The following is a 54,638-nucleotide window of genomic DNA, read 5'->3' on the forward strand; positions in this document are numbered from 1 at the left end:
ATCGGCTTCCCGCCCGACGTCATCGGCAGCAGCCCGCCCAACGCCGTCCCGCCCGACGCCTCCCGCTTGAACCAGATGTTCGGGAACGCCAGGAAACGGTGCCACGCCACACCCATGTTGGTGTTCAGGCCGACGACCACCATCCACAGCAGCGACGTGCTGATCTTCACCGCCGCCACCGTGTGCACCAGGGTCTCCAGCGTGGTGGCGGACAGGCCGTCGAAGGCGAGGACCAGTGGATACGAGGCGAAGTACGTGACCTGGTAGTGGTCGACGTGGTGCAGGACGCCCTCCAGTCCGCGCAGGATCAGGATGGCGAGGCCGATGACGAGGATCGCCGTCTCGACGAAGTACGCCTGACCCGTCCGGGAGCCCGCGAAGCGGGACTTGCGGCCCGCGCGCCGCGGGTTGGCGAGCTGCCGGACGACGATGAGGACCAGGATGCCGACGACCGTCATCAGGCCCATCAGCTCGACGTAGACCTCGTAGACCGGCCAGGTGCCGAGGACGGGGAGCGTCCAGTCCGCCCGGAAGAGCTGGCCGTACGCCTGGACGAGGGCCAGGACCAGGGTGAGGAAGCCGACCGCGACGAACCAGTGCGCGAAGCCGATGATCCCCCAACGGTTCATGCGGGTGTGGCCGAGGAACTCGCGCGTCAGGGTCACGGAGCGCCTGTAGGGGTGGTCGGTGCGGGTGCCCGCCGGGACCGGCTGGCCGAGCAGCACGATGCGGCAGATGCGGACGGTCGCGCGGGTGAAGAGGAACAGGCCCGCGGCCGAGATCGTGAGCGACACGACGATGGCGGCGAGGTGCATGTGCGGCTCCAGAGGGAAAGGGGGGGTGTGCCGCGGGCGGTGACCGGGCGGGGTCCGCGGACCACCGGGTCACCGCCCGCGGGACTCCCGCGCGGTACGGAGAACGGGACGTTTGCCGTCACGGTGCGGTTAACGGCACCTGTCTTGGGCGGGCTCGGTCAGCGGGTGAGGGCCGCCTCGCCGTCGGCCTTGTCGTCGGTGCCGTCGTGGGGGGCGCGGGCGAGGGCGGAACCCTCGACGTCGATGTCGGGCAGAACGCGGTCCAGGCGGCGGGGCAGCCACCAGGCGCGCCTGCCGAGCAGGGCGAGGACCGCGGGGACGAGCGTCATGCGGACGAGGAAGGCGTCGACGAGGACGCCCACGGCGAGGGCCAGCGCCATCGGCTTGACCACCGGGGAGTGGCTGGTGGCGAACGCGGCGAAGACGGAGAACATGATGAGGGCGGCGGCGGTGACCACCTTCGACGCGTGCCGGAAGCCCTCCGTGACCGCCTCGCGCGGCCGGTTGCCGTTGTGGACGTACTGCTCGCGCATCGCGGAGACGAGGAAGACCTCGTAGTCCATCGCGAGTCCGAAGAGCACCGCGAGCACGATGATCGGCAGGAAGCTCACGACCGGGCCGGTGGTGTGGACGCCGAGGAGATCGGCGGCCCAGCCCCACTGGAAGACGGCGACGACGGTGCCGAGCGCGGCGCCCACCGACAGCAGGAACCCGGCGGCGGCCTTCAGCGGGACGGCGACGGAGCGGAACACCAGCAGGAGCAGCACGAGGGCGAGGCCGACGACCACGCAGGCGAACGGGACGAGGGAGGCGCCGAGCCGGTCGGAGACGTCGATGGCGACGGCCGTGGCGCCGGTGACGGCGATGACGGTGCCGGTGTCGGCGCCGAGGCGGTCGGCGTCGTCACGCAGGGTGGTGACGAGGTCGGTGGTGGCCTCGTCCATCGGCCCGGTGGTGGGGACGACGGTGAGGACGGCGACCTCGCCCTCCGGGCTGACCTGGGGCGGCGAGACGGCCTGGACGCCGTCGGTCGCGGCGACGGCCCGCCCGACCTCCTCGGCCTCCTCGCGGAGCCGCTCCGCGGTGGGGGTGGCGTCGTGGGAGCCGGGTTCGACGGTGAGGAGGAGGGGGCCGTTGAAGCCGGGGCCGAAGTGGGTGTCGACGAGGTCGTAGGCCTCGCGTTCGCCGGTGTCCGGGGCGGCGGTGCTGTTGTCGGGAAGGGCGAGGGCGAGGTCCCCGGCGGGTACGGCGAGCGCGCCGAGGCCGACGACGACGAGGAGGACCACGCTCACCGGGCGCTTGACGACGCCGCCGACCCAGCGGCGGCCGAAGGGGGGACGCTCGCGCCGCTTCCTCGGCGGGCGGGGGCGCATCCGCTGCCCGGCGAGCCCCATGAGGGCGGGGATGAGGGTGATCGCGGCGAGGACGGCGACGGTGACGGTGAGGGAGGCGGCGAGGCCCATCACCGTGACGAAGGGGATGCGCACGACGGCGAGGCCCGTCATCGCGACGACGACGGTGAGTCCGGCGAAGACGACGGCACCGCCCGCGGTCCCGGTGGCCCGTCCGACGGATTCGAGGACGCCCTCGCCCTCGGCGAGCTGGGCGCGGTGGCGGGAGATGATGAAGAGGGCGTAGTCGATGCCGACGGCCAGGCCGAGCATCAGGGCGAGGGTGACGGCCGTCGAGGAGACGGCGACCAGGCCGGTGAGGGAGAGCAGGGCGGCGAGGCCGACCCCGAGGCCGATGAAGGCGGGCAGCAGGGTGAGTCCGGCGGCCAGGACCGAGCCGAAGGTGACCAGGAGCACGACCAGGGCGACGACCACGCCGACCAGTTCGACCGGACTGACCTGGGCGCCGCGCGACTTGAAGACGTCGCCGCCGACGGCGGTGTCGAGGCCCGCCTGCCCGGCGGCGTCGACCGTGTCGCGGAGGGCGTCCGCCTCGGCCCGGGTGACGTCGCCGACGGGGACGGCGTACTGCACCTGCGCGAACGCGGTGGTGCCGTCCTCGGAGACGGTCCCGGCCGTGTAGGGGTCGATGACGGCGGCGACGTCGGGCGCGGTCCGCGCGTCGGCGACGACCTCGCCGACCGCCTCCCGCTCGGCCGGGCCGGTGAGCCGGGTGCCGTCGGGCGCGGTGAACACGATCTGGGCGGAGGTGCCGCTGGAGGCGGGGAAGGTGTCGGCGAGGACGTCGAGGGCCTGCTGCGACTCGGAGCCGGGGATGGTGAACTCCTCGTCCGTCCCGTCCCCGACGGCGACGACGGCCGCGACGGCGACGGCCAGCAGGACCAGCCAGCCGAACAGCACCGTGAGACTTCGCCGCGCGGACCAGCGGCCGAGCCGGTAGAGGAGTTTCGCCATGAGAACGATCCCGTCCAGAGATCCGGAGAACGCGTGCTCCGGGGTGACTGAGCCGGTGGTGGGGGCCGGGTCCCGCGGTCGGGTGTCCCCGCGGTCGGGGCCGCGGCACCCGGACGGACCGGGCGGAGGTCGGCGCCGCACCACTTCCCAGCTTTGAGGAAGTGAATTTTCATTTCAGTTTGGCGTGGCGGGTCACGAACTGTCAAAGGGCGGCGGGTGCGCATCCCGCCCGGACCCGGGCGAACAGGACGGACGCGACGGTGACCCGCACCACAGCACAGGGTGGATGCGAGAGGAGGGGCCGGGCGAGGGCCGCGTACCGCCCGTACTGGCGCCGACCTGCGGTTACCGGCCGGTCGGGACCGTGCCGACGGCTCCGCGGCGCGGCTGTCTACTATGTCGTCTCCCCGGTCCCCACACCGATCCGCGGCCCCGGCGCGTCCCTTCGTTCCCCGCGCCGGCCCGAGCCCCAAGGACGAATCAGAACCATGCGCGTGCTCCTGCTCGAGGACGAAGAAGACCTCCGGTACGTGATCTCGGCCGGACTGCGGGACGCCGGATACGCCGTCGACGCGGTGCCCGACTGGCCGGACGCCGAGGTCATGCTCGACCTGGTGCCGTACGACTGCGTGGTCCTGGACCGGATGGTGCCGTCCGGGGACACCCTCCACGCGCTGCGGGCGCGGCGGCAGCGCGGCTGGACGACGCCGGTGCTGTGCCTGACGGCGCTCAACGAGGTGCCGGACCGGGTGGACGGCTTCCGTTCCGGCGCCGACGACTACCTGGCGAAGCCGTTCGCCATGGAGGAGCTGGTGCTGCGGGTCGCCAGCCTGACGCGGCGGGCGCCGGAGCGGCTGCCGGTCGTGCTGCGCCACGCCGACGTCGAGGTGGACGAGGCGCGGCGCGAGGTGCGCCGCGCCGGAATCCTGCTGTCGCTGACGCCGAAGGAGTACGCGGTGCTGCGCCAGTTGCTGCTGCACCGCGAGGACGTGGTGACGCGCAGCGCGCTGATCGAGCACTGCTGGGACGAGATGGCGGACCCCGTCTCCAACGTGGTGGACGCGGTCGTCGCGGGGCTGCGGCGCAAGCTCGGTCCGCCCGCGCTGGTCCAGACGGTGCGCGGGCACGGGTTCCGGCTCACCGTCGGCGCGGACCCGTCGTGACGGGCGGTCCCCCGGACGGGGAGCGGTCCGGCGGCAGGGCGCGCCGGGCGCCGCGGCGGCGCCTCGTGCGGCGTCCGGCGCGGCTGCGGCGCGGCCGGGCCGACGGCGCGCCGCGGGGCGTACGGCCGTCCCCGGCGCGGCGGCGCCTCGGGCGTCTCCAGCGGCGGCTGACCCTCGCGTACACGCTGATCACGCTCGCCGGGGTGGGGGCCCTGTCGTGGCTGGTGATCCGCACGGACGGGCGGTCGTGGCAGTCGGCGGAGTACGAGGAGATGCGCCGCGAGGCCGCGGTGACGACGTCGCTGATCTACTACACGGACGCCGGTATCCAGCTCGACGGGCTGTACGACGACGAGGCGACGAGCGGGCGGTCGCAGGTGCTGGTGCTCCAGGCGCGCGGCGACCGGCTGCGGCGGGTGTTCACCTCGCGCGGCGCCACGAAGGCGTCCGGGGCCGCCGACGCGGAGGCCGTGGGGCGGGTGGCGCGGGCGGCGATGACCAGGGACGACACTGTGCGCGCGGAGGGCCGGACCCGCTCCGGGCAGCCCGTGTACCTGCTGGCGATGCCCTTCTACCACGACTGGACGCAGAAGACGTCGGGCGCGGTCGTCGTGATCGGCGACCCCACGAAGGGGCGGGCCGAGCACCATCGGCTGGTGGTGGCGGTGCTGTCCGGTTCGGGGCTGCTGGTGCTGCTGGCGGCGGCCACCGGGTACGTGCTGTCGGGGCGGAGTCTGCGTCCGGCGTGGGAGGCGCTCGACGCGCAGGAGCGGCTGCTGGCGGACGCGGCGCACGAGCTGCGCACCCCGGTGGCGGTGATGCGGGGGTCGGTGGACATCGCGGACGCCGATCCGGGTGATCTGCACACGCATCTGCCGCGGCTGCGGCGGGCCACGGACCGGATGACGGACGTGGTGGACAACATCCTCACGCGGGGCCGGCTCCAGGCGTCGAGCACGTTCCGGCCGGTGCCGCTGCGGCTGGACCAGCTGGTCGAGCAGGTCTGCGAGGAGCTGCCGCCGTCCCGGCACACGGTGACCCTGTACCTCGACGCCTCGGTGGTGACGGCCGACCCGGAGCTGGTGCGGATCGCGGTGCGCAATCTGCTGGCCAACGCGCTGCGGCACGGACGGACCCCGGGTGATCCGATGGACCGGTCCGAGGTGGACGTGACGGTGCGGGGCCCGGCGGTGACGGTCGCGGACCGGGGTGTCGGGGTGGACCCGGACGGTCTGCCGGGTCTGCTGGAACGGTTCCGTTCGCCGGGCGGCGGGACGGGGATCGGGCTGTCGCTGGTGCGGGAGGTGGCCGCGGCGCACGGCGGGGACGTCGCGGTGCGGCGGCGGCCGGGCGGCGGGTCGGCGTTCGTGCTGACGCTCGGGCCGGTCCAGCGGTCGGCCGGGCGGCGGCGCGCGGCGCGCCGTCCCGCGGACCCGGCCGCGGGCTCCGATCCGGCCTCATGAAAACCTCACGGTCCGCGGCTCAGGATGTGCGCATCAGTACGTACCTTGCACAGGAGCCCGTGTGTCGAAGCACTCCGCTGTACCCTTCCTGCGCCGCAGGAGCACCCTCGTCGCGGGGGCCGTCGGTGTCGCGGCCGCCCTCGGAACGGGGCTGACGCTGTCCAACGTCTTCGCGGACACCCCGGCCGCGAAGGCGGCGCCGAAGGTGGTGCTCCCCAAGGCGAACGCCACGTTCGACTACCAGATCGGCGGGGCGTACACCCCGGCCAAGGGCGTGACCGCCGTGTCGCGCGACCGGTCGGCCAAGCCCGCGAAGGGCCTGTACAACGTCTGCTACATCAACGCGTACCAGGCGCAGCCCGACGCGTTGAGCTGGTGGAACAAGAACCACCCGGACCTGGTCCTGCGGGACAAGGCGAAGCGTCCGGTCATCGACGAGGACTGGGGCGAGGCGCTCCTGGACACGTCGACGGCGGACAAGCGCACCCGTCTCGCCAAGGTGGTCGGCGCGTGGGTCGACGGCTGCGCGAAGAGCGGTTTCCAGGCGATCGAGCCCGACAACCTGGACTCCTACGAGCGTTCGGGCGGGCGGCTGACGAAGGCGCAGAACTCGGCCTTCGCGAAGCTGCTGGCCGACCGGGCGCACGCCAAGGGCCTGGCGATCGGGCAGAAGAACACGGTCGACCTCCTCAAGGACAGCAAGAAGGTCGGGTTCGACTTCGCGGTCGCCGAGGAGTGCGGTCAGTACAACGAGTGCGGTGACTACGCCAAGACGTACGCCAACCGCGTGTTCGTGATCGAGTACGAGGACAGCGGCTTCAGCCGGGCCTGCTCGGGCTTCGGCACCAAGCTCGGGATCGTCCAGCGCGACCTGGACGTGTCGGTCCGCGGTTCCGGGGACTACACCTTCCGTACCTGCTGATTCCCCCCCCCGGTCCAGTCGGCCGCGGCTCCCGCACCGCCCTCCCCTCGGGCGGTCCGCGGGGCCGCGGCCGGCTGCTGTCCCCGGGTCTTCCCGGCCGGTGTCAGGTGCCGACCGGGGAGTCCGGGGAGAGGGCGAGACGGGTGCCGGTGAGGCGGACGGTGATCCCGTCGTCGTCGGTGGCGACGTCGCTGAGGGACACGCCGTCGGGCAGGGCCGGGGTGGCGACGGGCTGCTTCGTGAGGCGTTCGACGAGGCGGTCCGCGACGCGGTCGGGGAGGCCGGGGGTCTCCATTCGGCCGAGGGTGACGCCGCTGCCGTCGGTGACGCTCACCTCGGCGCTCACCTGGACGGCGCCCAGGATCGGGACGGTGGCCTCGGCGACGACGCGGCCGGCGCGGGAGGCGTCGGCGCGGAAGGCGAGTCCGGTGGCCGCGGCGAGGTCGTCGTAGGTGATCCGTACGGTGCCGGTGACGCTGTCGACGTGGACCTGGTCGCCGGACTTCTCCACGCCGTCGAGCCGGGCGTCGAGTTCGGAGAGGGGGATGCGGCGGTCGGGGGTCGGCGGTACGTCGTCCATCTCGACGTCGACGCGTCGCAGGCCCCCGGAGAGCTGGGTGACCGCGGGGAAGCCGTGGACGCGGACCTTCGGGTCGTGCTCCAGGCGCATGGCCGTGGCGGCGCCGTCGGCGACCCGTTTCTCCAGCCACACGGCGAGCAGCCGGTCACCGCCGACGAGGGCGGTGCCGACGGCGAGCAGGGCGGCGAGTCCGATCACCGCGAGACGTTTCGGGGGGCGCGGGAGGCGCGGACGCATGGTGCTCTCTCTCGGGGAGGGGTGGGGATGGGCGACGGGGTGCTAGCGGAGGTCGCGCTGGGCGGCGATCACGTGCTGGGTGACGGGGTTGGTGTTCAGGAGGCGCTGGAAGCGTTCCGCGAGCGCGGGGAACTGTCCGGCCAGGGCGGTGGCGAGCCGCATCTCGACTGAGGCGACGTCGGTCTCGCAGGTGTCGCGTTCGACGGCGCGGACGGTGGCGGCGGCCACCTGCCCGGCGGTGACGGTGCGCATCCCGCGCGGCAGGGACGCCCCGGTCCGCACGATCATGCCGCTGTCGCCGATGAGGCCGGGCTGGATCAGGGACACGCCGACGCCGGTGCCGTGCAGGTCCTGGCGGAGGGAGAGGGCGAAGCCGCGCAGGCCGAACTTGGTCGTGCCGTAGAGCGGGGCCGCGCTCATGGCGGCCTTGCCGGAGAGCGAGCCGATGAAGGCGAGGTGGCCGCGGCCCGCGTCGAGCATGGCGGGGAGGAGCAGGCGGGACAGGACGAGCGGGGCCCGCAGGTTGACCCGGAGGGCGCGGTCGAGCTGTTCCACCGAGTGGTCGAGGAGGTCTCCGCTGCCGGGCAGGGCCGCGTTGGCGACGAGGAGGTCGACGTCTCCCGACTCGGCGGCGAGGCGTTCGACGTCGGCGGGGTCGGCCAGGTCCGCGACGACGGCGCGGGCGCCGGAGCGTGCGGCGAGTTCACGCAGCGGTCCCGCCCGGCGGGCGGTGAGCACGAGGCGGGCGCCGCGGCGGCCGAAGGCGTCCGCGAGCGCGTGCCCGAGGCCGCCGGTGGCACCGCTGATCAGGACGGTCGCGCCGGAAATCCGCACCGGGTGGTCTCCTTCGAGCCGTTGACGTCAGCATTAATATCAAAACGAAGCTTCATTTTATCTTGAGCGGTCGCCGCAGACCCGTCAACCACGCGAGGTCACCTTGTGAAAAATGAAGGTTTCTTTTACTTTATGGCCATGCCAAGAATGTCCCCCGTCCGCGCCGAGGTCACCCGTGCCCGCGTCCTGGACGCCGTGCGCAGTTGCGTCGACCGCCACGGGCCGCACGGGACCACGATGGAGATGATCATCGCCGAGAGCGGTCTGTCCACCGGCACGGTCTACCGGTACATCGGCGGCAAGGACGAGGGGATCGCGGCGGCCGTGACGGCGTCGCTGCGGCAGATCGCCGAGCCCTGCGCCGCCGTCCTGCGCGCCGAGCCGCTGCCGTCGCCGCCCGAGACGGTGCGCCGCCTCCTGGATCTGGTCGACGGGTTCTCGCGGCGTCCGGACCACTCCCTGGTGCGGGTGGCCGTGCACGGACTGAGCGCGGTGGCGTCCTCCCCCGCCCTGCGGGCGGGGACGTCCCCCGCCTACCGCGCGCTGCGGGACCTGTTGCGCGAGGCGGCGGTGACCTGGCGGCGCACCGGGGCCCTGCCGCCGCGGGCGGACGCCGACGCGGTCGCCTCCACGCTGCTGTCGCTGATCCTCGGCTGCGTCACGCGGCAGGCGCTCGACCCGCGCGCGGGCGAGCGGGCCCGCGCCGCCACGGTCCGCACGGTTGAGGCCCTCTACGCGCCTGGCGGCACCGCCGCCCCGCCCCTGGTGCCCCGGCCCGTCCGCCGGACCGCCCCGCCGGACTGACGGGCGGTCCCGTCCGGCGCGGGCCGGGCCGCCGGGCGGGAGGTGAAGCGCAGCGGCGCGTCGGCGACCGGGTCGTGGCGCAGAAGCCGCTCGTCGTCCCGGTAGGCGACGTTCATCCGCCAGGGGCGGCCGGTGCCCTGCCGGGGGAAGAGCCCGGCGGCGCGGCGGGCGTACCCGGCGGCGAAGTCGAACAGGGGCCGGTCCGGTTCACCGGCGGCCGGGGGGTCGACCTCGAAGGCGGTGTGTCCGCGGGCCGCCATGTGGGCGAGCAGCCGCCGGTAGTGCTCCCCCACGAGACCGACCCGCAGGGTCCAGGAGATGGTGGTGTACCCGAGGGCGAAGGCGAAGTTGGGGACACCGCTGAGCAGCATGCCCTTGTACGCGGTCGCCTTCGTGACGTCGATCTCCCGGCCGTCTACGGCGAGTTCGATGCCGCCGAAGGCGAGGAGGTCGAGTCCGGTGGCGGTGACGACGACGTCGGCGTCGATGCGGCCGCCGGAGCGCAGGGTGACGCCGTACGGGGTGAAGGTCTCCACCTGGTCGGTCACCACGGACGCGCGGCCGGAGGAGAGCGCCCGGAACAGGTCGCCGTCCGGCACCACGCACAGCCGCTGGTCCCACGGGTCGTAGGACGGGCGGAAGTGCGGGTCGAGGGCGAAGCCGCGCGGCAGCAGCCGGCGTTGCAGCAGCCGGATCGCCGTTCTCACGAACGCCGGGTGGCGGCGGCTGGTGCGGTACAGGAACGTCTGGAGCGCGACGTTCTTCCTGCGGGTCAGCGCGTACCCCGCCCGCTCCCCCAGCGTCCGCCGCAGCACGTTGGCGACCGGGTCGCGGGAGGGCAGGGGCAGGACGTACGTCGGGGACCGCTGGAGCAGGGTGACGTGGGCGGCCCGCCGGGCGAGCGCGGGGACCAGCGTGACGGCGGTGGCGCCGCTGCCGATGACGACGACCCGTTTGTCCGTGTGGTCGAGCTCCCGCGGCCAGTGCTGGGGGTGGACCAGCGCGCCGCGGTAGCGGTCGGTGCCGGCGAAGGCCGGGGTGTGGCCCTCGTCGTAGCGGTAGTAGCCGGTGGCGGAGAACAGGAAACGGCTGGTGAAGCGGACCGGTTCGCCGGTGGCGGTGCGCACCGCGTGGACCGTCCAGCGGACGTCATCGGAGGACCACTCGGCGCGCACGACCCGGTGGCCGTAGCGGATGTGCGGGTCGACGCCGTTCTCGTGGGCGGCCTCGCGGATGTAGCCGAGGATGTCCGCGCCGTCGGCTATGGCGCGGTCCTTCGTCCAGGGCTTGAACGCGTAGCCGAGCGTGTGGAGGTCGGAGTCCGAGCGGACGCCCGGATAGCGGAACAGGTCCCAGGTCCCGCCGCTCGCCTCCCGTCCCTCCAGGACGAGGTACGAGTGGCCGGGCAGGGTGCGGCCGAGCTGGCAGGCCACCCCGATCCCGGACAGGCCCGCGCCGACGACGAGGGTGTCGACATGGGGCACGGCGGGGGCGGGTGTGCGGTCGGCGGGGGCCGCCATGGCAGGGTTCCCTTCCTCGGTGGACGGATGAACGGGGCTTTCTAGTAGGCGAGTTCGGCCAGTTCGCGGGCGGCGCGGCGGCGCAGGGCGGCGCTGCGGCCGAGGACGGGGAGCACTCCGTTGCGCAGACCGCGGGTCGGTGAGGAGCGGAGCACCGCGAGCCGGGTGAGCCGGTCGGTGAAGCCCGCGACGCGCAGTCCGACCGGCCGGCGCAGGCCGTTGTAGGAGCTGAGGGCGTTGTGGGCGAGGCAGGAGCCGAGGAGGACGGCGTCCTGGATGCCGGTGTTCATGCCCTGCCCTCCGGCGGGGCTGTGGACGTGCGCGGCGTCGCCCGCGAGGAGGACGCGGCCCTCGCGGTAGCGGTCGGCGACGAGGCTGTGCACCCGGAAGCTGGACGTCCAGCGGGAGCTGACGACCCGGGCGGGGGTGGGCAGCCGTTCGTCGAGGAGGGCCTGGACGTCGTCGAGGCCGGGCTGCTCCGGCGCCGTCTCGCGGGAACCGGCGACCCGGAAGTAGCCCTCGGGCAGCGGGGCGACCACGGTCATCCCCGTGGGGCCGAAGAACAGGTTGAGTTCGTGGCGGCTGACGGCCTCGGTGTCCAGCACGACGTCGGCGAGGATGAACCGCTGGGAGTAGCTGTCCCCGGTGAAGCCGATCCCGGCCTGGCCGCGCACGGTGCTCTGCATGCCGTCGGCGCCGACGACGTAGCGGGCGCGGAGTTCCTGCCCGGACCGGGTGGTGAGGGTGGCTCCCGTGGCGTCCTGGCGGACGGCGGTGACCTGGTGGGGGCGCCGCACGGTGTGGCCCAGCTCCTTGAGGCGGGCGAGGAGGATCTCCTCCGTCCGGTGCTGGGGGATCATCAGCATGAACGGGTACTCGGTGGGCAGGCCCGCCAGCGGTACCTCCAGCAGCCTGCGGTCCCCGTCGCGGATGACGAAGTTGTCGACGCGCAGACCGTGTTCGACCAGCCGGTCGGTGACACCGAGGGGCTGGAGGACCTCCAGGGTGCGGGCGTGCACGGCGGCGGCCCGGGAGCAGTTGTGCCCCTCCGGATCGCGGTCGAGGATCACGAAGTCCACCCCGGCGGCGGCGAGTTGCAGCGCGAGGACGAGCCCGGTGGGACCGGCGCCGACGACGGCGACGTGCGTGCTCGCGGGGAGGGGGGCGGTCGCGTCGGCCGCCGTCGCCCCCTTGTCACCGGGGGCGACCGCCGAGGTGGTGGGGGCGGGGGCCTTGGTGCGGGCGGGGTCTGCCGTGGGTGGGGTGCCGTTCCTGCCCGTCGTGGATGCCGCTGCGGACGGGGGGTTCTGCATGACGCCTCCTGGAGCCGGTTCGGTGCGGGTGCGGTCGGGCCGTGTGACAGGTACGGGGACAAGGGCGTACGGGGCTGGGCGTACGGGGGCTGGGCGTCAGGGCGTCAGGGTGGACGTCCGGGCCTTTCCGGGGCGCGGGTCGCCGGGGAACTCGTGCGGGTTGTGCGCGCAGAAGATGTCGATCTCGGGGTGAGTGCGGGCCAGTTCGCGCAGCCGGGTCTGGTTCCAGACGCGCTGCTGGCGGTTGGTGGTCACGAACGCCTCGAAGGCGGCCACCTTCTTCGGGACGTACGGTCGTGCCGCCTTGATCTGGCGGGGGTCGAAGTAGGCGTCCCCGGCGTGCAGGAGCCAGCCGTCCGCGCTCTGCACGGCGACACCGGAGTGGCCGTGGGTGTGGCCGAAGAGCGGCACGAAGAGGATCTCCTCGGGGAGCCCCTTGAGGTGGCGGACCGCCTCGAAGCCGAACCAGCGTTCACCGGTGTCCGCGTACGTCTCGAAGCGCGGCCCGTGGTCCCAGAGCGAGGGCCGGTAGCGGCGGCGGGCGACGAAGCCGTCGCGGGCGGTGGCCGCGTCGAGTTCGCGGCGGTGGAGATGGACCTGCGCGGCCGGGAAGTCGGCCAGGCCGCCGATGTGGTCCAGGTCCATGTGGGTGAGCACGATGTGGCGGACGTCCCCGGGGTCGAGCCCCAGGGCCTTGATCTGGTGCACGGCGGCGAGCGCCGGGTCCACCAGGGGGCGGCCCCAGCCGTAGGCGAACTCCCAGCCGAGGCGGGAGCCGATGTTCTCGTAGTCGAGCGCGCCGAGGCCCGTGTCGACGAGGACCAGCCCGCTGGAAGGTGTCTCGACGAGCAGGGTGTGACAGACGAAGTGGGCTCCGTCGATCTTCATGCCCCGGACGACGGCGCAGTTCAGGTGATGCACGACGAGCGGTGACGACATCCGACCTCCTGTAAAAATGAACCTTCATTTCATCTTGGTCGCGCCGTTTCCGCACTGTCAAGGGCCGGGGTGAACTTCGGCCACCCGCCCCAGGCCCCGACGACCCCCGGCGAGCCGGTCTTGTGAATACCGAAGATTCCTTCTATTTTGAAGACATGCCGAGAGTTTCCGCAGCTCACACCGCTGCACGCCGCGCACACGTACTCGACGCCGTACGCGCCAGCGTGGACCGCCACGGCCTCCAGGGGACGACGATAGAGACGATCATCCAGGCCAGTGGACTCTCGACCGGAACGGTCTACAAGTACATCCGGAGCAAGGAGGAGGGCATCGCGGCGGCCGTCGGTGAGACGCTCGAAGAGGTCACGCGCCGCTTCCTGCCCGTCCTGCGGTCCGACCCGCTGCCCCCTCCCCCGGAGCTGCTCCGCCGCCTGCTGCTCACGGTCGAGGCCTACGCCGAGGGCCACCGGCGGCACTACTCGCTGCTGCGCGTGGCCGTTCACGGAGGCAGCGCCCTGAACGGCGCGGACCCGGCGGGCACGACGTCCCCCACCTACCGGGAGTTCCGCGACCTGCTGGCCTCGGCGGCCCACGCCTGGCGCGCCGACGGCACCCTGCCGCCGGGCGCCGACCCGGGCGCCGTCTCGCACACGCTGCTCTCTTTGCTGCTCGGCTTCATCACGCAGCACGCCCTGCTCGCGGACACGACGGCCGAGGCCCACGCGCGGGCCTGCGCGGCACTCTTCCCCTCCCGGAACGACCACCCGCGGGCGCTGCCGCGTCCCTGAGATCACGGCGGCGGCCCCGGGGTTATGCTCGGGCGAGCGTGGCCGCGCCTTCGCCGGGCGTGACCATTCCCTTGCCAAACAAGAATGAACCCTCTATTTTGGCGGCATGCCCCGAGTCTCTGACGCTTATCTCGCCGCCAGGCGCACCCAGGTACTGGACGCGGTCCGCGCGTGCGTGGACCGCGACGGCCTCCAGGGCGCCACCATGGAGGGGATCATCCAGATCAGCGGGCTGTCCACCGGCACGGTGTACAAGTACATCCGCAGCAAGGACGAGGGCATCGAGGCCGCCATGAGCACCGCTCTGGAGGGTCTCACCGCGGAACTGCTCCCTTTTCTGGTCGCCGACCCGATGCCGTCGCCGCCCGAGGTGGTGCGTCAGCTCACCAGCACCCTGGAGTCGTTCTCGCAGCGTGAGGGTTTCTCGTTGCTGCGGGTCGCGATGCACGGCTGGAGTGCGGCCCTCAGCAACCCGGCGCTGCTGGAGAAGACCGCGCCGACCTACCGGGCCTTCCGTGATCTGCTCACCGCCGCGGCCGTCACCTGGCAGGAGAACGGTGAACTGCCCGCCGACGCCGACCCCGCCGAGGTGGGCGCCGCGGTGCTCTCGCTCCTGATGGGCTTCGCCGCGCAGGTGGCCCTCCTCGGCGACACCACGGCGGAGTCCCAGAGCCGGGGGTTCGCGGCGCTGTACGGCGCGGGGAGCACGACGAGCACGGGACGAGCAGAGTCCTGACAGGTACGGGTACCGCCCGTACGGACGACGGAGAAAGACCGTGAGAGGCGGCTGTGTCCCCGGTACCGGACCGGGGACACAGCCGCCTCTCACGCTTCGGTCTCGCACGTTTCGGTCTGGCACGCTTCGGCCGGCGACCGGACCGTCAGGTGCGGGCGCCGCGCTCGCGTCGTCCGGCGAGCAGGATGAGCGTGGTGCCGGTGAGGGTCCAGAGGGTGAGGGTGAGGACGGGGGTGCCGGGGGTGTTGCCGTCGAAGTAGGCGGTGGAGCGGAGGAAGTTGGCTCCGGCGCCCGGGGGGAGCCACTGGCCGAGGAGACCGAGGGGCGGGGGCTGGAGGTAGGGGCTGGTGTTGACGGCGGCCCAGGCGTTGCCGAGGAGGACGACGGTGAGGGAGCCGAGGGAGAGGCCGACGCTGCCGAGGTGGGCGGCGAGTCCGGTGATGACGGAGGCGGTGGCCCAGACGGTGAGGGTGATGACGCCCGCCTCGGCCCACCAGTTGCCGGTGAGGATGCCCAGCCAGGTGTGGGTGAGGGTGGTGGCGGCGAGGCCGGACAGGGCGGCCGCGGCGGTGACGGTGGCCAGTGCGCGGGGTCCGCGCAGGCGGAGGGCGGTGACGATGCCGCCGGTGACGACCCCGGCCACGGACAGCGGCAGCACGGACGCGGCGAGGGCGCTGCCGCGGGGGTCGGTCGAGGGTGAGGGCACGAGGTCCGTGACCGTCAGTTCCGTGCCCGCCGGGACGTGTTCGGGGGCCGACTCGGTGAGGAACTGGGCGACGGCGGGAGCGGCTGCTGACGCGGTGAGCAGTTCGACGTCGCCGTCGGCGGAGACGAGGAACGCGGCGTAGACGTCACGCTGTTCGACGGCGGTGCGGGCGTCGTCCCCGCTGGGGTAGGCGCGGGTGTCGAAGGCGTCGCCCGCGTCGTCGAGGGCGGCGGTGACAGGAGCCGCGGCGGCGGGGTCGCCGGTCGTACTGGCCACGGCGACGGGGAGGTGGTGGGGCGCGGTGCGGGCCGCGGGCCAGGCGAACGCCCACAGGGCGAGCGCGAGGGCGAACGGCACCGCCACGAGTACCACCACCACCTTGGCCCGCCCCGCCCCCCGGCCGCCCGCCGGGGACGGGCCCCCGTCCCCCTCGCCGTTCGTGTTGGTGTTGGCGTTCCGGCCGGGGTCGGGGGTGGTCGTGGTGGTCATGGCGGAGTCATCCCTGGAGGGTGGCGGGGCGGGTGCGGGGGGTGAGGGGATCGCCGGGGAACTCGTGCGGGTTGTGGGCGCAGAACACGTCGATCTCCGGGTGGTGCTTCACCAGGTCGCGCAGGCGGCCCTGGTTGTAGAAACGCTGCTTCCTGTTCGTGGTGACGATGGTCTGGAACAGGGCGACCTTCGGCGCGCACTGCCGCTTGTCCTGCTTGATCTCCCGCGGATCGAAGTACGCGTCCCCGGCGTGCAGCAGCCAGCCCCGCTCCCCCTGCACGGCGACACCGGAGTGGCCGTGGGTGTGACCGAACAGCGGCACGAAGAGGATCTCCGGCGGCAGGTCCTGAAGGTTGCGGACCGCCTCGAAGCCGAACCAGCGCTCGCCCAGGTCGTCGTAGGGCACGAAGTGCGGCTCGTGCGCCCACATCAGCGGCCGGTAGCGCTTCTTCGCCCGGAACGACGCCCGCTCCATCGCTGCCTTCAGCTCCAGGCCGTGCAGGTGCACGCGGGCGTGCGGGAAGTCCGACAGACCGCCCACGTGGTCCAGGTCCATGTGCGTGAGCACGATGTGCCGGACGTCCCGCGGATCGAAGCCCATCGCCCGCACCTGGTTCACCGCCGCCAGCGCCGGGTCCACCTTCGGTCGCGCGTATCCCCAGGCGAACTCCTTGCCCAGGCGCGACGTGATGTCCGCGTAGTCGGCCGTCCCCAGGCCCGCGTCCACGAGCACCAGACCCGAGGACGGCGTCTCCACCAGCAGCGTGTGACACACCAGGTGCCGCCCGTGGATCGACAGACCCCGGATCGACGCGCAGTTCAGATGATGCACTCGCAGACCAGCCATGGCACCCAACCTCCCAAACCAAGATGGATTGAAGTTTCGTTTTAGTTTGACCCCGTCATGGCACCCTGTCAATACCGAGGTTTGGTTCTATTTTATGGGGTGCGGGTGGTTCAGCCGCAGCTCAGCGGGGCGGGCGACGTGGTTCTCCGCCAGCAGCGCGCCGGGATCGGGGAGGGAAGACGGGGAGGAGGGCAGCCAGGCACACGTGAACGACCGCATCCGCTGACCCCACGGTCGGGTCAGCGGATGCGGTCGCGTCAGTTCTGGTTTTCTGGTCCGGTCTGCGCAGGAGGGGGCGCCCGCCGTCAGTCGGCGGCGAGCATGCCCTCGCGGAGGCGGGTCAGGGTGCGGGACAGCAGGCGGGAGACGTGCATCTGGGACACGCCGAGGTGCTCGCCGATCTGCGCCTGGGTCAGCTCCTCGACGAACCGCATGTGGATGATCCGCCGGTCGCGCTCGCCGAGTTCGGCGATGAGCGGGGCCAGGGCGTGGAAGTCCTCCACCAGGTCCAGTGCCGCGTCCTCGGCTCCGATGAAGTCCTGGAGGGCGCTCTCGCCGTCCTCGCTGCCGCCGATCGCGGCGTCCAGGGAGGAGGAGTTGTAGCCGTTGGACGCGAGGCGGGCCTCTATGACCTCGTCCTCGGGCAGGGACATCAGCTCCGACAGCTCCTTCAGCGTGGGGCTGCGGCCGAGGCGGCTGCTGAGTTCCTCGCTGGCGCGGGCCAGTTGGACGCGGGCCTCCTGGAGGCGGCGCGGCACGTGCACGGCCCAGGAGGTGTCACGGAAGAAGCGCTTGATCTCGCCCACGATGTAGGGGATGGCGAAGGAGGTGAACTCGACCTCGCGCGACAGCTCGAAGCGGTCGATCGCCTTGATCAGGCCGATCATGCCGACCTGGACGATGTCCTCCATCTCCTCCGGACCGCGGCTGCGGAAGCGGCCCGCCGCGAACCGGACGAGGGACATGTTCATCTCGATCAGCGTGTTGCGGGCGTAGCTGTACTCGGGCGTGCCCTCTTCCATGGACGCCAGCCGGTCGAAGAACAGCCGCGACAGCGCGCGGGCGTCCTTGGGCGCCACCTTGCAGGGGTCGGCGACCTCCGGGAGGGGTGCCGTCCGTGTCTCCGCCGCCGCCGTCTCAGTGACCACCATGCCGCCTACCTCCCTGATAAGAGCCGACCCCGCCCCTGTGAAGCGGTCGACAAAGCCGCGTCTACCCCGGCTTCCCTCCTCCACACCCCCTTTTTCCGAACGAAGTTCCGCACGGAGTTCCGGGCGCGGTTCCGGGGGTGCTCCGGGGGCTCGCTCTCCTGGGGCTCGGCGTCGTCAGGCGGTGATGGGGATGATGCCGAGCGGTTCGCTGGTGGGCTGTTCGGAGCCGCCCGCGGGTTCGACCGTGATGCCGACGGCGACGGCTTCGGTGGGCGAGCCCTTCAGCAGCCGGGACGCGGGCCGCGCGTCGCCGGGGAGCAGGCCCGCGGGCCGGAGGTCGCCGCTGTCGGCCGCGTACCAGAGTTCGTAGACCTTGTCGGAGGGGAGGGCGGGCAGGCCGTCGGCGGTGAAGACGGCGCGTCCCTCGGAGCGGGAGACGACGACGGCGGCGGCCGTGCCGTCGTCCAGCCGCTGCGCGTGGACGACGGCGTCGGGCGCGGTGAGGACGTCGGTGAGCGCGGCGCCGGAGGTGCGGGCCCGCTGCTCGGACCGTTCGGCCCGTTCGCGCGCGTCGTCGGCCTGCGTGTGCTGCCAGACGGCGACCCCGCCGAGTCCGGCCGCCGCGGCGAGGCTCGCGGCGAGCGCGAGGTCCACGGCGCGCCCGCGCCGGGTGCGCGGCCCGCGCGCGGCGGGGACCGCGCGGTCGCGGGCGACGGGGTCCTGCCGGGTGCGGGCGACGGCGTCGAGGGTCCGGGCGCGGGCCGCTCCGGTCACCGGGACGGTGCGGGCGGCCCCGCCGAGGGTGGCGGTGATCTCCAGGAGCGCGTCGACCTCGCGGCGGCACGCGTCGCAGCCCGCGAGATGGTTCTCGAACGCGGCGGCCTCGGCGGGCGGCAGCGCGTCCAGGACGTACGCCCCGGCCGGCAGGTGCGGGTCCTCCTCGGTGGTCATTCCCCCTCCTCCAGACAGGCGCGCAGCTGCCGCAGGCCGGCGCGCATACGGGACTTCACGGTTCCCTCGGGGGTGGACAGGGCTCCGGCCACCTCGACGTAGGTGAGGCCGTGGTAGTAGGCGAGGACGAGGGGCACGCGCTGCTGCCGTACGAGGGCGGCGAGGCAGTGGTGGAGGCGGCGCCGTTCGTCGTGGTCCTCGACCCGTTCGGCGACCTCGTCGAAGGGGCGTCCGGGGCCGAGGAGGCCCGCGCGGCGCTCGCGGTCGGCACCGGCCTGGGCGGCGCGGACCCGGTCGACGGCCCGGCGGTGGGCCAGGGTCAGCACCCACGCCTTGGCGGTGCCGCGCCGGGGGTCGTAGCGGGCGGCGGTGCGCCACACCTCGACCATGACGTCCTGGGTGACCTCCTCCGCCTGCGCGGCGTCGCGCAGGACGCGGCAGACCAGACCCATCACGGTGCCGGAGAGGGCGTCGTAGACGCCGGTGAAGGCGTCCTGGTCGCCCTCGGACACGCGGGCGAGGAGGTCCTCCACGGGGGCGTCCGGCTCGAACGTGTGCGGCAAGCCCTGCTCCGATCGTGCCGGTGGCGGTGGTCGGGACGTGCTCCGGCGGGGGTCCAGGGGGCGGTCACGGTCCTGGCCGCGGCCCGTCGGCCGGTCGGGGTGTCCGCGGGCGCCGGTCCCTCCGGGGAGGCGGCGGGCGCGGGCGGTGACGTCAGGCGGCCCCGGGCGTCTCATGCCCGGCCCCCGCGTCGAGCAGGACGTGCACGGTCTTGCCGTCGAGGGCGGGCACCAGCCGGACCTCGTCGCCCAGTGCGCGCACGAGGGCCAGGCCGAAGCCGCCGCGTTCGTCCCCGGCGGTGCGCCGGTCGAGTTCGGGCAGCTCCGCCCCGTGGTCGGCGACGGCGATGTCGAGGCGTCCGTCGAGGACCGTCAGGGTGAGCAGGCAGGTGTCGGCGGTGTGCCGTACGGCGTTGGTCACCAGCTCCGAGACGACGAGGACCGCGTCCGTCACGCGCTGCCCGGCGCCGGTGTCCGTCAGCCAGCGTTCGCTGACGTGCCGGGCGATGGCGGGGGCGTGCGGGGAGTGCGGGAGGGTGACCGCGCAGCTCGCGGGGGCGGTCGCGGCGGGAGCCGGTTCTCCGGTGCACGCCGGTTCGGCGGGGCGGTCGGGTTCCTCGGGGCGGGCCGGGCGCGCGGGGCGGGCCGGTTCGGCGGCCACGGCTGGTGGAGCGGCGCGGGCCGGTCGGACGGCGCGGGCGGCTCGGGCCGTCCGCGTCGGTCGGGCGGCGGTGGGCGGTGGTGGCGTGGTGGACATGGGTGCTCCCTGGTGCTCGTCGGGACCGATGTCCCCCGCCGCGCCCGGTGACCGGAGTGCTCGGGTGGCTCCGGGTCACGGGGTCCGGCTGTCGGGGAGGACTTCCCGTCGGAGGGGATTCGTAGCCGCGGGGTGCGCGGATGCCGCGACGCCGTACCCGGAAAGCGGCACGTTCTCACCCGGCCGGGCGACCCCGGAAAGGGCGAGGAGGAATTAAGGAGGTTCTCATGTCATCCGGCGTCGACCCCGCTCCGAATCCCTCCTGTCCGGCACGGAGGGGCGGGAGATTCCCCCTCCGTCCCCCGTGCTCCGTACCGAACTCCGAGGGAGATGAGTCGTATGACCTCATCCCTGCGAGTCCGCCGTCTGGTGGCGGGAGCCGCCGCGACGGGCCTGATGGCCGGAGGTGCCGCGCTCGGCCTGTCCGGCACCGCGTCGGCGGCACCGGCCTCGACGACGGCGGCGACCGTGACGACCCACGGCCACCACGGCAAGTGCCACTGGGTGAAGGGGCACTGGGAGAAGGACTGGGTCAAGGGCCACTGGGTGAAGAAGCACGTCCACCACAAGGTGTGGCACAACGGGCACTGGAAGGACCACCACTCCTGGAAGTGGGTCTACGTGCCCGGTCACTGGGAGCACCACTGGGTGAAGGGCCACTGGGACTGCGGCAAGCGGTGACCCCAGGGGGCGGGTGCCCGGGGTGAGGGCCGGACCGGTGGTCCGGCCCTCACCCCGGCGCGTTCACGGCCGGGTCAGCCGTTGACGCAGGTGTTGCCGAAGGCCGGGTTGAGCAGGCCGATGACGTTGATGGTGTTGCCGCAGGCGTTGATCGGGATGTGGATCGGGATCTGGATGACGTTGCCCGACAGGACGCCCGGGGAGCCGACCGCCGCGCCCTGCGCACCGCTGTCGGCGGACGCCGCCGTCGCACCGCCCATGGCCAGGGCGCCCGCCGCCGCTACGAGTCCGGCGCTCTTCATGACACGAGACCGCATGTGAACCTCTTCTTCGGTCGTTCCGTCCGGTGGTCCTCGACCGCCGGGACCGCCGCTTCGGGCGGCGGACACGGGTAATCCGCGCGGGCACCCGCCCCGGATTGGCGAGGGGCCCGGCAATCACCCGATGGGAGCAACCGGTGGACATCAGTGGACATCGGTGGACGCGACCGCCGGTGGGCGCGGCGGTCGGCGGAAAAGGGTGCGCCGAACGGTGGAAGGGGGTGCGCCGGTCGGCGGCGGGCCGTGGAAGGAGGTGTGGCGGCGGTCGGGGGGCTCAGCTGTCGAAGTCGACGCTCAGGGTGTCCGAGACCGGGAAGGTCTGGCAGGTGAGGACATAGCCCGCGTCGACCTCGGCCGGTTCGAGGGCGTAGTTGCGGCGCATGTCGGCCTCGCCGTCGGTGACCAGGGCGCGGCAGGTGCCGCAGACGCCGCCCTTGCAGGCGAACGGGAGGTCGGGGCGGGTCTTCTGGGCGCCGTCGAGGAGGGTCGCCGCGCGGGACAGGGGGCCGGTGGTGGAGCGGCCGTCGAGGGTGAGGGTGACCTGGCTGACCGGGCCGTCGGTGACGGCGTCCTCGTGGCGGACCTCGCGGACGGGGGTGTCGTCGGCGAAGAACAGTTCCTGGTGGACGCGGTCGGCGGGGACACCGGCCTCGTCGAGGACGCGGCGCGCGTCGCGGACCATGCCGTGGGGCCCGCAGAGCCACCAGTGGTCGGCGCCGGGGACGTCGACCAGTGCGTCGACGAGGGTGGCGAGGCGTTCGGCGTCGAGGCGGCCGGAGAGGACCTCGGCCTCGCGGGGTTCGCGGGAGAGGACGTGGGCGAGCTGGAAGCGGGTGGGGTGGAGGTCCTTCAGGTCGGCGAGGTCGTCGGCGAACATGACCGAGTCGGTGCGCCGGTTGCCGTAGAAGAGGGTGACGCGGGAGCGGTCGTCGGCGGCGAGGACGGACTCGGCGATGGAGAGCATCGGGGTGATGCCGGACCCGGCCGCGATCAGGACGTGGTGGGCGGGGGCCGTGAGGTCGGGGGTGAAGGCGCCGGTGGGCGCCATGACCTCGACGACGTCGCCGGGGCCCACCTCGTGGACCAGCCAGGAGGAGAACAGGCCGCCGGCGACCTCGCGCACCCCGATGCGGGGCCGGTCGCCCGCCGGGGCGCAGATGGAGTACGAGCGGCGTTCGTCGCGGCCGTCGACCTCGCGGCGCAGGGTGAGCGACTGGCCGGGCGCGAAGGCGAACTCGGCGGCGAGGCCGTCGGGGACGGCGAAGGCGACCTCGACGGCGTCGTCGCACAGCCGCCGCACGGAGGCCACGCGCAGCGGGTGGAAGGCGGGCCTACGGCGCGCCGCCCGCACGGGGGCGGGGCTCAACAGGTCGGCCATCAGATCTCCTTGACGTACTCGAACGGCTCCCGGCAGGCGCGGCAGCGCCACAGCGCCTTGCAGGAGGTGGCGCCGAAGCGGGAGGTCTCCTCGGTGTCCGCCGAGCCGCACTGCGGGCAGGCGACCTCGCGGCGGACGGGCGACAGGACCAGCGGTACCGGTCCGGGCGCGGGCCGGGGCGCCGGGCCGGGTGGGGCGATGCCGTGCTCGGCGAGCTTGCGCCGTCCGGCGGGGGTGATCCAGTCGGTGGTCCACGGCGGGTCGAGGACGGTACGGACCTCGACGCGCGGGTGTCCGGCGGCGGTCAGGCGGGCGGCGACCTCGGCGCGCATCTCGGCCATCGCCGGGCAGCCCGAGTAGGTGGGCGTGAGGCTGGCGACGACGGTGCCGTCGGCGGCGACGGCGACGTCCCGCAGGACGCCCAGGTCGGCGAGGGTGAGCATGGGCAGCTCGGGGTCGGGCACGTGCTCGGCCACCTCGCGGGCCCGGTCTGCGGTCGCCGAAGCCGTGGTGCCGGTCCGGCCGGTGTGCTGGGCGGTCACCACGCCGCCTCCGGGTGGGCGCGGGCCAGCGACTGGAGTTCGGTGAGCAGCGGGGCGAGGTGCTCGGTGTGGTCGCCGTCGCGGCCGTGTCCGGCGAGCGGCTGCCAGGCGGGCAGCGGCAGCCCGGCCGCGTCGGTGACCTGCCGCAGCACCGCGAGGACCTCGTCGCGGACGTCGTACGCGGAGAACAGCTCGCCCAGGTAGGGGGTCGCCTTCTGGAGCGCGCCGCGCATGCGGCGGTGGGACTCCTCGGTGCCGTCGCCGAGGCGTACGGCCCATTCGGCGGCCCACTGCCGGTGGTACGCCAGCTCCTTGACGCCCTTCACGGCGATCGCGGCGAGGACCGGGTCCTCGGTGGCGGTCAGCCGCTCGAAGTGGGCGAGCCGCCAGCTGGACAGCACCAGGAGCCGTACGACGCTGAACGCGAAGTCGCCGTTGGGGAGTTCGGCCAGGCGTACGTTGCGGAAGTCGGCGGGGTCGCGGAAGTAGGCGTACGCGTCCTCGGCGCGGCCGGTGCCGTCGGCGTGCCCGGCGCGGGTGTAGAGCAGGCGGGCCTGGCCGAGGAGGTCGAGGCCGATGTTGGCGAGAGCGACCTCCTCCTCCAGTTCGGGCGCGCGGGTGGTCCACTCGGCCAGGCGCTGGGCCGAGACGAGGGCGTCGTCGCCGAGGGCGAGACAGGTCGCGGCGAGGTCCGCGCGGTCGACGGTGGCGGGAACGCCGGTGTCGACGCCATGCAGGGGGTCCTCGAAGCCGGTGCCGAACGCCCAGCGCGCGTCGCCGTCGTCGTGCCCCTCGGCGAGGGACAGGTAGACGTGGTCGTCGCTCATGCCCTGGCTCCTAGATGTGGGGGACGTCGTCGGGGATGTCGTAGAAGGTGGGGTGGCGGTACACCTTGTCCGCGCTGGGTGCGAAGAAGGGGTCCTTCTCGTCGCGGGTGGAGGCGGCGATGTGCTCCGAGCGGACCACCCAGATGCTCACGCCCTCGTTGCGCCGGGTGTAGAGGTCGCGGGCGTGGGTGAGGGCCATGCGGTCGTCGGCGGCGTGCAGGGAGCCGACGTGCACGTGGTTGAGTCCGCGCTTGCCGCGCACGAACACCTCGTACAGGGGCCAGCCGCGGTCCGTCCTCGGTGCGGACCCCTCCTCGGTCCCCGTCCCGGTCCCGGTCCCGCCGGTGCCGTGGTGCGGTGCCTCGCTCATGCCGTCGCTCCCTCACGCGCGCGTGCCGTCTGATTCTTCGCGTCCCTCACGTCCCTCGCCGCCTGCTTCGCCGCGTGGGCCGCGGCCGCCTCCCGGACCCAGGCGCCGTCCTCGTGGGCGCTGCGGCGGCGCTCGACGCGCTCGGCGTTGCACGGCCCGCCGCCCTTGATGACGCGCATCAGCTCGGACCAGTCGGGGGTGCCGAAGTCGTGCCGCCCGCGCTCCTCGTTCCAGCGCAGCTCGGGGTCGGGGAGGGTGACGCCCAGTTTGTCCGCCTGGGGCACCGTCATGTCGACGAAGCGCTGCCGGAGTTCGTCGTTGCTGTGCCGCTTGATCTTCCACGCCATGGAGGCCGCCGAGTTGGGCGAGTCGCCGTCCGGGGGTCCGAACATCATCAGCGAGGGCCACCACCAGCGGTCCACGGCGTCCTGGACCATCCGCCGCTGCGCCTCGGTGCCGCGCATCATCGTCATCAGCAGCTCGTAGCCCTGCCGCTGGTGGAAGGACTCCTCCTTGCAGATGCGGACCATGGCGCGCGCGTACGGCCCGTAGCTGCTGCGGCAGAGGGGGACCTGGTTGCAGATGGCCGCGCCGTCCACGAACCAGCCGATGACGCCGACGTCGGCGAAGGTCGGGGTGGGGTAGTTGAAGATCGACGAGTACTTCTGGCGGCCCTCGATCAGCCGCTCGGTGAGGTCGGCGCGGTCGGCACCGAGGGTCTCGGCGGCCGAGTAGAGGTAGAGGCCGTGGCCCGCCTCGTCCTGGACCTTGGCGAAGAGGATGGCCTTACGGCGCAGCGACGGCGCGCGCGTGATCCACTCGCCCTCCGGCTGCATGCCGATGATCTCCGAGTGCGCGTGCTGCGCGATCTGCCGGATCAGGGTCTTGCGGTAGCCGTCAGGCATCCAGTCGCGCGGCTCGACGCGCTGGTCACGCGCGATGGTGGCGTCGAAGTGGTCCTGGAGCCCGTCGAGGCCCTCACTCCGGAGACCTTCCAGCCCGGAAGGCTCCTGTCCCGCACGGGGGCCGTCGGGCCGTGCCGCGGCGGCGGTGCCGCTCGGGCCGCCCTCGGCGGTTCGCTCGTCCGTCATGCCCTCTCCCCTACCGACCATTCGTTCGGTTCATCATACGGTGTGGTGCCCGGGTGTCCGCAAGAGCCGGGGCGGCGGTCTGTCACGGCCAGGTGTGGAAGCCCTGCCCCGTCTTGCGGCCCAGCTCGCCGCGGGCGACCTTCTCGCGCAGCAGCCGGGGCGGGGCGAACCGTTCGCCCAGGGTGGCGTGGAGGTGCTCGGCGATGGCGAGGCGTACGTCGAGGCCGACCAGGTCGGTGAGGCGCAGCGGGCCCATCGGGTGCTTGTAGCCGAGCCGCATGGCGGTGTCGATGTCCTCGGGCGACGCGACGCCTTCCTCGACCATCCGGATCGCCTCCAGGCCGAGGGCCACGCCGAGGCGGCTGCTGGCGAAGCCGGGCGAGTCCTTGACCACGACGTCCTGCTTGCCGAGGCGGCGCGTCCAGTCGAGGGCGGCACCCAGGGCGGTGTCCTCGGTCTCGGGTGCCACGACGATCTCGACCAGTTCGGAGGCGGGCACCGGGTTGAAGAAGTGCATGCCGACGAAGCGGCCGGGGCGGGTGAGCGCGGCGGCGAGGTCGGTGACCGAGAGGCTGCTGGTGTTGGTGGCGAGCACGGTCGACGGGCCGACCGCGCGTTCGGCGGCGGCCAGCAGGCGGGCCTTGAGGGCGGCGTCCTCGGGGACGGCCTCCACGACCAGGGCGGCGTGCGGGGGCAGGTCGGCGACGGCGGGTACGACGGCGACCCGGGCGAGGACCCGCTCCGCGGGTGCGGCCCGTCCGTCCCGCTCGGCCGCTCGCCGCAGTCCGGTGGCGATCCGCTTCCGGGCCGCCTCGGCGGCCTCGGCGCCGCTCTCCACCACGGTGACCGACGCGCCGATCGCGGCGAACACCTGCGCGATCCCGGCGCCCATCCGGCCGCCGCCGATCACCCCGACGACCCGGCCCTCGGCACCGGACGCACCGGCGCTCCCGGCGCTCTCAGCTCTTTCGGCGCGCTCGGCGCCCTCGGCGCTTCCGTCGTTCCCTGTGCTCCCGGCGTTCGCGGTGTGCCCGGTTCTCCCGGTTCCCCCGGTGTTCGTGGCAGTCATGCACGTCTCCTCATGCGCGTCTCCCCATGTACAGCGGGCTGGTGGGCCGACAGGCCGTCGGCCAGCGGCCGGACCGTGCTCAGACCCGCTCCACCAGCATCGCCACGCCCTGTCCGACGCCCACGCAGAGCGTCGCCAGGCCCCGGCGGGCGTCTTCGCGCTCCAGGCGGCCGAGGAGGGTGAGCAGGATGCGGGCGCCGGAGCAGCCGAGGGGGTGGCCGAGGGCGATGGCGCCGCCGTCGGCGTTGACCTTCGCCTCGTCGAGCTTGAGGCGGCGGATCACGGCGAGCGCCTGCGCGGCGAAGGCCTCGTTCAGTTCGACGGCGTCGAGGTCGGCGGCCTGCCATCCGGCGCGCGCGAGGGCCTTCTCGGTGGCGGGCACCGGCCCGAGGCCCATCAGGTGCGGTTCGACACCGGCCGAGGCGGAGGTGACGATCCGGGCGCGCGGGGTGAGGCCGTACCGTTCGACGGCCGCCGCGCTCGCCACGAGCAGGGCCGCGGCGCCGTCGGAGAGCGGCGAGGAGGACCCGGCGGTGACGACGCCGTCCGCGCGGAAGACGGTCCGCAGGGCGCCGAGCCGTTCCAGGGTGGTGGTGGGCCGCGGGCCCTCGTCGCGGGTGACCTCGCCGTCCTTCACGGGGACGGGCACGATCTCCCGGTCGAAGCGGCCGGCCTCCTGGGCCGCGAGGGCCCGCCGGTGGCTGCGCAGGGCGAAGGCGTCGGACTCGGCGCGGGTGATGCCGTCGAGGGCGGCGACCTCCTCGGCGGTCTCCCCCATCGACAGGGTGACCGGGCCCGCGCCGGAACGGCCCGCAGCGTCCGCGCCGTCCGCGGCGACGGCCCGGTCGGCGGCGGTGAAGCGGGGGTTGGTGAACCGCCACCCCAGCGAGGTGTCGTGCACCTCCCCCGGCTTGGCCCACGGCGTGCCGGGCTTGGCCATCACCCAGGGGGCGCGGGTCATCGACTCGACGCCGCCCGCGACCACGAGGGCGGCCTCGCCGGAGCGGATCGTCTGGGCGGCGGAGGCGACGGCGGTCAGGCCGGAGGCGCAGAGCCGGTTGACGGTGTAGCCGGGGACGGTGTGCGGCAGTCCGGCGAGCAGGACGGCCATGCGGGCGACGTCCCGGTTGTCCTCACCGGCCTGGTTGGCGGCGCCGAGGATCACCTCGTCCACGGCCTCGGCCGGGATTCCGGCGCGGCGCACCGCCTCGCCGACCACGAGGGCGGCCAGGTCGTCGGGGCGGACGGCGGCCAGGGCACCGCCGTAGCGGCCCTGGGGCGTGCGCGCCCCGTCGATCAGATAGACCTCGTGCGGGCTGTCCTGCGGCATCTGTCCACCTCTTGACAGGCAAGGTTCACGGCTGGATAACTTGACCTCGCCGCACGCTAACCGAATGTTCGGTCGGGCCACAAGGTGTACGAGGTGGTGGAGCAGTGACGCAGTCAGCGGGGTCGCGGACAGCGGATGCGCGGACCGTCGGGCCACAGGCCGCCGGGCCGCGGGAGACCGCACCGCAGGACGCCGGTCCACAGGACTCCGGCCCGCACGGGGCCGAGCCGCAGCGCGCCGAGCCTCCGGCCTGGGCTCCGCAGGCCGACGCTCCGGGGACCGACGGGTCGCGGCGTGATCCGGTCGCGGCGATGTTCGCCGCGGACGAGGCGTCCCGCGGGCTCGGCATCGACCTCCTGGAGCACACGCCTGGGACCGCGGTCGTCCGGATGAAGGTGACGGCGTCCATGGTCAACGGACACGGGATCGCCCACGGCGGGTACGTGTTCCTCCTCGCGGACACCGCCTTCGCGTGCGCGTGCAACGGGGAGGGTCCGGTGACGGTGGCCGCCGGGGCGGACATCGACTTCGTCGCGCCCGCCCGCGAGGGCGACGTCCTCACCGCGACCGCCGTGGAGCGGGTCCGCTACGGGCGCAGCGGCGTCTACGACGTGACCGTCCTGCGCGACGGCTCGGTGATCGCGGAGTTCCGCGGCCGCAGCCGCCGGGTCGGCGGTCGCGGTGCCGACGGAACGAGAGCCGAGGAGCCGCAGCGATGACGGAGTACGTGGAAAGCCCGGAGGGCGGTGTGGGCGGGGAGGCCGGGACGCGCGCGGATCGCGGGCGGCGGGAGACCCCCGGAGCGCGGACGGGATCGGCGGCCGGCGGGGCGCGCCTGGGTGAGCCGCTGCCGACCGCGCTGTACGACGACGCGGAACGGCTGTCCCGTGCCGAGCTGCGCGCCCTCCAGCTGGAGCGGCTGCGGGCCACGCTGCGGCACGCGTACGACCACGTGGAGCTGTACCGCAAGAAGTTCGACGCGGCCGGGGTGGCGCCCGGGGACTGCCGCACCTTGGAGGACCTGGCCCGTTTCCCGTTCACCACCAAGGCGGACCTGCGGGACACCTATCCGTACGGCATGTTCGCGGTGCCGATGGACCAGGTGCGGCGGATTCACGCCTCCAGCGGCACCACGGGCCGCCCGACGGTGGTCGGGTACACGGAGAACGACCTGGCCATGTGGGCGGACGTGGTCGCCCGCTCGATCCGTGCCGCGGGCGGGCGTCCCGGTGACAAGGTGCACATCTCCTACGGGTACGGCCTGTTCACCGGCGGCCTCGGCGCGCACTACGGCGCGGAGCGGGCCGGGCTGACGGTGATCCCCGCGTCGGGCGGCATGACCGCGCGGCAGGTGCAGATCATCCAGGACTTCCGGCCCGAGATCATCATGGTCACGCCGTCCTACATGCTGACCCTGCTCGACGAGTTCGAGCGGCAGGGCGTCGACCCGCGCTCCACCTCGCTGCGGGTGGGCGTCTTCGGCGCCGAGCCGTGGACGGAGGAGATGCGCCGGGAGATCGAGGAGCGGCTCGGCATCCACGCCGTCGACATATACGGCCTGTCGGAGGTGATCGGCCCCGGTGTCGCCCAGGAGTGCGTGGAGACCAAGGACGGTCTGCACGTGTGGGAGGACCACTTCCTGCCGGAGGTCGTCGATCCGCTGGGGGACGCGGTCCTGCCCGACGGCGAGGAGGGCGAACTCGTCTTCACCTCCCTGACGAAGGAGGCGCTGCCGATCATCCGGTACCGCACGCGGGACCTGACCCGGCTGCTGCCGGGTACCGCGCGTCCGGCGTTCCGGCGGATCGAGAAGATCACCGGCCGCAGCGACGACATGATCATCCTGCGGGGGGTCAACGTGTTCCCGAGCCAGATCGAGGAGATCGTGCTGCGCACCCCGGGGGTCGCCCCGCACTTCGCGATCGAGCTGTCGCGCCGGGGACGGATGGACCACATGACGGTCCGCGTGGAGACCCGTCCCGGCACCTCCGCCGAGGGCCGCGAGGCCGCCGAGCGGACGATCGCGCGGGGCGTGAAGGACGGCGTCGGCGTCACCGTGGACGTCAGCGTCGTCGCACCGGACACCCTCGAACGCTCCCTGGGCAAGCTGAAGCGGGTGAAGGACCTGCGGCAGCGGTGAGACGGGGGCAGTGAGAAACGGCACCCGGCCCGTGCCGCGGGACCCGGTGGACCCGTGCGGCGCCTGCCCTCCCCACCCGCGGCCGGTCAAACCTTCCCCTTCGCTCACCCCAGTCCGTGTTCTTTCCGCCGAGAACCTGGGACCGTAGGAGCCGCGGCCACAGGTAAGCTCACGGTAGTTGCCCTACGGCAATGATCGAACTCGTGGGCGGGGAAGGCAGATACATGGTGGCGGTGTCGCAGCCCGGGGCTGCCGGCTTGACCTCACCCGTCGGCGACAGCCCCGCGGCCCTCTGGCAGGCCAGGGAACCGTCGGTGCTGCTGGTGGAGGACGATCCCGGCGACGCCCTGCTCGTCGAGGAACTGGTGGCCGACAGCACGCTCACGATGCGGCTGCGCTGGGTCCGCTCGATGGCCGAGGCGCGTGCCTCGCTCGCCGACGAGACGCCCGACTGCGTCCTGCTCGACCTGCACCTGCCGGACGCGCGCGGTCTGGAGGCCCTGGCCACGGTCCGGGCGTCCGCCGACCAGGTCGCCGTGGTCGTGCTCACCGGCCTCGCCGAGGAGGAGACCGGCCTCGCGGCCGTCGCGGCGGGCGCGCAGGACTACCTGGTCAAGGGGCGGGTCGAGCCCGAACTGTTCGGGCGGGCGGTGCGCTACGCGATCCAGCGCAAGCAGGCCGAGCAGGCGGCGGTGGCGCTCCAGGCCAGCCTGATGCAGGCCCAGGAGAACGCCCGCCTGGAGCGCGGTCTGCTGCCGCGCCCCCTGCTCAACGGCAGCGGCGTGCGCGTGGTGGCCCGCTACCGGCCCGGCCGCGCGCAGGCGCTGCTGGGCGGCGACTTCTACGACATCGTGCAGAGCACCGACGGCACCGTGCACGCGCTCATCGGGGACGTCTCCGGGCACGGGCCCGACGAGGCGGCCCTCGGGGTGGCGCTGCGGATCGCCTGGCGCACCCTGGTCCTCAGCGGGGTGACCGGCGCGGAGCAGGTCTTCCGGCTGGAGGAGATCCTCGTGGCGGAGCGGGTGCGTTCCGAGGTCTTCGCCACGCTCACGAGCCTCACCGCCGCGCCGGGCGACCCGCGGGTGCGGATGGTCCGCGCGGGCCATCCGGGGCTGCTGCTGCGCACCGTGGGCGGCGCCACGGAGTGGGTGGACGTCCGCGGCGGACCGGCCCTCGGGATCATTCCGGGCCTGGCCGGCTGGCCCGAGCAGGAACTGCCCGTGCCGCCCGGCGCCGCGCTGGTGCTGTTCACCGACGGCATCTTCGAGGGGTACGTCGGCCGGGGCCGGGACCGGCTCGGTGAGGACGGGCTGCTGCGGCTGGCCCGCGAGATGGCCGGGCTGGACGCGGAGCCGTTCGTCGACGGGCTGATCCAGCGGGCCGAGGACCTGGCCGAAGCGCAGGGCGGCCTCGCCGACGACGTGGCCGTACTGCACCTGAACTGGACCTGAGACGGGCGGGACGAGGACTGTGGCGGAGAAGGACACACCGGGCGGGCGGCGCACGGGCGGCCGGTGGAGCGGTCACCGGTTGACGGTGCAGGGCTGGTTCCATCTGGTGCTGGCCCTGATGGCGCTGCTCGTGGTGGTGGGCACGGTCGTCGGGGCGCAGGTCCTCGGACGGACCACGCGGGTGAGCGACCAGCTCCTCGACCAGGTGCAGCCCGCGCGCACGGAGGCCTACCGCCTCCAGGCGGCCCTGGTGAACCAGGAGACGGGGGTGCGCGGCTACGCCATCGCCGCCGACGCCCAGTTCCTCGCGCCCTACACGCAGGGCCGCAAGGACGAGGCGACGGCCGCCGCGCGGCTGCGCGAGCTGATCGGTGACCGGCCGCGGCTGCTGGCCGACCTGGAGGCCGTCCAGCGGGAGGCGGCGGACTGGCGGCGCGGTTACGCGGAGCCGCTGGTGGCCGAGGTGACGCCGGGGGCGCCCCGGCAGGTCGACCAGGCGACCGCCGAGAAGGGCAGAGAGGTCTTCGACCAGATCCGCACCGTGTGGGCCACCCAGAACACCGACCTGACCCGGGCCGTCCGGGACTCGCGGGACGACCTGCGGCACGCCCGCGCGGTCCGCAACGTCGTCCTCGGCGCCCTGGTGGCGGCCTTCCTGCTGACCGGTGTGGCGCTCGCCGTGCTGGTGCGGCTGCTGGTGGCCCGCCCGCTGCGCGGTCTGGGCGACGCCTCCCGCCGGGTGGCGCGCGGCGACTTCGACCACGTCATCGAGGTCCGGGGCCCGGCGGACCTGACGGCGCTGGCCGGGGACGTCGAGGCCATGCGGCAGCGGATCGTGGACGAGCTGGACTCCTCCCACCGCCAGCAGCACGCCCTCGCCCGGCAGGCCGCCGACCTGGACACGCAGGCGGTGGAACTGCGCCGCTCCAACGCGGAGCTGGAGCAGTTCGCCTACGTCGCCTCGCACGACCTCCAGGAGCCGCTGCGGAAGGTGGCCTCCTTCTGCCAGTTGCTGGAGAAGCGCTACGGCGACCTCCTCGACGACCGCGGCCGGCAGTACGTCGACTTCGCCGTGGACGGCGCCAAGCGCATGCAGGTCCTCATCAACGACCTGCTCACCTTCTCCCGGGTCGGACGCCTCAACGACGCCCGGATCACCGTGGACCTCGCCCAGCCGCTCGGCAAGGCGCTCACCAACCTGGAGGTCGCGCTCGACGAGACCGGGGCGGTGGTGGAGCGTCCCGACCGGCTCCCGGAGGTCGTCGGCGATCCGACCCTGCTGGCCATGCTCTGGCAGAACCTGATCGGCAACGCCGTCAAGTTCCGCCACCCCGACCGCACCCCGGCCATCCGGATCACCTGCGCCGAGGACCCCGACGAGCCCGGCACGCTCCGGCTGTGCGTCGCCGACAACGGCATCGGCATCCCGGCGGAGTTCACCGAGAAGGTCTTCGTCATCTTCCAGCGGCTGCACGCGCGTGACGCCTACGGCGGCACGGGCATCGGGCTGGCCCTGTGCAAGAAGATCGTCGAGCACCACGGCGGCCGCATCTGGATCGACACGGAGCACACCGACGGAACCCGGATCTGCTTCACTTTGCCGTCCGTCACGGATTCCGAGGACGGCGACCGCTCCCGCACCGAGGAAGAGGCCCTGGCATGACGACCCCCGACGGCACCCCGATCGACGTACTCCTCGTGGAGGACGACCCGGGCGACGAGCTGATGACGCGCGAGGCGTTCGAGGACAACAAGATCGGCAACACGCTGCACGTCGTGCGGGACGGCGAGGAGGCACTGGACTTCCTGTACCGGCGCGGCGCGCACGAGGGCGCCCCGCGGCCCGACCTGATCCTGCTCGACCTGAACCTGCCCAAGTACGACGGGCGTCAGGTCCTGGAGCGGATCAAGTCGGACGCGGACCTCTCCGACATCCCGGTGGTGGTGCTGACGACCTCGGCGGCGGAGGAGGACATCCTGCGCAGCTACAAGCTCCACGCGAACGCCTATGTCACCAAGCCGGTCGACCTGGACCAGTTCATCGCGGCGGTGCGGCAGATCGACGACTTCTTCGTGCAGGTGGTGCGGCTGCCGCGGCGCCAGCCCTGACGGGCGCGGCCGGGCGCGGAGCGCCCCACCCCAGCGCACACCCGTCGGGCGCGCCCGCCTCAGGCGGCCCTGGGCCGTCTGAAGGCCAGCGCGGCGACCACGCCGCCTATCAGCCCGAAGAGGTGGGCCTGCCAGCTCACGCCGGTCTCGCCGGGCAGCGCGCCCCACAGGATCGAGCCGTACACCGCGCCGACCAGGAGGCCCACCAGCACGTCCCCGACGCGGCGGTCGACGAAGCCGCGCACGACGAGGTAGCCGAAGAGGCCGAAGACGACGCCGGAGGCGCCCGCCGTGAGGGAGTTCGCGGGCGCGACCAGCCAGACCCCGAGGCCGCTGACGAGGATGATCACCGCGACCACGGACAGGAAGCGGCGGACGCCGGACAGGGCGGCCAGGAAGCCCAGCACCATCAGGGGCAGGGTGTTCGCCACGAGGTGGTCGAAGCCGAAGTGGAGGAAGGCGGCGGGCACGACGTCCCGCAGCTCCCCGACCTGACGGGGCGTGATGCCGTAGGTGTCCAGGGCGTGGTCGGTGACCGTGTCGATGATCTCCAGCAGCCACAGCAGGGCGACCCAGCCGCCGACCACGAGGGCGGCGTCCCGGGCGCGCGCCCGGCGCGGCACGGCCTCGGGGCGGGTCGCGCCGTACGGTCCCCGCCCCCGTCCGACGTCGAACTCCGATCCGTACGTCACTGCGTCCCCCTCCGGTCTCCGTCCGCACCGCCGCACCGCTCAGTGCTTCCGCACCGCTCGGCACCGCTGTACTGCTCAACGCATGTCGGCCACGTCCTGGTTCCTGCACGGGGCGCCGAATCCGGCCGGCCCCCGGGACCGGCCGGGCCGGGGTACGGCCGGAAGGCGGCCCGGGATGCGGGAGCGGGGCGGGGCCGCCGGACGCCCGCTGGTAAAATGGACGCACGCTTCGACATGACCGGGGTCCGTACCGACAGGTGCGGGCCCCGCTCCGTTCCGGGCGTCCGACCCAGGAAGGTTCCCCATGAACGCGAAGCCGCCCGCCGATCCGACGTCCCGTCCCGACAGCCCCGGCCACTCCCCCGCCGCGTCCTTCGCGGAGCTGGGGCTGCCGCCCGCGCTGCTGGAGACGATGACCGGGCTCGGGGTGACCGAGCCGTTCCCGATCCAGGCCGCCGCCCTCCCCGGCGCGCTGGCCGGACGCGACGTCCTGGGGCGGGCGCGCACCGGCTCCGGCAAGACGCTGGCCTTCGGGCTGGCCCTGCTGACGCGGATCGCGGACGCGCGCGCCGAGCCGAAGCGGCCCCGCGCGGTGGTGCTCGTCCCGACGCGTGAACTGGCCCAGCAGGTCGGCGAGGCGCTGGAGCCGTACGCGCGGACGCTGGGCGTCCGCCTCGCGACCGTGGTCGGCGGGGTGTCGATCAACCGGCAGGTGGCCGCGCTGCGCGCCGGGGTCGAGGTGCTGGTGGCGACGCCGGGGCGGCTGACCGACCTGGTGTCCCGCCGGGACTGCTTCCTGAACCAGGTGCGGATCACCGTGCTCGACGAGGCCGACCAGATGTGCGACCTGGGCTTCTTCCCGCAGGTCACGGAGTTGCTGGCGGGCATCCCGGACGACGGGCAGCGGCTGCTGTTCTCGGCGACGCTCGACCGGGACGTCGACCGGCTGGTGCGCGAGCACCTCCACGACCCGCTGCACGTGTCGGTGGACCCGGCCGCGGGCTCGGCCGCCACGATGGAGCACCACGTGCTGACCGTGCACCCGGCCGACAAGTACGCGACCGCCACCGAGATCGCCGCCCGCGACGGGCGGGTGCTGATGTTCCTGGACACCAAGGCGGGCGTGGACCAGTTCACCCGGCACCTGCGCGCCAGCGGGGTGCGGGCCGCCGCGCTGCACAGCGGCAAGTCGCAGCCGCAGCGCACGCACACGCTCGGCCGGTTCAAGGACGGTGAGATCACCGTGCTGGTGGCCACCGACGTCGCCGCGCGCGGCCTGCACGTCGAGGCGCTGGACCTGGTCGTCAACGTCGATCCGCCCGCCGACGCGAAGGACTACGTGCACCGCGGCGGGCGCACCGCCCGCGCCGGGGAGTCGGGCCGTGTGGTCACGCTGGTCACCCCGAACCAGCGGCGGGACGTCAGCCGGATGATGGCGGAGGCCGGGGTCCGGGCGACGGTCACGCCGGTGCGCTCGGGCGAGGCGACGCTGACGGAGCTGACCGGCGCGAAGCGTCCGCCGAGCGGGGGCACGCCGCAGGGCAACGCGCCGTTCCGGGGCATGGGCACCCGGCCGGGGCGCGGCGGCAAGGAGACCCGCAAGGCGGCCGAGGCGCGCAAGGCCGCGGAGGCGCGCGCGGCGGCCCGGGTGCGCCGGGGCCGCTGACGGCGCACGCCGGTCGCCACCGGTTGCGCGCCCCCCACCGCGCGGCCGTCCGCGCGGGTGATCAGCGGGTCCGGCAGGGCCCGCTCTGTACTTTTCGACAGAGGAGGCCAGGTCGGGCGCGTCCGCCCGACCTGGCCTGCCGACGTCGTGCGGCTCAGCTGACCTCGCCCGCGCGGGCCTGGGCCCACAGGTCGACGGCGCCGTCGATGACGGCGTGCCGGTCGATCTCGGCGAGTTCCTCGGCGGTGAAGGAGAGGTTCTCCAGCGCGGCGACGTTCTGCTCCAGCTGCTCGACGCGGGAGGCGCCGATGACCAGGGAGGTGACGCGGTCGTCGCGCAGGGCCCAGGCCAGGGCGAGCTGGGCCAGGCTCTGGCCGCGCCGGGCGGCGATGTCGTTCAGGGCGCGCAGCCGCCGGAGCGTGTCGTCGGTGAGCCAGCCGGTGTCGAAGGACTTGTCCTGGCTGGCGCGGGAGTCCGCGGGAACGCCGTCGAGGTAGCGGCCGGTGAGCAGGCCCTGGGCGAGGGCGGTGAAGCCGATGACGCCGAAGCCCTCGTCGGCGGCGGCGTCGAGGAGGCCGTCGGTCTCGATCCAGCGGTTGAGCATGTTGTACGACGGCTGGTGGATCAGCAGCGGGGTGCCCAGCTCGCGCAGGATGGCGGCCGCCTGCCGGGTGCGCTCGGCGTCGTAGGAGGAGATGCCGACGTAGAGGGCCTTGCCCTGGCGGACCGCGGTGTCCAGCGCGGTCATCGTCTCCTCCAGCGGGGTGGAGGCGTCGAGGCGGTGCGAGTAGAAGATGTCGACGTAGTCGAGGCCGGTCCGCTTCAGGGACTGGTCGAGGGAGGCGAGGACGTACTTGCGGGAGCCGCCGCCCTGTCCGTAGGGGCCGGGCCACATGTCCCAGCCCGCCTTGGTGGAGACGACCAGCTCGTCGCGGTAGGGCCGCAGGTCCTCGCGCAGCAGCCGGCCGAAGTTCAGCTCGGCCGAGCCGTAGGGCGGGCCGTAGTTGTTGGCGAGGTCGTGGTGGGTGATGCCGAGGTCGAAGGCGCGCAGCGCGATCTGCCGCTGGGTCTCGAACGGCTTGTCGTCGCCGAAGTTGTGCCAGTAGCCGAGGGACAGGACCGGAAGGTCGAGTCCGGAGCGGCCGGTACGGCGGTAGAGCATGGAGCCGTCGTAGCGGGCGGCGTCCGCGACGTAGGTCATGTGGGGTCTCCGCGGTGAGCGAGCTGGGGATGTCGTCCCTGGTCAGGGGCGCCGTCCACTGTGCGCCAGTTCGGTGGTGAAGTCCAACAAGCCACGGTCATGGAACTGAGCGGCGCGGCTTCTGAATCGGCCCCGTCCGGGCGGTCCGCCGTGCCGGGCGGACGACCGGGTGGGGGTCGTCGCTCAGGGCGCCATGGGTGCGGGTACTCAGACGGACCGGGTGCGGCGGGCCTGGCGGGTGAGCACGAGGGCGCTGCCGGGCGGGGGCTTCGGCGGGCCAGAGTGGGGGTGACAGGGTCCACCCACCCGGTCGCACGGCGCCCGCCGTGGGCCGGGTCCCTCCCGACAGGAGCGTCCCATGGCTGCCAGGTCCTGGCTGCGTGTGCTGGTGGCGGGTGCCGCCGTTCTCGGACTCGCCGGGTGCAGCAAGGCGGACCGGGCGGTGCTCACCGCGCCCGCCTGCCCGGACGGGCCGTCCGCGCGGCCGGTGCAGCGGGACCTCCCGCGCGGCACCGTGTACGCGTGGGGGCCGCAGTTCGGGGCGCCCGAGGAGCCGTTCGAGCAGCGGGCGGTGCCCGGCTGGACCGATGTCGTCTCGGTCGCCGACAGCGGCTGGACCACGGTGGCCGTGCGCGCCGACGGGAGTGTCTGGTCGTACGGCACCAACGTCGAGGGGTCGCTCGGGCGGGGTTCGGGCGAGCGGGTCCGGGAGGCGGTGCCGCGCCGGGTGCCCGGCATCGAGCGCGCGCACGCCGTGTACAGCAGCGGTCCCACGTTCTACGTGGTGCTGCGCGACGGCGGGGTGATGGCGTGGGGCTCGGACAAGTTCCTGGTGCGGGGCGGGCGCCGGGAGGGCAACGGCGGGGTGTCGGTGCCCGAGCGGATGGACGGGGTGGGCGGGGTCGTCGGGATGGGGCCCGGTCTGCTGAACGCGTTCGCGCTGCGCGGCAACGGCACGGTGCTGGGGTGGGGCATCAACGTCACCGACGTGCTCGGGGACCGGGACGGCACCGTGCTGGGGCGGATCGACGGGGTGTCCGGGGTGGTGGACGTGGCGTCGGCGGGCGGGGCCGTCGTCGCGCTGAAGGCCGACGGGCGGGTGTGCGCGTGGGGCAACAACGCGCACGGCCTGCTGGGGGTGGAGCCGCTCGGCGGGCAGACCGGACGTCCGGTGCTGGTGCCGGGGCTGGACGACATCGTGCAGGTGGTGGGGGGTTCGGACGTCGCCTACGCACTCGACCGGAAGGGCGCGGTGTGGGCCTGGGGCCGGGGCGCGAGCGGGTCGCTGGGCGACGGGGACGGCGAGGACCACGCGGTGGCGCGCCCGGTGCGGGTGACGGGGCTGCCGCCGATCCGTCGTGTCTCGGCGTTCCAGCTCACCGGGTACGCGATCGACACGGACGGCGACGTGTGGGGCTGGGGCTCGGGGCTGGCGCTCGGCCCGTACGCGCCCGACGGCACGGGCAAGCCGGTGCGGGTGCCGCTGCCGGGGCCGGTGCTGGAGGTGTCGGGGCGGCACGCTCTGGTGGCGGGGACGCGCTAGCCACTCCCTGCGCTGACAGCGGACCCGGCCCGCTGTCAGTCTGCGGGGGCGGTGTCGGCGGCCGGGCGGGGCTCGCCGCGGAAGACCTCGGCGGTGTGCCAGGCGCGGTGCGGTTCCGCGACGGGTCGGGCGCCGGGCTGCGGGCCGGTCAGGGGGCGGCCCGCGAGGGCGACGACGTACCGGCGGGCGGTGTCGCTGTGGCCGACGAAGCGCTGTGAGACCAGGACGCAGTGGCCCGGCCCGATGCCGAGGACGCCCTTGTCGAAGAGCTTGTGGTGCAGCGAGCAGAGGCAGAGCCCGTTGTCGACGTCGTCGGGTCCGTCGAACGCCCACCAGCGGACGTGGGCCGCTTCCAGGCCGACGGGGGTGTGGTCGACGCGGCCGTCGTAGCCGCAGAACGCGCACCGGTACTCGTAGGCGGTGAGGACGCGTTCGCGCATCCGGCGGTCGCGGGCGCGGCGGGCGGCGGTGAGCGGCCGGGGCCCGGCCGCGTCGGGGTCGAGTCCGACGGCCTCGCTCAGCTCGCCGTGCAGGGACGGCGGGAAGTGCCGGTCGAGCAGGGCGCGGGCGATCCGGCCGAGGAGGTCGGGGTCGCGGCGCAGGGCGGCCCGCAGGTCGGGGGCGAGGCGCCCGCGGGCGTCCGCGGCGCGCAGGTCGCGCACCCCGGTGCCGGGGCTGCCGGGTCCGCGATCGGTGGCAACCTCCCACACGCCGTCGGCGGCCAGGTGGTGGAAGGGGTACGCGGGGGACGTACGGTGCGGCGGCCCGTACTCGGTGAGGAGGCGGCCGAGGTCCCGCTCGACGGCGGTGTAGTGCAGGGCGGCGTCCGGGTCGGCGTGGAACCTGCCGAGGGCGTACAGGAGCAGGAGGGGTTTGTGCGGGGCGCGGGTGCCGCTGCGGGTCCACTGCCTCAGCCGCGTGGTGCGCTCCAGCCAGTCCATGGGCGGTGAGCGTAGCGACCGGTGTCCCCGGTCGGGCGGGCGGGGTCAGCGGACGCGGAAACGGTCGTCGACCAGGCCGAGGCGGTGGGCGACGACGGCCGCCTGAACGCGGTTGCGCAGCCCGAGTTTCTGGGTGACGGCGGCGACGTGGGACTTGACTGTGGTGATGCCGAGGTGGAGGTCGGAGCCGATCTCCGCGTTGGAGCGGCCCGCGCCGACCAGGGCGAGGACCTCCCGCTCGCGCGGGGTGAGGGAGTCCGACGCGGCGGCGGTGCCCTCGCCCCGGCCGGTCTCCGTGTCCTGGTGGGCGCGGACCGCGCGGGCCAGGACGCGGGCCAGGACGGCGGGGGCGAGGAGGGGTTCGCCGCGGGCGGCGCGGCGGACGGCGTCGATCATCGCCTCGGGTTCGCCGTCCTTGAGGAGGTAGCCGACGGCCCCGGCGCTCAGCGCGCCGTACACCTCGGCGTCGTCGTCGAAGGTCGTCAGCATCAGCACGTGCGTCCCGGGGCGGGCAGCGAGGATGCGCCGGGTGGCCTCGATGCCGTCGAGGCGGGGCATCCGCAGGTCCATCAAGACGACGTCAGGGCGCAGCCGTTCGGCGAGCCGGACCGCTTCCTGGCCGTCGGCGGCCTCCCCGACGACGTCCTCGCCCGCGGTGCGCAGCAGGAGGGTGACGCCCGCCCGGACGAGGGCCTGGTCGTCGACGACGAGGACGCGGATCACGGGCGGTCTCCCAGGGGGAGGGCGACGCGCAGCCGCCAGCCGTCGACGGCGGGTCCGGCGTCGAGGGTGCCGCCGATCACCTCGACGCGTTCCCGCATGCCGGTGAGGCCGTGTCCGGAGGCGGGCAGCGCGGGGACGGGCTGCCGCAGGACCGTGTTGGCGACGTCGACGACGAGGCTGCCGTCGGCGACGTGGACGGCGGCTGTCACGGCGGCGCCGGGTCCGGCGTGCTTGAGGACGTTGGTGAGGGCCTCCTGCATGACGCGGGCGGCGGTGACGCGCGGGGCGAGCGGGACGGCGGCGGCGCGCTCGTCGTGGGTGAGGGTGACGTGCAGTCCGGCGGCGCGGCTGCGGTCGACGGCGTCGGTGATCATGCGTTCGGGGTCCACGATCCCTTCGGGGTGGTCGGGGTCGCGCAGGATGCGGAGCAGGCCGCGCAGGTCGACGAGGGCCTCGCGGGCGCTGGCCTGGATGGACGCGATGCCGCCGAGGGCCGCGTCGAGGCGTTGCCCCTGGTCGGGGGCGTGGGTCGCGGCGTACTGGGCGGAACCGGCGCGCAGCGCGATCGCGGAGACGTGGTGGGCGACGAGGTCGTGGAGGTCGCTCGCGATGCGGGCGCGCTCGGTCATGCGGGCGGCGCGGGTCTCGGCCAGGCGGCGTTCCTCGGCGTCGCGGGCGCGTTCCTCGGCGACGGCGGCGGCCTGGCGTACGGCGGCCAGGTAGCGGCCGAAGGCGACCGGCGCGGCGACGGCGAGCGCGGCGGACAGGACCCGGACGACGCCGTCGGCGCCGGAGAGCGGGCCGTCCGGGTCGGTGCCGATGCTGAACAGGACGGCGGCGAGGGTCGCGGCGTAGGCGACGGCGGTGGTCCTGTCGCCGTGCCGGTGGGCGACCACGCCGAGCACCACGGCCGCGGCGATGGGCGCGACGTGGGAGGTGCCGACGGGCAGGGTCAGGTCGGCGACGACGACCAGCACCAGTTCGACCGCGAGGGCGACGAGGGGCAGGTGCCGGGCGACGACGAGGGTGAGCGCGGCGGCCTCGACGAGCAGCCAGTGGGTGGCCGTCCGGTCGGCGGAGGGGGCGGTGACGAGGGTGGCCGCGCCGATCCCGGCCGCGACGACGGCGATCAGGAGGTCCAGTCCGGGGCGGCGCCGCTGGGATGCGCTCACCGTTTCACCCTACGTCCGCCTGCTCGGCCGCACCCCCTCCCACCAGCCGCCCCGCCTCCTCCTTCCGGCCGCCGCCGGGCCGGTCGCATCGGCCGCGGGACCGGCTTCGCGCAGGACGATCCGGGGCCCGCGCCGGACCTAGCGTCGGCGGTGCGGCCGGGGCGTGCCCGTGCACTCCCCCGCCGGACGGCCGCCGCCCCCGCGTGGGGCGGCCGGGCCTCCGCCGCCGCCCTCGCTGTTCTTCCCCGTACGAGAGAGGTCCTCCGTCCGTGTCGTTCCTGTGGGAGTTCGTACGAAGTCCGCTGACCGTGGGGGCCGTGGCGCCCAGCGGCCGGTCCCTGGCCGGGGTGGCGACCGTGCCGGTGCCGCGGTCCGGGGCGCCGGTGGTGGTCGAACTGGGGCCCGGTACGGGCGTGTTCACCGCGGCGATCCAGGAGCGGCTGGCGGGCCGGGGCCGTCACGTCGCGGTCGAGGTGAACGAACGGTTCGCCGCGCGGCTCGCCCGCGCCCACCCGGGGGTGGACGTGGCGTGGGCCGACGCCCGCGACCTGGCGGGGGTCCTCGCGACGCGGGGGCTCGACCGGGCCGACGTCGTCGTGAGCGGGCTGCCGTGGGCGGCGTTCCCGCCGCGCGCGCAGGGCGACGTGCTCGGCGCGGTGGTCGCCGCCCTGCCGCCGCACGGCGTGTTCACCACGTTCGCCTATGTCCACGCGCGGTGGACGGCACCGGCCCGGCGGCTGTCGCGGGCGCTGCGCGACCGGTTCGACGAGGTCGTCGTCGGCCGCACGGTCTGGGACAACCTGCCGCCCGCCCTGGTCTACCACTGCCGCCGTCCGGTGCCCGACCCGCTGTACGCGGGGGCCGTCGCACCGCTCACCGAGGGAGAAGCGTCATGACACCACCGTCCGTCGAAGGAGGCGGTCCCCGTGCCGCGGAGGGCCTGCTCGGGAGAGTGGGCCGGACGGCGTACCGCAGGCGCCATACCGTGTTGGCGGCGTGGCTGGCCGGGCTGGTCGCGGTGCTGGCGCTGTCCCGGGCGTTCGGCGGGGAGTTCACCGCCGACTACGCGGCGCCGGGGTCGGACTCGCAGCGGGCCCAGCACCTGCTGGAGGAACGCTTCGCCAGCCAGTCCGGGTCGGTCGTGACCGTCGTGGTGCGGGCGGACGACGGTGTGCGGGCCGTGCGGGGCGCGGTCGGCGAGCTGCTGACCGACCTGCGGGCGGCCGAGCACGTGAGCCGGGTCGAGGACCCCTATGCGACGCCGGGCGCGATCGACGCCGACGGGCGGACCCTGGTGACCGAGGTGCGGCTCGACGTGGCGAACGGCGCCGACATGCCCGTCGAGGACACCACCCGGTTGATGGACATCGCGCGGGAGCACAGCACCTCCGGCACGCGGGTCTTCCTGGGCGGCCAGGCGGTGGCGACGGCCGAGGGCGGGCCGGTCGGCTCCGAGGCGATCGGGCTCGCGGTGGCGGCGGTGATCCTGCTGCTGACGTTCGGCTCGGTGGTGGCCGCCGGGCTGCCGCTGGTGGTGGCGCTCGCCGGGCTCGCGGTGAGCGCGTTCGCGACCGGTCTGGTGATCCGGCTGGTGGACGCCCCGGAGTGGTCGACCTCGCTCGCCGCGATGCTGGGGATCGGTATCGGCATCGACTACGTGCTGCTGATGGTGACGCGGTTCCGGGAGGCGCGGGCGGCCGGTCTGGCGCCCGAGGACGCCACGGCGGCCACGATGGACACCGCGGGCCGGTCGGTGCTGGTCGCCGGGGTGACGGTCGTCGTCAGTCTGCTGGGCCTGTTCGCGATGGGCCTCGCCTACATGCGGGGCGCGGCCCTGGTGGCGATCGTCGGGGTCCTCGTCGTGCTGGCGGCGAGCGCCACTCTCTTCCCGGCGCTGCTCGGCTTCCTCGGCGGGCGGGTCGACCGGCTGCGGCTGCCGCTGCCCCGGCGCCGGTCCGGTACGCCCCCGGTGGACGCGGACGGGCATGTCCGGCCGGGCCGGGGGTGGCTGTGGTGGAGCGGGCTGGTGCAGCGGCACCGGATCGCGGCGGCCGTGGCGGGAACGGCGGTCATGCTGGCCCTCGCCGCGCCGTTCGCGGGGGTGCGCTTCGGGTTCCCCGACGCGGGCAACAACCCGTCCGACAGCATGACCCGGCAGACGTACGACGCGGTCGCCGACGGGTTCGGTCCCGGCGCCAACGCGCCGCTGCTGCTCGTCGTGCAGCTGTCCGAGCGGGGCGACGACGCGGTGCTCGCCCCGCTGCGCTCGGCCGCCGCCGGCACCGCCGGGGTCGCCTCGGTGCAGGCGCCGCTGGTCAACCCGGCGGGCGACACCGCGGTCCTGAGGGTCGTCCCCGCCACGGGTCCGCAGGACGAGGCGACCGGCGACCTGGTGGGCCGCCTGCGTGACCGCACGGTTCCCGAGGTGACGGACGGGACGGGGGCGCGGGTGTACGTCGGCGGGGCGAGCGCCGCGTCGATCGACAGCACCGACGACCTGGCCGGGCGCATCCCGTACCTGATCACCGGGGTGATCGTGCTGTCGATGCTCCTGCTGCTGGCGGCGTTCCGCAGTGTCGTCGTGCCGTTGAAGGCGGCCCTGATGAACCTGCTGTCGGTGGCGGCCGCCTACGGCGTCGTCTCACTCGTCCTCCAGGGCGGCTGGGCCGGGCGGCTCGTCGGCATCGACACGCCGACGCCGCTGCCGCCGTTCGTGACGGTGCTGATGTTCGCGGTGCTGTTCGGCCTGTCGATGGACTACGAGGTGTTCCTGCTGAGCCGGGTCCGTGAGTCCTGGCTGCGCACCGGGGACAGCGCCCGGTCGGTGACGGAGGGGCTGGCCGGTACCGGGCGGGTGATCACGGCCGCCGCGGCGATCATGGTCGCGGTGTTCCTGGCGTTCGTGCCCAGTACGGAGATCGTGCTGAAGCTGATCGGTGTCGGCATGGCCTCCGCGATCCTCCTCGACGCGACCGTGGTCCGCATGGTGCTGGTGCCCGCGACGATGCACCTGCTGGGCCGCCGCAACTGGTGGATGCCCCGATGGCTCGACCGGTGGCTGCCGGAGCTGCACATCGAGGGGCGGCCGGAGCAGCGGGTGGGGCCCGGCCCGACGGACCTGACTGGTCGGCCCGGCCCGGCTGGACGGCCCGGCCCGGCTGACCGATCCATTCGGTCTGGTGGGTCCGATCGGTCCGCTCCGGACGGCGACGGCCCCGTGTCGGGGGAGCCGGGCACGGAGACCGCCTCGGGGCCCGCCGCGCAGAGGGGCTGATCATCGCACCGCGCTCCCCGATCCGGCACGAAAATCATGCAAGAGGATCACCCTTCCCTCACATTTCGCTATGCTCCAGGCGCTTCAACCGCACCACTTGAGGGGGGAACCTCATGCGAACGCGCTTCGCGCTGCCCGCAGTCGCCGTGGCGGCCACCGTCACCACCGTCTTCGCGGCACCGGCCCAGGCGGCCGAGTACTCGTCCGCGCTGAAGGTCAAGGGCGTGCAGTACGACGCCCCGGGCACCGACTCCAACCGGTGCTCGGGCGGCAACACCAAGAACGAGTACCTGATCGTGAAGAACTACTCGCGCACGGCGAAGGTGAACCTGAAGGGCTACGCCGTCAAGGACGCCGCCGGGAACAGGTTCACGTTCACCGCGAACCACACCCTGGAGCCCGGGGACTACGTGAAGCTGCGCGGCGGCAAGGGCACCGACTCCGACGCCGGCAACGTCGTCTACCGCCAGAACTGCAACTTCATCTGGAACAACGACAAGGACACCATCAACCTGCTGAAGCCGGGCGGCGCCAAGGCGGACGTCCACTCGTACACCAAGCGCGCCAACGACGCCGACGGCAACGGGTACATCACCTACCACGGCTGATCCACCGCACGCGAAGAACGGCGGGAGCCCCACCGGTTCCCGCCGTTCTTCGCGTGTTCACGCTGCTCAGACGGGCCCCGGTGAACGACCTTTCACCCTGTACATGCGCTTTCGCCCCGACCGACCTAGCCTGGCATCAAAAGCTCGGGCAGCCGACAGCCGGCAGGGACGCCGGCGGAGGGTGAGCTTCAATGGCTGAGCGGCATATAGGAAAGGGCCTGGTCGGCGAATTGTCCGCCGAGTTCGCAGGCACCATGATCCTGATTCTCTTCGGTTGTGGCGTGGTGGCCCAGGTCGTCGCGGGCGGCGCGCTCACCGATCCGGCGGGCGGTCTCGGCGACCACGACAGCATCGCCTGGGCGTGGGGTCTGGGCGTCACGCTCGGTGTGTACGTCGCGGCGCGGCTGAGCGGCGCGCACCTCAACCCCGCGGTGACGGTGGCCCTGGCCACGTTCAAGGGGTTCCCCTGGAAGAAGGTCGCGCCGTACGCGGTGGCCCAGACGCTCGGCGCCTTCGTGGCCGCGCTGATCGTCCGGTGGAACTACACCGAGGCACTGGCGAAGGCCGACCCCGGTCACACCATCAAGACGCAGGGCGTGTTCTCCACGCTCCCCGCCAACGGCAACCCCAACCTCCCGGTCCACGAGTGGGGTGCCTTCCGCGACCAGGTCATCGGCACGGCGATCCTGCTGCTGCTGATCCTCGCGGTCACGGACCTCCTGAACACCCCGCCGGGCGCCAACCTCGCCCCGTTCATCGTCGGTCTGATCGTCGTCGCGATCGGCATGGCGTGGGGCACGAACGCGGGGTACGCGATCAACCCGGCCCGTGACTTCGGCCCGCGGCTGGCGAGCTTCCTCACCGGATACGGCGGGGCGTGGCGAGATCAGTACGGGAACTTCTACTTCTGGGTGCCGATCATCGGCCCGCTGGTCGGCGGTCTGCTGGGCGCGGGAATCTACAAGGCCTTCATCGGCAGGTTCCTGCCCGCGGCCGAACCCGAGCCGCCGGGACGCATCCCGGCACCGAAAGACTGACCCCGGCCGGAGAGGCGGCACATCATGGCGGACTTCATCGGCGCGGTCGACCAGGGAACCACCAGCACCCGGTTCATGATCTTCGACCACGGCGGCAACGAGGTGGCCAAGCATCAGCTGGAGCACGAGCAGATCCTGCCGCGCTCCGGCTGGGTGGAGCACGATCCCGTGGAGATCTGGGAACGCACCAACTCGGTGATCCAGAACGCGCTGCGGCACGGCAACCTCACCGCCGAGGACCTGGCGGCGATCGGCATCACCAACCAGCGCGAGACGACCGTGGTCTGGGACCCGCGCAACGGACGGCCCTACTACAACGCGATCGTCTGGCAGGACACCCGGACCGACGCGATCGCGGCGAACCTGGAGCGCTCGGGCAAGGGCGACGTGATCCGCCGCAAGGCGGGGCTGCCGCCCGCGACGTACTTCTCCGGCGGCAAGATCCAGTGGATCCTGGAGAACGTCGACGGCGTCCGGGAGGCCGCCGAGCAGGGGCACGCCCTGTTCGGCAACACGGACGCCTGGGTGCTGTGGAACCTCACCGGCGGTCCCGACGGCGGCATCCACGCCACCGACGTGACCAACGCGTCCCGCACCATGCTGATGGACCTGGAGACCCTCGACTGGGACGACGAGCTGCTCGGCTTCTTCGGCATCCCCCGGGCGATGCTCCCGACCATCAACCCCTCCTCGCACCGCGAGGCGTACGGCGTCACCCGCACCTCCCGGCCGCTGCGCTCGGCCATCCCGATCGGCGGGGTGCTCGGCGACCAGCAGGCGGCGACCGTCGGCCAGGTCTGCTTCCGGCCCGGCGAGGCGAAGAACACGTACGGCACCGGCAACTTCCTGGTGCTCAACACCGGTACGGAACTGGTCCGTTCGCAGCACGGCCTGCTCACCACGGTGGCCTACCAGCTCGGCGACAGCCCCGTCGTCTACGCGCTGGAGGGCTCCATCGCGGTGACCGGGTCGGCGGTGCAGTGGCTGCGCGACCAGATGAAGATCATCAAGACGGCCGCGGACAGCGAGAAGCTCGCGCGGACCGTCGAGGACAACGGCGGGATGTACTTCGTCCCGGCGTTCTCGGGCCTGTTCGCGCCCTACTGGCGCTCGGACGCCCGGGGCGCGATCGTCGGCCTCGCGCGCTACAACGACAACGCGCACCTGGCCCGCGCCACGCTGGAGGCGATCTGCTACCAGAGCCGCGACGTCGTCGAGGCGATGGAGCAGGACTCCGGGGTCCATCTGGACGTGCTCAAGGTGGACGGCGGGGTCACCGCCAACGACCTGTGCATGCAGATCCAGGCCGACGTGCTGGGTGTCCCGGTCAGCCGGCCGGTCGTCGCCGAGACCACCGCGCTCGGCGCCGCGTACGCGGCGGGCCTGGCCACGGGCTTCTGGCGGGACACCGACGAACTGCGCACGCACTGGGCGGAGTCCAAGCGCTGGACCCCCGGCTGGTCCGAGGAGCAGCGCGCCGAGGGCTACGACGGCTGGAAGCGGGCGGTGGAGCGCACGCTCGACTGGGTCAAGGTGCCCTGACGTCCTGGTCCGGCCGGTACGGCGTTCAGGGCCTGTCTGCCCCTTCCCGTCGTCGCCCGGAGGGCGGCCGCGCGGCGTCAGGTGCGTGCTCTCGGCGTGCCGGGCGTGGACCCTCGTACTGGACGTACTCGGGTCCGCGCCCGGTGCGGCGGGAGTGCGTGCATGGCGTCACGCGGCAGACGGGAATGGTCAGACAGGCCCTGGGCGGCCGGTGACGTGCGACGGTCATCCGTCGGCGTCACCGGCCGCGCGCGTTCCCGCACCGTCTGCCGGGTCGGCGCGGTGGGGGTCGGCGCGGAGGCCGTCGACGATGAGGGTGAGGATGCGTTCGGCGCGCTCCTCGCCGCCGCGCGCCGGGTCGAGCCGCCACAGCACGCTGAGCTGGAGGAGGACGTCCTCGGGGTCGAGGCCGGGCTTCAGGGTGCCGTCGGCGGCGCCCGCGTCGAGCAGCAGGCCGATGGCCCGGACGAAGGGGTCGTAGTTCTCGTCGTCGCGGCCGTCGTTCGTGGCGGCGTGGATCACCTCGGCGACGCCGAACTTGAGGCGGCCGTAGTGGGCGACCTCGGCGAACCAGCGGCGCATCGCCGCCAGGGGCGGATGCGTGGCGAGGAGCGTGGGGACCCGGTCGATGAGCTGCTGGATCTCGGTCCGGTACAGCTCCAGGACGAGTGCCTCGCGGGTCGGGAAGTGGCGGTAGAGCGTGCCGATGCCGACGCCTGCGTCGCGGGCGATCGCGGTGAGGGAGGCGGTGCCGGAGGCGGTGAGCGCCTCCCGGGCGACGGTGAGGATGCGCTCCCGGTTGCTGAGGGCGTCCTTGCGGGTCGGCTTCGCGGGCGGCGGGGTCACGGGCGCGGTTCTTCCTCTCGGCGGACCGGGGGTGCGGGCGGGGCGGCACGGGCGTGTCGGGGGGCGTGTCGGACGCGGCTGCACCTCGGCGGGAGGGCACGCGTTGCGAAACGGAGGGCCCTCCGCTACGTTGGGAAGCGTTATGGAGGGGCCTCCGTTTCATTCTCCCACACACCCCCACTCCCTGGAGGACTGCCATGTCCGAGCTGGTTCTGGTCACCGGCGGCACCGGCTACATCGGCGGCTGGTGCGTCACCGAACTGCTGCGCCGCGGCTACGACGTCCGCACCACCGTCCGCACGCCCGAGCGGGAGCGTTCCGTGGTCGACGCCGTGTCGGGCGAGCTGGACCCGGGCGGGCGGCTCAGCTTCGCCGTCGCCGACCTGACCTCCGACGCGGGCTGGGACGCGGCCGTGAAGGACGTCGACCACGTGCTGCACGTCGCCTCCCCGCTGGGTGTCACCGCCGGGGCCTCCCCCGAGTCGCTGATCACCCCGGCGCGCGACGGCACGCTCCGCGTCCTGCGCGCCGCGACCGCGGCCGGGGTACGGCGGGTGGTGATGACGTCGGCGGCCAACGCGGCGAGCCCGTCGTCGTACGCGAGCGAGGGCGTCACGGACGAGACCCTGTGGACCGATCCCGACGACCCGACACTGATCCCCTACCGCCGTTCCAAGACCCTGGCGGAGCGCGCGGCCTGGGACTTCATGGCGGACCACGGCGGTACGACGGAACTCACCACCGTGCTGCCGGGCGCCGTGTTCGGGCCCGTGCTGAGCACGGAGACGCTCGGTTCGGTGGGCATCGTGGCCCGCATGCTCTCCGGGAAGATGCCCGGCGTGCCCCGGATCGGCCTGGAGGTCGTGGACGTGCGCGACCTGGTCGACGCGCACCTGCGGGCGATGACCTCCCCGGCCGCGGCCGGTGAACGCTTCCTCGCCACGGGTGAGTTCCTGTGGATGGCGGACATGGCCCGCATCCTGCGCGAGGGGCTGGGCCGGGACGGTTCGCGCGTCTCCACGCGTCGCGTCCCCGACTCCGTCGTCCGCTTCATGGCCCGCTACCGGGACCCGTCCCTGCGCGAGATCACCCCCGCGCTCGGACGTCGCAACCGGCACAGCACGGAGAAGGCGCGTACGGTCCTGGGCTGGCGGCCGCGCCCGGCACGCGAGGCCGTCCTGGACTGCGCGGAGAGCCTGATCGCGCACGGCGCGGTGGAGCGGCCCTGAGCCGACGCCCCGGCGGGCGGGGTCAGTTGACGTCGACGTGGTCGAAGAGGTCGAGCATCCGGCCGAGCACCTGGACGCACGCCCGCACGTCGGCGTCCGTGAGGCCGCCGCCGACCTGGCGGAGCAGAAGGTGCTCGCGGGCGAGGACGGAGGCGATCACCGCGCGGCCCGGTTCCGTCAGCCGGATCAGGGACGACCGCTGGTGCGCGGGGTTGGGCACGCTCTCCACCCAGCCGTGCCCGGCCGCGTCGTTGACCATCCGCTGCACGAACTGGCGGCTGATCGCCTGGGCCCGCCCCATCTGCGGAACGGTCAGGGGCCCGTTCTTGTGCAGGAGGTCCAGCACGGCGCGTACGCCGACGGAGAGCCCCTCGACGGCCTCTCCTTGTTCGACCTTGCGCTGCACGCGCCGGTAGAGCGGTCCGACCAGGTCGAACACCTCGGTCAGGCGGTGGCCCAGCTCGTCCGGCGGCAGCGGGTCGCCACCCCCGCCCGGCCGGGCCGCCGCCGCTCCCCCGCGTGCGCCGCTGCGGTGGCCGTCGTCGCGGCCGAATCCCTCGCCCCTGTCCGTCACCCGACCATCATGACACCTTGGTTGCCAAGTTACAGTCGAGATGACACCTTGGTTGTCATGATTTCTTCCTTCGATCTCCGCCCCTTCGCGTCCTCCGACGGCGAACTCGCCTACGTCGACGCGGGCGAGGGCGATCTCGTGGTGCTGCTGCACCCCGGGTTCGCCGACCATCGCGCCTTCGCCGCCCAGATACCGGCGCTCGCCCGGAACCATCGGGTGGTCGTGCCGGACACGCGCGGTTTCGGGTTCTCCGCGAACGCGCGTGAGCCGTTCCGCTGGCCCGACGACCTCGCCGCGCTCCTGGGCCACCTGGACGCGGGGCCCGCGGCTCTCGTCGGCGTGTCGATGGGCGGCGCCATCGCCACCGACACGGCGCTGGAGCACCCCGAACTGGTGCGGGGCGTTCTCGTCTCCGGGGCGTCGACCAGCGAGTTCACGTACACCAACCCGTGGCACCTGGCGATCCAGGAGGAGTTCGGGCGGACGCTGGCGGCCGGTGACATCGAGGGCTGGCTCACGGCGTTCCTCAGGGCCGCGGCGGGCGAGCACCGCACAGTCGACGCGCTCGGCCCGGACGCCCAAGACCTGCTGCGCACCATGGCACTGCACACCCTGTCGAAGCACACACCGGACGAGGAGAACGTCCACGTCCCGGTGACAGACACCTGGTCGCGGGTGCCGGGGATCGACGTGCCGGTCCTCACCGTGAACGGCACGCTCGACGCGCCGGAGCTGATCAAGGAGGGCGCCCGGCTGGCCCGAACGGTCCGCGACGGCCGGTCGGTGACGATCGAGGGCGTGGGCCACCACCCCCACCTGGAGCGGCCGGAGGAGTTCACGGCACTGGTGACGGAGTTCCTGCGCGACCTCGGGACCGGCCCCGCGCAGACCCGCCTCAGGTCGACCCGGACCTGACCTGATCCGATCTGAAGGACGCTCGGACAAGCGGCAACACCTCCTTGTAATCGCTGACATCAGATTTAGGTTATCGACGATTGCATTTTCGGCGATACCGTGCAACTGTTATCGACGAAACAGGGAGCGCGGAGGTTCCCCGGCACACCGCACCGGGGCCCACGCAGCACCCGCTCCCCTCACGCCGAGGCGGCCAGTCCGCCCGGCCGGCCGAAGGAGTGCTCGTCATGTCCGTCGTCATCGTCACCGGCGCCGGTTCCGGATTCGGAGCCCTCGCCGCCCGCGCCCTCGCCGACTCCGGCCACACCGTCTACGCCAGCATGCGCGCCGTCGACGGGCGGAACGCGGAACGCGCTCAGGCCGTGCGGGACCACGCCGAGAAGGAGGGCGTCGACCTGCGCGTCGTGGAGCTGGACGTCCTGTCGCAGGAGAGCGCCGACGCGGCGATCGCCACCGTCGTGCGGGAGTCGGGCCGTCTGGACGTCGTCGTCCACAACGCCGGTCACCTGGTGGTCGGTCCGACCGAGGCGTTCACGCCGGAGGAGATCAGCGCCGTCTACGACACCAACGTGCTCGGAACGCAGCGCGTCAACCGCGCCGCTCTTCCCGTACTGCGCGCCCAGGGCAGCGGGCTGGTGCTCTGGGTCGGCTCCACCAGCAGCCGCGGCGGCACCCCGCCGTACCTGGCCCCGTATTTCGCCGCGAAGGCCGCGATGGACTCCCTCGCCGTCAGTTACGCGGCCGAGCTGGCCCGGTTCGGCATCGAGACGAGCATCGTCGTCCCCGGCGCCTTCACCTCCGGCACGAACCACTTCGCCAGCGCGGGCCACCCGGCCGACGAGGACACCGTCGCGGCGTACGAGGCCCGGTACGGCGGCCTGATGGAGCAGGTCGGCACCCGCCTGGCGGCCCTGGCCCCGGCCGACGCGGACGTCGCCGACGTCGCGCGGGAGATCGTGCGCGTGGTGAACCTGCCCGCCGGTCGGCGCCCGTTCCGCACGCACGTCGACCCGGCGAACGACGGCTCCGAGGAGGTCTCGGTCGTCGCCGACCGCATCCGCACCGAGTTCTACCAGCGCCTCGGCCTGGAGGACCTGCTGCACCCGGCAGGCACCTGACGCCGAGTACCGCTGATTTCCAAAAAAGGTTGTCAGTGATACAGCTTTGCTGTTACCGTTGAAAACGCACAGGCGTTAGCGGTGATGGTCGACACGGCTGCGGGGACCGCCGGAATGAAGCAACCTGTCCCGTAGTGATGTCCCTGAAGCGCTGTCCGGCAGTGGGCCTTCACCGACGAGGACCGACCCGCCACCACCGACCAGAAGCCCCCCTTCCTCACCTCACCTCGCATCCCTCCACAGCACTCAAGGAGCAGGTCATGAACGACAACACCGCGCGCGTCGCGCTCATCACGGGCGGCTCCGGCGGCATCGGCCGGGCGGTCGCCGAGCGTCTGGCGTCGGACGGCATCGCCGTCGGCGTGCACTACGCGGGCAACAAGACCAAGGCCGAGGAAACGGTCGCCGCCATCACCTCGGCCGGTGGCCGGGCCGTCGCGGTGGGCGGCGACGTCGCCGACGAACACGACATGTCCGCCGCCTTCGACGCGGTGGAGGCGGCCTTCGGCGGCATCGACGTCGTCGTCAACACCGCGGGCATCATGGTCCTCGCGCCCATCGCGACCCTGGACCTCGACGACCTCGACCGCATGCACCGCACCAACATCCGCGGCACCTTCGTGGTCTCCCAGCAGGCGGCACGGCGGGTGCGCGGCGGCGGCGCGATCATCAACTTCTCCACGTCCGTCACCCGGCTCCAGTTCCCCGCCTACGGCGCGTACGTGGCGAGCAAAGGAGCCGTCGAGGCCATGACGCTGGTGCTCGCGCGCGAGCTGCGCGGCAAGGACATCACCGTCAACGCCGTGGCACCGGGCCCGACCGCGACCCCGCTGTTCCTCGACGGCAAGGACGAGGCCACGATCGAGAACCTGTCCAAGGCGGCCCCGCTGGAGCGCCTGGGCACCCCGGAGGACATAGCCGAAGCGGTCTCCTTCCTCGCCGGTCCGGCCCGATGGATCAACGGCCAGGTCCTGTTCTCCAACGGCGGCATCGCCTGACGGCCGGCCACCGGCGACAGTGGTCGAACCGCCATGGTTATCGTTGGCCGCATGGATACGAGATCAGCGATTATCGAAGCGGCTGCGGCCCTGCTGGCCCAGTCCCCCAGCGGTGACGTGTCCACCCGCGCCGTCTGCGAGGCCGCCGGGGTCCAGCAGCCCGTCCTGTACCGGTTCTTCACCGACAAGGCCGGCCTGCTGTCCGCGACCGTGGACCACGTCTGGGACCTCTACCTGGGCAGCAAGCGGGCCGCCGAGAAGTCCGACGATCCCCTCCAGGACCTGCGGGCGGGCTGGGACAGCCACACGGCGTTCGCGCTCGCCCATCCCAACGCGTACAAGCTGATGTTCTCGCCGACCCTGCGGTCCGAACCCGCGGCGGCGGCGGAGGCGATGCGCATCCTGCGCGAGGACCTCGAACGCCTCGCCGCACAGGGAAGGCTCCGCACCACCCCGGAGGAGGCCGCCCGCATGATCATGGCCGCGAACACGGGCGTCTCCCTCGCCCTGATCACCCGGCCCGCCCTGTACCCCGACGCTGCGCTGTCGACCGCGGTACGGGACGCGATCCACCGCGACATCCTGCTCGACACCGCCCCCGACACCACGGTGGACGACACCCGCAAGGCAGCCGCCACCACCCTCCTGTCCGCGCTCAACGCGCTGACCCCCGCCCCCTTCACGGCAGCGGAGTCGGCCCTGCTCGGGCAGTGGCTCGCCCACATCGCCACACCCGAACGGACCGGCTGACCGGGGTGATCGGGATGATCGGCTGACCGGCCCGATCGGCCGGACCAGCCGGCCGGGCAGAGAAAGCCAGGCAGAGGACGGCCGGGCCGAGGACGGTCAGGCGGAGGACCGTCAGGTGGAGGACGGCCGGGAGCCGACTGGCTGGGAAGCCCCGTGGCCGCCCGGCCCGGCGACCGGCACAGCAGCCGCGGACCCGGCGGCGGTGGCCCGGCAACAGTGCCCTGGTGGCAGTGACCTGGCGGCGGTGGCGGCCCGGCGGCGGTGACTCGCTCGCGCCTCACTCCTCCGGCGCCCCGAGCACCCTCTCCGTGAACCGGGCGAGCCGTGCGCGGAGTTCCTCGTCCGGCACACCCGGGCCACCGAGGCCGGCCGTGAGGTGGGTGACCAGGTCGGCGCGGGTGGCGGCGAGCAGGGCGTGGGCGGTGAAGTCCGGCTCGGGCAGGCCGGGGACGCGTTCCAGCAGGTCGCGGAGGAGACCGTGCCACCGCTCGTAGTGCTCGGCCTGGTAGGGGCTGTCGGCTCCGGCCGCCTCCAGGGCGACGGCGAGATGGCGGTTG

Annotated in this window: 52 protein-coding genes and 1 pseudogene (1 of these 53 running past the window's edge); 24 read left to right on the forward strand and 29 right to left on the reverse strand. The window is 73.5% G+C overall.

Going from position 1 to position 54,638, the window contains the following annotated elements:
* Together ACIQPQ_RS08870 and ACIQPQ_RS08875 are read right to left on the reverse strand one after the other, a co-directional pair.
* A pseudogene (locus tag ACIQPQ_RS08870) lies at positions 1 to 815 on the reverse strand (Fe-S oxidoreductase); the annotation flags it as partial.
* A gap of 158 nt (positions 816 to 973) precedes the next feature.
* Positions 974 to 3,181 (reverse strand): MMPL family transporter, encoded by a 2,208-nt coding sequence (locus ACIQPQ_RS08875; protein ID WP_401301603.1) that lies wholly within the window; start codon positions 3,179 to 3,181, stop codon positions 974 to 976.
* Between the two features lie 488 nt (positions 3,182 to 3,669).
* Here ACIQPQ_RS08875 and ACIQPQ_RS08880 point away from each other — a divergent pair, with 488 nt between their 5' ends.
* From ACIQPQ_RS08880 to ACIQPQ_RS08890, 3 genes are all read left to right on the forward strand, one after another.
* Positions 3,670 to 4,344, forward strand: coding sequence for a response regulator transcription factor (locus ACIQPQ_RS08880; protein ID WP_401301606.1), 675 nt, complete (start codon positions 3,670 to 3,672; stop codon positions 4,342 to 4,344).
* An 83-nt stretch (positions 4,345 to 4,427) separates the two neighbouring features.
* On the forward strand, positions 4,428 to 5,807 hold the full coding sequence (locus ACIQPQ_RS08885; protein ID WP_401302664.1) for a sensor histidine kinase: 1,380 nt from the start codon (positions 4,428 to 4,430) through the stop codon (positions 5,805 to 5,807).
* Positions 5,808 to 5,868: 61 nt separating this feature from the next.
* On the forward strand, positions 5,869 to 6,729 hold the full coding sequence (locus tag ACIQPQ_RS08890; protein ID WP_401301609.1) for an endo alpha-1,4 polygalactosaminidase: 861 nt from the start codon (positions 5,869 to 5,871) through the stop codon (positions 6,727 to 6,729).
* Between the two features lie 103 nt (positions 6,730 to 6,832).
* Here ACIQPQ_RS08890 and ACIQPQ_RS08895 read toward each other — a convergent pair whose 3' ends face one another.
* Together ACIQPQ_RS08895 and ACIQPQ_RS08900 are read right to left on the reverse strand one after the other, a co-directional pair.
* A complete protein-coding gene (locus ACIQPQ_RS08895) occupies positions 6,833 to 7,507 on the reverse strand; it encodes a DUF2993 domain-containing protein (protein ID WP_401301611.1) in 675 nt (224 codons plus the stop codon).
* A gap of 81 nt (positions 7,508 to 7,588) precedes the next feature.
* A complete protein-coding gene (locus ACIQPQ_RS08900) occupies positions 7,589 to 8,380 on the reverse strand; it encodes an SDR family NAD(P)-dependent oxidoreductase (RefSeq protein WP_401301614.1) in 792 nt (263 codons plus the stop codon).
* Between the two features lie 138 nt (positions 8,381 to 8,518).
* Here ACIQPQ_RS08900 and ACIQPQ_RS08905 point away from each other — a divergent pair, with 138 nt between their 5' ends.
* Positions 8,519 to 9,184: a TetR/AcrR family transcriptional regulator gene (locus ACIQPQ_RS08905; RefSeq protein ID WP_401301617.1), complete on the forward strand. Its 666-nt coding sequence runs from the start codon at positions 8,519 to 8,521 to the stop codon at positions 9,182 to 9,184.
* On the opposite strand, the gene ACIQPQ_RS08910 is transcribed toward ACIQPQ_RS08905, so the two are convergent.
* The 3 genes from ACIQPQ_RS08910 to ACIQPQ_RS08920 all read right to left on the reverse strand — a co-directional run bounded on the left by ACIQPQ_RS08910 (position 9,112) and on the right by ACIQPQ_RS08920 (position 12,956).
* Positions 9,112 to 10,704, reverse strand: coding sequence for a flavin-containing monooxygenase (locus tag ACIQPQ_RS08910; protein WP_401301619.1), 1,593 nt, complete (start codon positions 10,702 to 10,704; stop codon positions 9,112 to 9,114). The genes ACIQPQ_RS08905 and ACIQPQ_RS08910 overlap by 73 nt on opposite strands.
* Positions 10,705 to 10,745: 41 nt before the next feature.
* Positions 10,746 to 12,017, reverse strand: a complete 1,272-nt coding sequence (locus tag ACIQPQ_RS08915; RefSeq protein WP_401301622.1) for an FAD-dependent oxidoreductase — start codon at positions 12,015 to 12,017, stop codon at positions 10,746 to 10,748.
* Positions 12,018 to 12,113: 96 nt separating this feature from the next.
* On the reverse strand, positions 12,114 to 12,956 hold the full coding sequence (locus tag ACIQPQ_RS08920; RefSeq protein ID WP_401301625.1) for an MBL fold metallo-hydrolase: 843 nt from the start codon (positions 12,954 to 12,956) through the stop codon (positions 12,114 to 12,116).
* A gap of 155 nt (positions 12,957 to 13,111) precedes the next feature.
* On the opposite strand from ACIQPQ_RS08920, the gene ACIQPQ_RS08925 reads away from it, so the two are divergent.
* Together ACIQPQ_RS08925 and ACIQPQ_RS08930 are read left to right on the forward strand one after the other, a co-directional pair.
* Positions 13,112 to 13,744, forward strand: coding sequence for a TetR/AcrR family transcriptional regulator (locus ACIQPQ_RS08925; protein ID WP_401301627.1), 633 nt, complete (start codon positions 13,112 to 13,114; stop codon positions 13,742 to 13,744).
* Between the two features lie 106 nt (positions 13,745 to 13,850).
* Positions 13,851 to 14,480, forward strand: a complete 630-nt coding sequence (locus ACIQPQ_RS08930) for a TetR/AcrR family transcriptional regulator (RefSeq protein WP_401301630.1) — start codon at positions 13,851 to 13,853, stop codon at positions 14,478 to 14,480.
* 145 nt (positions 14,481 to 14,625) lie between these two features.
* Here the strand turns inward: ACIQPQ_RS08930 and ACIQPQ_RS08935 are convergent, their stop codons facing one another.
* The 6 genes from ACIQPQ_RS08935 to ACIQPQ_RS08960 all read right to left on the reverse strand — a co-directional run bounded on the left by ACIQPQ_RS08935 (position 14,626) and on the right by ACIQPQ_RS08960 (position 19,941).
* Positions 14,626 to 15,675, reverse strand: a complete 1,050-nt coding sequence (locus ACIQPQ_RS08935) for an ABC transporter permease (RefSeq protein WP_401301633.1) — start codon at positions 15,673 to 15,675, stop codon at positions 14,626 to 14,628.
* 7 nt (positions 15,676 to 15,682) lie between these two features.
* On the reverse strand, positions 15,683 to 16,522 hold the full coding sequence (locus ACIQPQ_RS08940; RefSeq protein ID WP_401301636.1) for an MBL fold metallo-hydrolase: 840 nt from the start codon (positions 16,520 to 16,522) through the stop codon (positions 15,683 to 15,685).
* A gap of 305 nt (positions 16,523 to 16,827) precedes the next feature.
* Positions 16,828 to 17,673, reverse strand: coding sequence for an RNA polymerase sigma factor SigF (locus ACIQPQ_RS08945; RefSeq protein ID WP_401301639.1), 846 nt, complete (start codon positions 17,671 to 17,673; stop codon positions 16,828 to 16,830).
* 174 nt (positions 17,674 to 17,847) lie between these two features.
* The gene (locus tag ACIQPQ_RS08950; RefSeq protein WP_401301642.1) at positions 17,848 to 18,624 is read right to left on the reverse strand and encodes an anti-sigma factor domain-containing protein; all 777 of its coding nucleotides are present in this window, start codon (positions 18,622 to 18,624) and stop codon (positions 17,848 to 17,850) included.
* Complete coding sequence (sigK, locus tag ACIQPQ_RS08955; protein WP_401301645.1) at positions 18,621 to 19,187, reverse strand: ECF RNA polymerase sigma factor SigK; 567 nt, start codon at positions 19,185 to 19,187, stop codon at positions 18,621 to 18,623. Before sigK ends, ACIQPQ_RS08950 begins: the two co-directional genes overlap by 4 nt.
* A gap of 151 nt (positions 19,188 to 19,338) precedes the next feature.
* Entirely contained in the window at positions 19,339 to 19,941 is a 603-nt protein-coding gene (locus tag ACIQPQ_RS08960; protein WP_401301648.1) for an ATP-binding protein, read from the reverse strand.
* A 339-nt stretch (positions 19,942 to 20,280) separates the two neighbouring features.
* On the opposite strand from ACIQPQ_RS08960, the gene ACIQPQ_RS08965 reads away from it, so the two are divergent.
* Positions 20,281 to 20,622 carry a hypothetical protein gene (locus ACIQPQ_RS08965; RefSeq protein ID WP_401301651.1) on the forward strand — a complete coding sequence of 114 codons (342 nt, stop codon included), beginning with the start codon at positions 20,281 to 20,283 and terminating at the stop codon, positions 20,620 to 20,622.
* A gap of 74 nt (positions 20,623 to 20,696) precedes the next feature.
* On the opposite strand, the gene ACIQPQ_RS08970 is transcribed toward ACIQPQ_RS08965, so the two are convergent.
* The 8 genes from ACIQPQ_RS08970 to ACIQPQ_RS09005 form a co-directional block, all read right to left on the reverse strand.
* On the reverse strand, positions 20,697 to 20,939 hold the full coding sequence (locus tag ACIQPQ_RS08970; protein WP_401301654.1) for a chaplin: 243 nt from the start codon (positions 20,937 to 20,939) through the stop codon (positions 20,697 to 20,699).
* A 277-nt stretch (positions 20,940 to 21,216) separates the two neighbouring features.
* Positions 21,217 to 22,320 carry a 1,2-phenylacetyl-CoA epoxidase subunit PaaE gene (gene paaE, locus ACIQPQ_RS08975; protein WP_401301657.1) on the reverse strand — a complete coding sequence of 368 codons (1,104 nt, stop codon included), beginning with the start codon at positions 22,318 to 22,320 and terminating at the stop codon, positions 21,217 to 21,219.
* Positions 22,320 to 22,862, reverse strand: a complete 543-nt coding sequence (gene paaD, locus ACIQPQ_RS08980) for a 1,2-phenylacetyl-CoA epoxidase subunit PaaD (RefSeq protein WP_401301659.1) — start codon at positions 22,860 to 22,862, stop codon at positions 22,320 to 22,322. Before paaD ends, paaE begins: the two co-directional genes overlap by 1 nt.
* On the reverse strand, positions 22,859 to 23,689 hold the full coding sequence (gene paaC / locus ACIQPQ_RS08985) for a 1,2-phenylacetyl-CoA epoxidase subunit PaaC (RefSeq protein WP_401301662.1): 831 nt from the start codon (positions 23,687 to 23,689) through the stop codon (positions 22,859 to 22,861). The genes paaD and paaC overlap by 4 nt, the downstream gene beginning before the upstream one ends.
* A gap of 10 nt (positions 23,690 to 23,699) precedes the next feature.
* Positions 23,700 to 24,059, reverse strand: a complete 360-nt coding sequence (paaB, locus tag ACIQPQ_RS08990; protein WP_401301665.1) for a 1,2-phenylacetyl-CoA epoxidase subunit PaaB — start codon at positions 24,057 to 24,059, stop codon at positions 23,700 to 23,702.
* Positions 24,056 to 25,150, reverse strand: a complete 1,095-nt coding sequence (gene paaA / locus ACIQPQ_RS08995) for a 1,2-phenylacetyl-CoA epoxidase subunit PaaA (RefSeq protein ID WP_401301667.1) — start codon at positions 25,148 to 25,150, stop codon at positions 24,056 to 24,058. The genes paaB and paaA overlap by 4 nt, the downstream gene beginning before the upstream one ends.
* 82 nt (positions 25,151 to 25,232) lie before the next feature.
* Positions 25,233 to 26,219, reverse strand: coding sequence for a 3-hydroxyacyl-CoA dehydrogenase family protein (locus ACIQPQ_RS09000; protein WP_401301670.1), 987 nt, complete (start codon positions 26,217 to 26,219; stop codon positions 25,233 to 25,235).
* Between the two features lie 79 nt (positions 26,220 to 26,298).
* The gene (locus tag ACIQPQ_RS09005; protein WP_401301672.1) at positions 26,299 to 27,549 is read right to left on the reverse strand and encodes a thiolase family protein; all 1,251 of its coding nucleotides are present in this window, start codon (positions 27,547 to 27,549) and stop codon (positions 26,299 to 26,301) included.
* A gap of 311 nt (positions 27,550 to 27,860) precedes the next feature.
* On the opposite strand from ACIQPQ_RS09005, the gene paaI reads away from it, so the two are divergent.
* The 5 genes from paaI (at position 27,861) to ACIQPQ_RS09030 (ending at position 33,252) form a co-directional block, all read left to right on the forward strand.
* Positions 27,861 to 28,268 (forward strand): hydroxyphenylacetyl-CoA thioesterase PaaI, encoded by a 408-nt coding sequence (paaI, locus tag ACIQPQ_RS09010; protein WP_401301675.1) that lies wholly within the window; start codon positions 27,861 to 27,863, stop codon positions 28,266 to 28,268.
* Complete coding sequence (gene paaK / locus ACIQPQ_RS09015) at positions 28,265 to 29,689, forward strand: phenylacetate--CoA ligase PaaK (protein WP_401301678.1); 1,425 nt, start codon at positions 28,265 to 28,267, stop codon at positions 29,687 to 29,689. Before paaI ends, paaK begins: the two co-directional genes overlap by 4 nt.
* A 227-nt stretch (positions 29,690 to 29,916) precedes the next feature.
* The gene (locus ACIQPQ_RS09020; protein WP_401302665.1) at positions 29,917 to 31,143 is read left to right on the forward strand and encodes a PP2C family protein-serine/threonine phosphatase; all 1,227 of its coding nucleotides are present in this window, start codon (positions 29,917 to 29,919) and stop codon (positions 31,141 to 31,143) included.
* Between the two features lie 118 nt (positions 31,144 to 31,261).
* The gene (locus tag ACIQPQ_RS09025) at positions 31,262 to 32,806 is read left to right on the forward strand and encodes a CHASE3 domain-containing protein (RefSeq protein ID WP_401302667.1); all 1,545 of its coding nucleotides are present in this window, start codon (positions 31,262 to 31,264) and stop codon (positions 32,804 to 32,806) included.
* Positions 32,803 to 33,252 (forward strand): response regulator, encoded by a 450-nt coding sequence (locus tag ACIQPQ_RS09030; protein ID WP_383777304.1) that lies wholly within the window; start codon positions 32,803 to 32,805, stop codon positions 33,250 to 33,252. The genes ACIQPQ_RS09025 and ACIQPQ_RS09030 overlap by 4 nt, the downstream gene beginning before the upstream one ends.
* Positions 33,253 to 33,311: 59 nt before the next feature.
* Here ACIQPQ_RS09030 and ACIQPQ_RS09035 read toward each other — a convergent pair whose 3' ends face one another.
* Positions 33,312 to 33,875 carry a rhomboid family intramembrane serine protease gene (locus ACIQPQ_RS09035; RefSeq protein ID WP_401302669.1) on the reverse strand — a complete coding sequence of 188 codons (564 nt, stop codon included), beginning with the start codon at positions 33,873 to 33,875 and terminating at the stop codon, positions 33,312 to 33,314.
* Between the two features lie 373 nt (positions 33,876 to 34,248).
* Between ACIQPQ_RS09035 and ACIQPQ_RS09040 the strand changes: the two genes are divergently transcribed.
* Positions 34,249 to 35,610 carry a DEAD/DEAH box helicase gene (locus ACIQPQ_RS09040; protein WP_401301682.1) on the forward strand — a complete coding sequence of 454 codons (1,362 nt, stop codon included), beginning with the start codon at positions 34,249 to 34,251 and terminating at the stop codon, positions 35,608 to 35,610.
* A gap of 154 nt (positions 35,611 to 35,764) precedes the next feature.
* Here ACIQPQ_RS09040 and mgrA read toward each other — a convergent pair whose 3' ends face one another.
* Entirely contained in the window at positions 35,765 to 36,811 is a 1,047-nt protein-coding gene (mgrA, locus tag ACIQPQ_RS09045) for an L-glyceraldehyde 3-phosphate reductase (RefSeq protein ID WP_401301685.1), read from the reverse strand.
* A gap of 358 nt (positions 36,812 to 37,169) precedes the next feature.
* On the opposite strand from mgrA, the gene ACIQPQ_RS09050 reads away from it, so the two are divergent.
* On the forward strand, positions 37,170 to 38,354 hold the full coding sequence (locus ACIQPQ_RS09050) for an RCC1 domain-containing protein (RefSeq protein WP_401301688.1): 1,185 nt from the start codon (positions 37,170 to 37,172) through the stop codon (positions 38,352 to 38,354).
* A gap of 35 nt (positions 38,355 to 38,389) precedes the next feature.
* On the opposite strand, the gene ACIQPQ_RS09055 is transcribed toward ACIQPQ_RS09050, so the two are convergent.
* Genes ACIQPQ_RS09055 through ACIQPQ_RS09065 form a run of 3 tightly spaced genes read right to left on the reverse strand, consistent with a single transcriptional unit; the run spans position 38,390 to position 41,190 of the window.
* Positions 38,390 to 39,295: a phosphorothioated DNA-binding restriction endonuclease gene (locus ACIQPQ_RS09055; RefSeq protein WP_401301691.1), complete on the reverse strand. Its 906-nt coding sequence runs from the start codon at positions 39,293 to 39,295 to the stop codon at positions 38,390 to 38,392.
* Between the two features lie 45 nt (positions 39,296 to 39,340).
* Entirely contained in the window at positions 39,341 to 40,018 is a 678-nt protein-coding gene (locus ACIQPQ_RS09060; RefSeq protein WP_401301694.1) for a response regulator, read from the reverse strand.
* Positions 40,015 to 41,190, reverse strand: coding sequence for a sensor histidine kinase (locus tag ACIQPQ_RS09065; RefSeq protein WP_401301697.1), 1,176 nt, complete (start codon positions 41,188 to 41,190; stop codon positions 40,015 to 40,017). The genes ACIQPQ_RS09060 and ACIQPQ_RS09065 overlap by 4 nt, the downstream gene beginning before the upstream one ends.
* A gap of 269 nt (positions 41,191 to 41,459) precedes the next feature.
* Between ACIQPQ_RS09065 and ACIQPQ_RS09070 the strand changes: the two genes are divergently transcribed.
* From ACIQPQ_RS09070 to glpK, 5 genes are all read left to right on the forward strand, one after another.
* Positions 41,460 to 42,086 (forward strand): class I SAM-dependent methyltransferase, encoded by a 627-nt coding sequence (locus ACIQPQ_RS09070; protein WP_383777316.1) that lies wholly within the window; start codon positions 41,460 to 41,462, stop codon positions 42,084 to 42,086.
* Positions 42,083 to 44,464, forward strand: coding sequence for an MMPL family transporter (locus ACIQPQ_RS09075; protein ID WP_401301701.1), 2,382 nt, complete (start codon positions 42,083 to 42,085; stop codon positions 44,462 to 44,464). The genes ACIQPQ_RS09070 and ACIQPQ_RS09075 overlap by 4 nt, the downstream gene beginning before the upstream one ends.
* 113 nt (positions 44,465 to 44,577) lie before the next feature.
* Positions 44,578 to 45,072: a lamin tail domain-containing protein gene (locus ACIQPQ_RS09080; RefSeq protein WP_401301703.1), complete on the forward strand. Its 495-nt coding sequence runs from the start codon at positions 44,578 to 44,580 to the stop codon at positions 45,070 to 45,072.
* Positions 45,073 to 45,263: 191 nt separating this feature from the next.
* Entirely contained in the window at positions 45,264 to 46,109 is an 846-nt protein-coding gene (locus tag ACIQPQ_RS09085) for an MIP/aquaporin family protein (RefSeq protein WP_383777319.1), read from the forward strand.
* Positions 46,110 to 46,133: 24 nt separating this feature from the next.
* Positions 46,134 to 47,651 (forward strand): glycerol kinase GlpK, encoded by a 1,518-nt coding sequence (glpK, locus tag ACIQPQ_RS09090; RefSeq protein ID WP_383777321.1) that lies wholly within the window; start codon positions 46,134 to 46,136, stop codon positions 47,649 to 47,651.
* Positions 47,652 to 47,876: 225 nt separating this feature from the next.
* Here the strand turns inward: glpK and ACIQPQ_RS09095 are convergent, their stop codons facing one another.
* Positions 47,877 to 48,497 (reverse strand): TetR/AcrR family transcriptional regulator, encoded by a 621-nt coding sequence (locus ACIQPQ_RS09095; RefSeq protein WP_401301707.1) that lies wholly within the window; start codon positions 48,495 to 48,497, stop codon positions 47,877 to 47,879.
* 197 nt (positions 48,498 to 48,694) lie between these two features.
* On the opposite strand from ACIQPQ_RS09095, the gene ACIQPQ_RS09100 reads away from it, so the two are divergent.
* Positions 48,695 to 49,726: an NAD-dependent epimerase/dehydratase family protein gene (locus ACIQPQ_RS09100; RefSeq protein ID WP_401301709.1), complete on the forward strand. Its 1,032-nt coding sequence runs from the start codon at positions 48,695 to 48,697 to the stop codon at positions 49,724 to 49,726.
* A gap of 22 nt (positions 49,727 to 49,748) precedes the next feature.
* Here ACIQPQ_RS09100 and ACIQPQ_RS09105 read toward each other — a convergent pair whose 3' ends face one another.
* Positions 49,749 to 50,201: a MarR family winged helix-turn-helix transcriptional regulator gene (locus ACIQPQ_RS09105; protein WP_401302670.1), complete on the reverse strand. Its 453-nt coding sequence runs from the start codon at positions 50,199 to 50,201 to the stop codon at positions 49,749 to 49,751.
* Between the two features lie 156 nt (positions 50,202 to 50,357).
* On the opposite strand from ACIQPQ_RS09105, the gene ACIQPQ_RS09110 reads away from it, so the two are divergent.
* The 4 genes from ACIQPQ_RS09110 (at position 50,358) to ACIQPQ_RS09125 (ending at position 54,081) form a co-directional block, all read left to right on the forward strand.
* Positions 50,358 to 51,215, forward strand: a complete 858-nt coding sequence (locus ACIQPQ_RS09110; protein ID WP_401301711.1) for an alpha/beta fold hydrolase — start codon at positions 50,358 to 50,360, stop codon at positions 51,213 to 51,215.
* 227 nt (positions 51,216 to 51,442) lie between these two features.
* Positions 51,443 to 52,333, forward strand: coding sequence for an SDR family oxidoreductase (locus ACIQPQ_RS09115; RefSeq protein ID WP_401301714.1), 891 nt, complete (start codon positions 51,443 to 51,445; stop codon positions 52,331 to 52,333).
* A gap of 260 nt (positions 52,334 to 52,593) precedes the next feature.
* Entirely contained in the window at positions 52,594 to 53,331 is a 738-nt protein-coding gene (locus ACIQPQ_RS09120; protein WP_401301716.1) for an SDR family oxidoreductase, read from the forward strand.
* A gap of 51 nt (positions 53,332 to 53,382) precedes the next feature.
* Positions 53,383 to 54,081 carry a TetR/AcrR family transcriptional regulator gene (locus tag ACIQPQ_RS09125; RefSeq protein ID WP_401301719.1) on the forward strand — a complete coding sequence of 233 codons (699 nt, stop codon included), beginning with the start codon at positions 53,383 to 53,385 and terminating at the stop codon, positions 54,079 to 54,081.
* Between the two features lie 277 nt (positions 54,082 to 54,358).
* Here the strand turns inward: ACIQPQ_RS09125 and ACIQPQ_RS09130 are convergent, their stop codons facing one another.
* A protein-coding gene (locus tag ACIQPQ_RS09130) for a TetR/AcrR family transcriptional regulator (RefSeq protein WP_401302671.1) crosses the window boundary here: on the reverse strand, positions 54,359 to 54,638 show its final stretch. Its footprint extends 317 nt past the window's final position; 280 of the gene's 597 nt are visible here — the last part of the coding sequence; its start codon lies beyond the right edge, outside the window; its stop codon occupies positions 54,359 to 54,361.

The organism is Streptomyces sp. NPDC091281 (assembly GCF_044757425.1).
GTDB lineage: Bacteria > Actinomycetota > Actinomycetes > Streptomycetales > Streptomycetaceae > Streptomyces.

Excerpts from the sequence above, each read along its gene's own strand:
- ACIQPQ_RS08940 (WP_401301636.1), bottom strand. The coding sequence starts at position 16,522 with ATGGCTGGTCTGCGAGTGCATCATCTGAACTGCGCGTCGATCCGGGGT.
- ACIQPQ_RS08920 (WP_401301625.1), bottom strand. The coding sequence starts at position 12,956 with ATGTCGTCACCGCTCGTCGTGCATCACCTGAACTGCGCCGTCGTCCGG.
- ACIQPQ_RS09055 (WP_401301691.1), bottom strand. The coding sequence starts at position 39,295 with ATGGACTGGCTGGAGCGCACCACGCGGCTGAGGCAGTGGACCCGCAGC.
- ACIQPQ_RS08950 (WP_401301642.1), bottom strand. The coding sequence starts at position 18,624 with ATGACCACCGAGGAGGACCCGCACCTGCCGGCCGGGGCGTACGTCCTG.
- paaK (WP_401301678.1), top strand. The coding sequence starts at position 28,265 with ATGACGGAGTACGTGGAAAGCCCGGAGGGCGGTGTGGGCGGGGAGGCC.
- ACIQPQ_RS08945 (WP_401301639.1), bottom strand. The coding sequence starts at position 17,673 with ATGGTGGTCACTGAGACGGCGGCGGCGGAGACACGGACGGCACCCCTC.
- ACIQPQ_RS09025 (WP_401302667.1), top strand. The coding sequence starts at position 31,262 with ATGGCGCTGCTCGTGGTGGTGGGCACGGTCGTCGGGGCGCAGGTCCTC.
- ACIQPQ_RS08875 (WP_401301603.1), bottom strand. The coding sequence starts at position 3,181 with ATGGCGAAACTCCTCTACCGGCTCGGCCGCTGGTCCGCGCGGCGAAGT.
- ACIQPQ_RS09075 (WP_401301701.1), top strand. The coding sequence starts at position 42,083 with ATGACACCACCGTCCGTCGAAGGAGGCGGTCCCCGTGCCGCGGAGGGC.
- ACIQPQ_RS09050 (WP_401301688.1), top strand. The coding sequence starts at position 37,170 with ATGGCTGCCAGGTCCTGGCTGCGTGTGCTGGTGGCGGGTGCCGCCGTT.
- ACIQPQ_RS09110 (WP_401301711.1), top strand. The coding sequence starts at position 50,358 with ATGATTTCTTCCTTCGATCTCCGCCCCTTCGCGTCCTCCGACGGCGAA.
- ACIQPQ_RS08905 (WP_401301617.1), top strand. The coding sequence starts at position 8,519 with ATGCCAAGAATGTCCCCCGTCCGCGCCGAGGTCACCCGTGCCCGCGTC.
- paaB (WP_401301665.1), bottom strand. The coding sequence starts at position 24,059 with ATGAGCGAGGCACCGCACCACGGCACCGGCGGGACCGGGACCGGGACG.
- ACIQPQ_RS09005 (WP_401301672.1), bottom strand. The coding sequence starts at position 27,549 with ATGCCGCAGGACAGCCCGCACGAGGTCTATCTGATCGACGGGGCGCGC.
- ACIQPQ_RS08925 (WP_401301627.1), top strand. The coding sequence starts at position 13,112 with ATGCCGAGAGTTTCCGCAGCTCACACCGCTGCACGCCGCGCACACGTA.
- ACIQPQ_RS08960 (WP_401301648.1), bottom strand. The coding sequence starts at position 19,941 with ATGTCCACCACGCCACCACCGCCCACCGCCGCCCGACCGACGCGGACG.
- ACIQPQ_RS08880 (WP_401301606.1), top strand. The coding sequence starts at position 3,670 with ATGCGCGTGCTCCTGCTCGAGGACGAAGAAGACCTCCGGTACGTGATC.
- ACIQPQ_RS09000 (WP_401301670.1), bottom strand. The coding sequence starts at position 26,219 with ATGACTGCCACGAACACCGGGGGAACCGGGAGAACCGGGCACACCGCG.
- ACIQPQ_RS08970 (WP_401301654.1), bottom strand. The coding sequence starts at position 20,939 with ATGCGGTCTCGTGTCATGAAGAGCGCCGGACTCGTAGCGGCGGCGGGC.
- ACIQPQ_RS09120 (WP_401301716.1), top strand. The coding sequence starts at position 52,594 with ATGAACGACAACACCGCGCGCGTCGCGCTCATCACGGGCGGCTCCGGC.
- glpK (WP_383777321.1), top strand. The coding sequence starts at position 46,134 with ATGGCGGACTTCATCGGCGCGGTCGACCAGGGAACCACCAGCACCCGG.
- paaE (WP_401301657.1), bottom strand. The coding sequence starts at position 22,320 with ATGGCCGACCTGTTGAGCCCCGCCCCCGTGCGGGCGGCGCGCCGTAGG.
- ACIQPQ_RS09030 (WP_383777304.1), top strand. The coding sequence starts at position 32,803 with ATGACGACCCCCGACGGCACCCCGATCGACGTACTCCTCGTGGAGGAC.
- ACIQPQ_RS09040 (WP_401301682.1), top strand. The coding sequence starts at position 34,249 with ATGAACGCGAAGCCGCCCGCCGATCCGACGTCCCGTCCCGACAGCCCC.
- ACIQPQ_RS09100 (WP_401301709.1), top strand. The coding sequence starts at position 48,695 with ATGTCCGAGCTGGTTCTGGTCACCGGCGGCACCGGCTACATCGGCGGC.
- ACIQPQ_RS09085 (WP_383777319.1), top strand. The coding sequence starts at position 45,264 with ATGGCTGAGCGGCATATAGGAAAGGGCCTGGTCGGCGAATTGTCCGCC.
- ACIQPQ_RS09125 (WP_401301719.1), top strand. The coding sequence starts at position 53,383 with ATGGATACGAGATCAGCGATTATCGAAGCGGCTGCGGCCCTGCTGGCC.
- paaA (WP_401301667.1), bottom strand. The coding sequence starts at position 25,150 with ATGACGGACGAGCGAACCGCCGAGGGCGGCCCGAGCGGCACCGCCGCC.
- ACIQPQ_RS08915 (WP_401301622.1), bottom strand. The coding sequence starts at position 12,017 with ATGCAGAACCCCCCGTCCGCAGCGGCATCCACGACGGGCAGGAACGGC.
- ACIQPQ_RS08935 (WP_401301633.1), bottom strand. The coding sequence starts at position 15,675 with ATGACCACCACGACCACCCCCGACCCCGGCCGGAACGCCAACACCAAC.
- ACIQPQ_RS09115 (WP_401301714.1), top strand. The coding sequence starts at position 51,443 with ATGTCCGTCGTCATCGTCACCGGCGCCGGTTCCGGATTCGGAGCCCTC.
- ACIQPQ_RS08910 (WP_401301619.1), bottom strand. The coding sequence starts at position 10,704 with ATGGCGGCCCCCGCCGACCGCACACCCGCCCCCGCCGTGCCCCATGTC.
- ACIQPQ_RS09080 (WP_401301703.1), top strand. The coding sequence starts at position 44,578 with ATGCGAACGCGCTTCGCGCTGCCCGCAGTCGCCGTGGCGGCCACCGTC.
- ACIQPQ_RS08930 (WP_401301630.1), top strand. The coding sequence starts at position 13,851 with ATGCCCCGAGTCTCTGACGCTTATCTCGCCGCCAGGCGCACCCAGGTA.
- ACIQPQ_RS08965 (WP_401301651.1), top strand. The coding sequence starts at position 20,281 with ATGACCTCATCCCTGCGAGTCCGCCGTCTGGTGGCGGGAGCCGCCGCG.
- paaI (WP_401301675.1), top strand. The coding sequence starts at position 27,861 with ATGTTCGCCGCGGACGAGGCGTCCCGCGGGCTCGGCATCGACCTCCTG.
- paaC (WP_401301662.1), bottom strand. The coding sequence starts at position 23,689 with ATGAGCGACGACCACGTCTACCTGTCCCTCGCCGAGGGGCACGACGAC.
- mgrA (WP_401301685.1), bottom strand. The coding sequence starts at position 36,811 with ATGACCTACGTCGCGGACGCCGCCCGCTACGACGGCTCCATGCTCTAC.